This is a genomic window from Bradyrhizobium sp. WYCCWR15520 (assembly GCF_056174665.1).
The window spans coordinates 170,739-228,409 of record NZ_JBWBWM010000009.1 but is presented as its reverse complement, the minus strand read 5'-3'; the positions used below and the strand labels follow the sequence as shown (position 1 = coordinate 228,409).

Annotated in this window: 47 protein-coding genes and 1 pseudogene (2 of these 48 cut by a window edge); 20 read left to right on the top strand and 28 right to left on the bottom strand. The window is 62.4% G+C overall.

The genetic code is table 11. From position 1 onward, the window contains the following. The 9 genes from AC0QUY_RS12870 to AC0QUY_RS12830 all read right to left on the bottom strand — a co-directional run. A protein-coding gene (locus AC0QUY_RS12870; protein WP_475387093.1) for a type I secretion system permease/ATPase crosses the window boundary here: on the bottom strand, nucleotides 1-755 show its 5' portion. 1,000 nt of this gene lie to the left of the window's left edge; only the first 755 of its 1,755 coding nucleotides appear in the window; it begins with the start codon at nucleotides 753-755; its stop codon lies off the left edge, out of view. A gap of 111 nt (nucleotides 756-866) precedes the next feature. After that, nucleotides 867-10,286, bottom strand: coding sequence for a choice-of-anchor I family protein (locus AC0QUY_RS12865; protein WP_475387092.1), 9,420 nt, complete (start codon nucleotides 10,284-10,286; stop codon nucleotides 867-869). A gap of 422 nt (nucleotides 10,287-10,708) precedes the next feature. Next, nucleotides 10,709-11,998, bottom strand: a complete 1,290-nt coding sequence (locus AC0QUY_RS12860) for an ABC transporter substrate-binding protein (protein ID WP_475387091.1) — start codon at nucleotides 11,996-11,998, stop codon at nucleotides 10,709-10,711. 19 nt (nucleotides 11,999-12,017) lie between these two features. Further along, on the bottom strand, nucleotides 12,018-12,860 hold the full coding sequence (locus AC0QUY_RS12855; protein ID WP_475387090.1) for a carbohydrate ABC transporter permease: 843 nt from the start codon (nucleotides 12,858-12,860) through the stop codon (nucleotides 12,018-12,020). After that, a complete protein-coding gene (locus tag AC0QUY_RS12850; RefSeq protein WP_475387089.1) occupies nucleotides 12,857-13,684 on the bottom strand; it encodes a carbohydrate ABC transporter permease in 828 nt (275 codons plus the stop codon). The genes AC0QUY_RS12855 and AC0QUY_RS12850 overlap by 4 nt, the downstream gene beginning before the upstream one ends. Before the next feature lie 101 nt (nucleotides 13,685-13,785). After that, the gene (locus AC0QUY_RS12845; RefSeq protein WP_475387088.1) at nucleotides 13,786-14,907 is read right to left on the bottom strand and encodes an ABC transporter ATP-binding protein; all 1,122 of its coding nucleotides are present in this window, start codon (nucleotides 14,905-14,907) and stop codon (nucleotides 13,786-13,788) included. Beyond that, nucleotides 14,900-16,186, bottom strand: a complete 1,287-nt coding sequence (locus AC0QUY_RS12840; RefSeq protein WP_161853984.1) for an alkaline phosphatase family protein — start codon at nucleotides 16,184-16,186, stop codon at nucleotides 14,900-14,902. The genes AC0QUY_RS12845 and AC0QUY_RS12840 overlap by 8 nt, the downstream gene beginning before the upstream one ends. A 2-nt stretch (nucleotides 16,187-16,188) precedes the next feature. After that, nucleotides 16,189-17,475: a phosphonoacetate hydrolase gene (gene phnA / locus AC0QUY_RS12835; RefSeq protein ID WP_475387087.1), complete on the bottom strand. Its 1,287-nt coding sequence runs from the start codon at nucleotides 17,473-17,475 to the stop codon at nucleotides 16,189-16,191. A 162-nt stretch (nucleotides 17,476-17,637) separates the two neighbouring features. Further along, nucleotides 17,638-17,892: a hypothetical protein gene (locus tag AC0QUY_RS12830; protein ID WP_475387086.1), complete on the bottom strand. Its 255-nt coding sequence runs from the start codon at nucleotides 17,890-17,892 to the stop codon at nucleotides 17,638-17,640. Nucleotides 17,893-18,128: 236 nt separating this feature from the next. Between AC0QUY_RS12830 and AC0QUY_RS12825 the strand changes: the two genes are divergently transcribed. Then, nucleotides 18,129-19,037 (top strand): sugar-binding transcriptional regulator, encoded by a 909-nt coding sequence (locus tag AC0QUY_RS12825; protein WP_475387085.1) that lies wholly within the window; start codon nucleotides 18,129-18,131, stop codon nucleotides 19,035-19,037. Between the two features lie 7 nt (nucleotides 19,038-19,044). Here AC0QUY_RS12825 and phnY read toward each other — a convergent pair whose 3' ends face one another. Genes phnY through aepX form a run of 5 tightly spaced genes read right to left on the bottom strand, consistent with a single transcriptional unit; the run spans nucleotide 19,045 to nucleotide 24,817 of the window. Further along, nucleotides 19,045-20,406 (bottom strand): phosphonoacetaldehyde dehydrogenase, encoded by a 1,362-nt coding sequence (gene phnY / locus AC0QUY_RS12820; protein ID WP_475387108.1) that lies wholly within the window; start codon nucleotides 20,404-20,406, stop codon nucleotides 19,045-19,047. After that, on the bottom strand, nucleotides 20,291-21,445 hold the full coding sequence (locus tag AC0QUY_RS12815) for a DMT family transporter (RefSeq protein ID WP_475387084.1): 1,155 nt from the start codon (nucleotides 21,443-21,445) through the stop codon (nucleotides 20,291-20,293). Before AC0QUY_RS12815 ends, phnY begins: the two co-directional genes overlap by 116 nt. Further along, nucleotides 21,442-22,680 carry a phosphonopyruvate decarboxylase gene (gene aepY, locus AC0QUY_RS12810; RefSeq protein WP_475387083.1) on the bottom strand — a complete coding sequence of 413 codons (1,239 nt, stop codon included), beginning with the start codon at nucleotides 22,678-22,680 and terminating at the stop codon, nucleotides 21,442-21,444. Before aepY ends, AC0QUY_RS12815 begins: the two co-directional genes overlap by 4 nt. 56 nt (nucleotides 22,681-22,736) lie before the next feature. After that, the gene (locus AC0QUY_RS12805) at nucleotides 22,737-23,810 is read right to left on the bottom strand and encodes a methyltransferase (protein ID WP_475387082.1); all 1,074 of its coding nucleotides are present in this window, start codon (nucleotides 23,808-23,810) and stop codon (nucleotides 22,737-22,739) included. 56 nt (nucleotides 23,811-23,866) lie between these two features. Continuing rightward, entirely contained in the window at nucleotides 23,867-24,817 is a 951-nt protein-coding gene (gene aepX, locus AC0QUY_RS12800; protein WP_475387081.1) for a phosphoenolpyruvate mutase, read from the bottom strand. 117 nt (nucleotides 24,818-24,934) lie between these two features. Between aepX and AC0QUY_RS12795 the strand changes: the two genes are divergently transcribed. Then, entirely contained in the window at nucleotides 24,935-25,078 is a 144-nt protein-coding gene (locus AC0QUY_RS12795; protein ID WP_475387080.1) for a hypothetical protein, read from the top strand. 120 nt (nucleotides 25,079-25,198) lie between these two features. Continuing rightward, the gene (locus AC0QUY_RS12790) at nucleotides 25,199-26,080 is read left to right on the top strand and encodes a hypothetical protein (RefSeq protein ID WP_475387079.1); all 882 of its coding nucleotides are present in this window, start codon (nucleotides 25,199-25,201) and stop codon (nucleotides 26,078-26,080) included. Here the strand turns inward: AC0QUY_RS12790 and AC0QUY_RS12785 are convergent. Both AC0QUY_RS12785 and AC0QUY_RS12780 read right to left on the bottom strand, forming a co-directional pair. Continuing rightward, nucleotides 26,045-26,440 carry a nuclear transport factor 2 family protein gene (locus AC0QUY_RS12785; RefSeq protein ID WP_161853977.1) on the bottom strand — a complete coding sequence of 132 codons (396 nt, stop codon included), beginning with the start codon at nucleotides 26,438-26,440 and terminating at the stop codon, nucleotides 26,045-26,047. The genes AC0QUY_RS12790 and AC0QUY_RS12785 overlap by 36 nt on opposite strands. Then, nucleotides 26,440-27,222, bottom strand: coding sequence for a hypothetical protein (locus AC0QUY_RS12780; RefSeq protein WP_475387078.1), 783 nt, complete (start codon nucleotides 27,220-27,222; stop codon nucleotides 26,440-26,442). The genes AC0QUY_RS12785 and AC0QUY_RS12780 overlap by 1 nt, the downstream gene beginning before the upstream one ends. Before the next feature lie 203 nt (nucleotides 27,223-27,425). On the opposite strand from AC0QUY_RS12780, the gene AC0QUY_RS12775 reads away from it, so the two are divergent. After that, entirely contained in the window at nucleotides 27,426-27,863 is a 438-nt protein-coding gene (locus tag AC0QUY_RS12775; protein WP_475387077.1) for a helix-turn-helix domain-containing protein, read from the top strand. 3 nt (nucleotides 27,864-27,866) lie between these two features. Here the strand turns inward: AC0QUY_RS12775 and AC0QUY_RS12770 are convergent, their stop codons facing one another. Continuing rightward, complete coding sequence (locus AC0QUY_RS12770) at nucleotides 27,867-28,796, bottom strand: LysR substrate-binding domain-containing protein (protein WP_475387107.1); 930 nt, start codon at nucleotides 28,794-28,796, stop codon at nucleotides 27,867-27,869. A gap of 155 nt (nucleotides 28,797-28,951) precedes the next feature. On the opposite strand from AC0QUY_RS12770, the gene AC0QUY_RS12765 reads away from it, so the two are divergent. The 5 genes from AC0QUY_RS12765 to AC0QUY_RS12745 are packed head-to-tail and all read left to right on the top strand — an operon-like array spanning nucleotide 28,952 to nucleotide 34,018. Further along, nucleotides 28,952-30,103 carry an ABC transporter ATP-binding protein gene (locus tag AC0QUY_RS12765; RefSeq protein WP_475387076.1) on the top strand — a complete coding sequence of 384 codons (1,152 nt, stop codon included), beginning with the start codon at nucleotides 28,952-28,954 and terminating at the stop codon, nucleotides 30,101-30,103. Next, nucleotides 30,096-31,037, top strand: a complete 942-nt coding sequence (locus AC0QUY_RS12760) for a carbohydrate ABC transporter permease (protein WP_475387075.1) — start codon at nucleotides 30,096-30,098, stop codon at nucleotides 31,035-31,037. Before AC0QUY_RS12765 ends, AC0QUY_RS12760 begins: the two co-directional genes overlap by 8 nt. Continuing rightward, nucleotides 31,034-31,870 carry a carbohydrate ABC transporter permease gene (locus AC0QUY_RS12755; RefSeq protein ID WP_475387074.1) on the top strand — a complete coding sequence of 279 codons (837 nt, stop codon included), beginning with the start codon at nucleotides 31,034-31,036 and terminating at the stop codon, nucleotides 31,868-31,870. The genes AC0QUY_RS12760 and AC0QUY_RS12755 overlap by 4 nt, the downstream gene beginning before the upstream one ends. 30 nt (nucleotides 31,871-31,900) lie before the next feature. Then, nucleotides 31,901-33,181: an ABC transporter substrate-binding protein gene (locus AC0QUY_RS12750; protein ID WP_475387073.1), complete on the top strand. Its 1,281-nt coding sequence runs from the start codon at nucleotides 31,901-31,903 to the stop codon at nucleotides 33,179-33,181. A gap of 9 nt (nucleotides 33,182-33,190) precedes the next feature. Further along, complete coding sequence (locus AC0QUY_RS12745) at nucleotides 33,191-34,018, top strand: phosphodiesterase (protein ID WP_475387072.1); 828 nt, start codon at nucleotides 33,191-33,193, stop codon at nucleotides 34,016-34,018. A 128-nt stretch (nucleotides 34,019-34,146) separates the two neighbouring features. Here AC0QUY_RS12745 and AC0QUY_RS12740 read toward each other — a convergent pair whose 3' ends face one another. From AC0QUY_RS12740 to AC0QUY_RS12705, 8 genes are all read right to left on the bottom strand, one after another. Next, complete coding sequence (locus AC0QUY_RS12740; RefSeq protein ID WP_161853970.1) at nucleotides 34,147-35,355, bottom strand: cytochrome P450; 1,209 nt, start codon at nucleotides 35,353-35,355, stop codon at nucleotides 34,147-34,149. Between the two features lie 82 nt (nucleotides 35,356-35,437). Next, nucleotides 35,438-36,388, bottom strand: a complete 951-nt coding sequence (locus AC0QUY_RS12735; protein ID WP_475387071.1) for a catechol 2,3-dioxygenase — start codon at nucleotides 36,386-36,388, stop codon at nucleotides 35,438-35,440. Between the two features lie 13 nt (nucleotides 36,389-36,401). Further along, nucleotides 36,402-37,247, bottom strand: a complete 846-nt coding sequence (locus AC0QUY_RS12730) for an ABC transporter substrate-binding protein (protein WP_475387106.1) — start codon at nucleotides 37,245-37,247, stop codon at nucleotides 36,402-36,404. Nucleotides 37,248-37,254: 7 nt separating this feature from the next. Beyond that, nucleotides 37,255-37,947: a 4-carboxy-4-hydroxy-2-oxoadipate aldolase/oxaloacetate decarboxylase gene (locus tag AC0QUY_RS12725; RefSeq protein ID WP_161853968.1), complete on the bottom strand. Its 693-nt coding sequence runs from the start codon at nucleotides 37,945-37,947 to the stop codon at nucleotides 37,255-37,257. Continuing rightward, entirely contained in the window at nucleotides 37,944-38,669 is a 726-nt protein-coding gene (locus tag AC0QUY_RS12720; RefSeq protein ID WP_475387070.1) for a PIG-L deacetylase family protein, read from the bottom strand. Before AC0QUY_RS12720 ends, AC0QUY_RS12725 begins: the two co-directional genes overlap by 4 nt. 55 nt (nucleotides 38,670-38,724) lie before the next feature. Then, the gene (locus AC0QUY_RS12715) at nucleotides 38,725-39,729 is read right to left on the bottom strand and encodes a Bug family tripartite tricarboxylate transporter substrate binding protein (RefSeq protein ID WP_475387069.1); all 1,005 of its coding nucleotides are present in this window, start codon (nucleotides 39,727-39,729) and stop codon (nucleotides 38,725-38,727) included. A 13-nt stretch (nucleotides 39,730-39,742) separates the two neighbouring features. Then, on the bottom strand, nucleotides 39,743-40,612 hold the full coding sequence (locus AC0QUY_RS12710) for an amidohydrolase family protein (RefSeq protein ID WP_161853965.1): 870 nt from the start codon (nucleotides 40,610-40,612) through the stop codon (nucleotides 39,743-39,745). Nucleotides 40,613-40,648: 36 nt separating this feature from the next. Beyond that, on the bottom strand, nucleotides 40,649-41,380 hold the full coding sequence (locus AC0QUY_RS12705) for a TetR/AcrR family transcriptional regulator (RefSeq protein WP_475387068.1): 732 nt from the start codon (nucleotides 41,378-41,380) through the stop codon (nucleotides 40,649-40,651). Between the two features lie 92 nt (nucleotides 41,381-41,472). Here AC0QUY_RS12705 and AC0QUY_RS12700 point away from each other — a divergent pair, with 92 nt between their 5' ends. Both AC0QUY_RS12700 and AC0QUY_RS12695 read left to right on the top strand, forming a co-directional pair. Then, nucleotides 41,473-42,273: a transporter substrate-binding domain-containing protein gene (locus AC0QUY_RS12700; RefSeq protein ID WP_475387067.1), complete on the top strand. Its 801-nt coding sequence runs from the start codon at nucleotides 41,473-41,475 to the stop codon at nucleotides 42,271-42,273. Nucleotides 42,274-42,329: 56 nt separating this feature from the next. Next, on the top strand, nucleotides 42,330-43,307 hold the full coding sequence (locus AC0QUY_RS12695; protein ID WP_475387066.1) for a tripartite tricarboxylate transporter substrate binding protein: 978 nt from the start codon (nucleotides 42,330-42,332) through the stop codon (nucleotides 43,305-43,307). Between the two features lie 27 nt (nucleotides 43,308-43,334). Here the strand turns inward: AC0QUY_RS12695 and AC0QUY_RS12690 are convergent, their stop codons facing one another. After that, nucleotides 43,335-44,597 carry an MFS transporter gene (locus AC0QUY_RS12690; protein ID WP_475387065.1) on the bottom strand — a complete coding sequence of 421 codons (1,263 nt, stop codon included), beginning with the start codon at nucleotides 44,595-44,597 and terminating at the stop codon, nucleotides 43,335-43,337. An 82-nt stretch (nucleotides 44,598-44,679) separates the two neighbouring features. Then, a pseudogene (locus AC0QUY_RS12685) lies at nucleotides 44,680-46,428 on the bottom strand (putative bifunctional diguanylate cyclase/phosphodiesterase); the annotation flags it as partial. A 606-nt stretch (nucleotides 46,429-47,034) separates the two neighbouring features. On the opposite strand from AC0QUY_RS12685, the gene AC0QUY_RS12680 reads away from it, so the two are divergent. From AC0QUY_RS12680 to AC0QUY_RS12665, 4 genes are all read left to right on the top strand, one after another. Next, entirely contained in the window at nucleotides 47,035-48,777 is a 1,743-nt protein-coding gene (locus tag AC0QUY_RS12680) for an ATP-binding protein (RefSeq protein ID WP_161853960.1), read from the top strand. A gap of 111 nt (nucleotides 48,778-48,888) precedes the next feature. Next, on the top strand, nucleotides 48,889-49,473 hold the full coding sequence (locus AC0QUY_RS12675; RefSeq protein WP_161853959.1) for a peroxidase-related enzyme: 585 nt from the start codon (nucleotides 48,889-48,891) through the stop codon (nucleotides 49,471-49,473). A gap of 129 nt (nucleotides 49,474-49,602) precedes the next feature. Beyond that, entirely contained in the window at nucleotides 49,603-49,941 is a 339-nt protein-coding gene (locus AC0QUY_RS12670; protein WP_475387064.1) for a hypothetical protein, read from the top strand. Between the two features lie 952 nt (nucleotides 49,942-50,893). Further along, nucleotides 50,894-51,937: an alpha/beta hydrolase gene (locus AC0QUY_RS12665; protein ID WP_475387063.1), complete on the top strand. Its 1,044-nt coding sequence runs from the start codon at nucleotides 50,894-50,896 to the stop codon at nucleotides 51,935-51,937. A 175-nt stretch (nucleotides 51,938-52,112) separates the two neighbouring features. Here the strand turns inward: AC0QUY_RS12665 and AC0QUY_RS12660 are convergent, their stop codons facing one another. Continuing rightward, nucleotides 52,113-52,598 (bottom strand): MarR family winged helix-turn-helix transcriptional regulator, encoded by a 486-nt coding sequence (locus AC0QUY_RS12660; protein WP_475387062.1) that lies wholly within the window; start codon nucleotides 52,596-52,598, stop codon nucleotides 52,113-52,115. A gap of 108 nt (nucleotides 52,599-52,706) precedes the next feature. Between AC0QUY_RS12660 and AC0QUY_RS12655 the strand changes: the two genes are divergently transcribed. The 5 genes from AC0QUY_RS12655 to AC0QUY_RS12635 form a co-directional block, all read left to right on the top strand. Then, a complete protein-coding gene (locus tag AC0QUY_RS12655; RefSeq protein ID WP_475387061.1) occupies nucleotides 52,707-54,632 on the top strand; it encodes an FAD-binding monooxygenase in 1,926 nt (641 codons plus the stop codon). Nucleotides 54,633-54,864: 232 nt separating this feature from the next. Then, a complete protein-coding gene (locus AC0QUY_RS12650; protein ID WP_475387060.1) occupies nucleotides 54,865-55,158 on the top strand; it encodes an acyl carrier protein in 294 nt (97 codons plus the stop codon). A gap of 9 nt (nucleotides 55,159-55,167) precedes the next feature. Continuing rightward, nucleotides 55,168-55,641, top strand: a complete 474-nt coding sequence (locus AC0QUY_RS12645) for a 3-hydroxyacyl-ACP dehydratase FabZ family protein (protein ID WP_161853954.1) — start codon at nucleotides 55,168-55,170, stop codon at nucleotides 55,639-55,641. Beyond that, entirely contained in the window at nucleotides 55,634-56,833 is a 1,200-nt protein-coding gene (locus tag AC0QUY_RS12640) for a beta-ketoacyl-ACP synthase (RefSeq protein ID WP_475387059.1), read from the top strand. Before AC0QUY_RS12645 ends, AC0QUY_RS12640 begins: the two co-directional genes overlap by 8 nt. A gap of 97 nt (nucleotides 56,834-56,930) precedes the next feature. Further along, nucleotides 56,931-57,671, top strand: the 5' portion of a protein-coding gene (locus AC0QUY_RS12635; RefSeq protein ID WP_475387058.1) for a beta-ketoacyl-ACP synthase. 537 nt of this gene lie beyond the right edge of the window; 741 of the gene's 1,278 nt are visible here — the first part of the coding sequence; it begins with the start codon at nucleotides 56,931-56,933; the stop codon falls past the right edge of the window.

The window sequence follows — 57,671 nt, the reverse complement described above, 5'->3', positions numbered from 1 at the left end:
GAGCGGCCGACCGCGCTGAGCCCCGCGGCAAGGTCGCTCGACTGGTTGAGCCCCGACAGGAACTGGCGATTTAGGGTCTGCCAGCGACGCGAGACCCAACCTGTCATGCCGAGTGCCGTCAAGGCTTCGGCATTGCGCCGGCTGGTCTCGGAAAGCCGCGCCCGCTCATTGCCGACCCGGTTCGAATCGAGCGACGAATTCCGCGCCAGCAGTTCGGACAGCAACGTCAGCGATACCAGAACGAGCGCACCTGCAAGCACGGTGACGCCGATCCAGACATGAAAGGCAAAGCAGATCGCGAGATAGAACGGTACCCACGGCAAATCGAAGAAGGCGGTTGGCCCCGGCCCCGACAAGTAGCTCCTGATGGTGTCGAGATCACGCAGCGGCTGGATCGACGCGCCGCGTTTCGGCGCCTGGATGGGCAGGCGCATCACCGTCGAATAGACACGATCCGACATGATTTGATCGAGCCGCATGCCGATACGGACCAGCAGCCGGCCGCGAAGCGCATCCATCAGGCCCTGAAAAACATAGAGCGTCATCGCCAGGATCAGGAGGCCGATCAGCGTCGGAACGCTCCGGCTGGGCAACACGCGATCGTAGACCTCCATCATGAATATGGAGCCGGTGAGCGCCAGAATATTGAGGATCGCACTGAACCCGGCGATGGCGATAAAGGCGGATCGGCATTGCGACAGCGCGCCGTCAAGCTCCGAGCCGGCGTGACCGGGTTGATTTGCGCTGGTGCCCAAGATTGACGCTCACTTCTTCAGTAGCGCCTTAGCCGCTGATTGTTACAGTTATCTGACATGACGAAAGGGGGCGCAGGCGCCCCCGTTCTATTCACAAGTCAATTCAGTCCGTTAGGCGAACTTGAAATCATCCACCGTCAGGCTTGCCTTGTTGACGCCGAGCAGCGTGATGCTCGACCCGTCATTGTATTCGATCTGGACGCCGATCTGCGTGTCCTGCAACGCACTGGAAGCCATCAGGGCGTTGAAGTCGGCAAACTTCGACTGGTCGAGCTGAACGACGTCGTGGTCCGGACCAGAGCCTGCACGGAAATCGAACACGATGTCGCGCCCGGCCCCGTCGTTGCTGAACTGGAAGACGAAGGTGTCGCGGCCGGAGCCGCCATAGAGCAGATCGTTGCCCGCTCCACCGTTCAGCGTGTCATTGCCGTCTTCGCCGAACAGGTTGTCGCGCCCGCCATTGCCGTTCAGGGTGTCGTCGCCGGCACCGCCAAACACGAAGTCGTTGCCCTCGCCCGCATGCACCGTGTCATTGCCGCCCTGGGCAAAGACAAAGTCCATGCCGCCGCCGGCATTGACCAGATCGACGCCGTCGGTTCCGGGCAGAAGGTTGGTGCCGTTGGTTCCGTTGACCACATTGGCGTCGGTTTCACCGGTGACCGTCAGCGTGAACGTCCCGGTCGACTGGGCGTTCAGGCTATCGGCGGCCGTATAGCGGATCGAGACGATGGCGTTCTGTCCGTCGTTCAGACCGTCGAACAGATTGCCGGGGGTGAACCGCAGTTGGCCGTTCGAAGCAATCGAAAATGCCGACTGCGCCTGCGCATTGGTCAGGCTGATGCCGTCGACACCGGTGACCTCGAAGGCCACCAAGCCGAGCGGCAGGTTGCCTTCAACGTCGGTGTCGTTGGCCAGAACATCGAACGGTTTGGCTTCGTTCTCACCGGCCGTGCCGACGTCCGCCACCGTGACCGGCGCATCGTTCACCGGGGTTACTGTGAAGTTGACCTTGCCGATATCCGAACCGCCATGGCCGTCGCTCAGGGTGTACTCGAACGAGGCGGGTCCGTTGAAGTTGGCGGCCGGCGTGAACCGGATGCCACCGGCCACGATCTCTGCCGTGCCGCCCACGACGTTGGCGAGCGCCGAGATCGAGAGTGCGTCAAGATCGGCATCGGTATCGTTGCCGAGAATGTCGGCGAACGGGATGACGAACGCCGCGGCGTCTTCCGCTACCGCAACTGCCGTGTCGTCAACAGCTACCGGCCCGCGATTGACGATCGCGCCGTTGATGCCGCTGCGATCGAGTTCCTGGCCGTTGGCGAACGTCACCTTTTCGACGCCGCCGCCCACCCGCTGATCCTTCAACGTGACCACGCTGCCATTGGACAGCTCAATCAGGGTGTCGTTGCCAAACCGGCGGAACGTGACGTTCGCAGCATTGAGATCAACGAACGCCAACGTATCGGTATCAGCCGGCGCATTCGCAGCTTCGGTAATGATGTCAGAACCGTCGCCTAGCTTGTAGGCATAAGTGTCAGAACCCGCGCCACCGTTGGCATGGTCATTGCCAATGCCGCCGATCAGCATGTCGTGGCCGTCATTGCCGCGAAGACGATCGTCGCCGGCACCGCCGAGCACGGTATCGTTACCCGCGTCGCCGAAGACGAAGTCGTTGCCCTCGCCGCCGTCCACCCGATCGTTGCCGTCGCCGCCCTCGATGACGTCATCACCGCCGCCGCCGAGCACGAGATCGTCGCCGCCGAGGCTGCGGACGCGATCGTCGCCATCCTTGGCAAAGATCGAGTCTTTTGCGGCCGTACCGGAGAGGTCATCCTCACCTTCGGTTCCCATGATCGGCAGAACGGTGTCGTTACCGCCGTTTGCAACCAGATTCTGGATGCGCTGATCCTGGGCCGGAGCCGTATCCGCCTGCGCGTACGGAGTATCAGAAAACTTCGCCGCGAGATATTCGGCCAGCGCATCCTGCTCGAAGCCGTTGTCGGTGAATTTGGCAGCGCCGGTACGGGCCGCCACGTCGTCTGCCGGCAAATTGTCCGGAGACAGGTCGACACGATTGGCAAACGCCGGGTCGGCCGCGATGTACTCGGCGAACCGGAAGCCGTCAGGCCGGTTGAACCCTCCCGGAGCGTTGGGGTTTACCCCACCGATCAGGAAACTCAGGGTCACCATGCGGATCGCCGCCGGAGCGTCCGCAACCACCTCGCCGTCGGCGACAACAACCGCGATCACGTGCTCATTTTCATCGACCAGGGTGACCGAGCGAATCCGATCCCCTGCAGCGCGGGTCAGATCGTAGCTGAACCGGAGGCCGCCAACCTGGGCGAAGATGCCGCCCGGGTTGGAAACACCGTTTTCAAGAGATTCAAGCAGTTGCTGCGGCGTCAACGTGACAAGGCTGAGCGCGTTGTTGAAGCGCAGGGAGTTCTCGATGTCGAGCTGGCTGACATCGCCGGCTTCCTTGCCAACCTCCGGATTTGCAGCCGGCGGCAGTTCCGCGCCATCGCCCTCGGAGCTGATCGAGCCGATCGAGTCTCGGATGCCGCCGCCGTTCTTGATCGATACCTGGACGGTGCTGTCGTAGCCAGACTTGGCGTACCACAGGTTGGCATCAGCGGAGAGGTTACCAAGATTGGTTTCCTGCGAGCGCACCTCACCACGCCGGCCCTCAAGGTAAACGTCGGTACGGCCGAAAGTGACGGCATCCTTCTGGGTGATAATGCCGTCGATCACCGTGGTGATATCGCGCACGGCATCACCGCGCGACCCCTCGGCGAACGGATCGATGCCGGTGCCTTCGTAGACCCGCGCCAGACCCGCATCGTCAGTGGCATAGGCGCCATTAATGCTCGGATCGAGGCTGGCCGGGATGATGTCGCCGTTGGCATCGAACTCGAGCACCAGCCGGCCGACATATTTGTAGTTGCCGTCCGTGTTGACCAGAACAGTGTTCTTGCCTTCGGCGTTGGTGATGATCTGCGCGTACTCACCTTCGCTGACATCGCCGGGACGGAGAACGTCGTTGCCGTCGGAGAGCAGCGTGTTCGAGCCGCCGCCGATCACTACGTCGACGCCCTTCAGGAAGGTGATGAGTTTCTGCTCGTTCTCCAGTTCCTGCAGCTGCGAAACGATAATGACCTTGTTTACACCCTGGGCGATGACGGCATCGATCGCCGGCTGTATAACCGCTGCAAGCGCGATGAAGTCGGCATCGGTTTCCAGTGTACGCGGGCCGATGATCCGGACGCCACCCGGCGTCGTGATGTCCTCGAACACCGGAGTGGTGACGCCGACAACGCCGATCTTCTCGCCGTTTTCCTCGAGAATGGTCGATGGCGCGATGCGGCGACCTCCGCTTGCACCGACACTGAACGTCGCTTCCGTCAGCGGCGTGGTCTGGGCGTTGGGTGCCAGATCCGGCTCGCCGGCGAAATTCAGGTTGGCGGCGAGATATGCAAATTGTGTTCCTTCGTAGCCTCCAAGCGGGCCGGCGCCATCGGGATCAGCGACGGGACGGATAAGATTCTGCACATCGCGCGGGCCTGGATCGAACTCGTGGTTGCCGATCACGGACGCCTCGATCCCGATCGAGTTCAGGATGCGGATATCGGCGCGACCGATGCTCGGCGGGAAGAACGAGGCCAAGGCCGGATCGCTGGCGGCATTGAAGAACGGGCTGGGAATGTAGTTGTCGCCCGACGCCAGCGTGATCGAGTTGGTAAACGTGTCCTCAAGTCGATCCACGATGGCTGCGAAGCGCGGCGCGTCGTCGATCGCCTTCAGACCTGCCTCGAAGTCGGACGCATGCAAAATCTGGAGTTTGTAGGTCTGCGGCGCCGCGACGGTGAAGTCGAGAGCGTTCTGCGCGATGCCGCCGAAGGCATTGCCGGCAATGTCGGTGATCACGCCCGCGGCCAGCGTGACGTCGTAGGCGCCCCCGGCCGCCAGATCGGCCGCTGGATTGATGGTGACGGTGTTGCCGGAGATCGTGACCTGCGAGGCATCATTGATCGCGATCGTGCGTGTGTCTCCTGCGCCGTTGCTGATGACGATATTTCCGGTACCTGCAGCAACGGCTTCGTCGAAGGTCAGAACGATGTTGCTGCCGGTAGCAACCCCGATCGCGTTGTCAGCGGGTGTCGCCGCGGTGAGTACAGGCCCAGAAGCATCGAGCAATTGCGCCGCCGTAAGCGTGCGGTCTGCAAACTCGAACCGTTCCACATTCGTGACGGTGTCAACACCATCCCACGGACCAACGCGTTTGTCGGTGATGACGAAGGAGCCACCCTGCACCGTGACCGTATAGTTGCTGCGCGCGCCCGAGTAGACCGCCACGTCGCCGGCCGCTCCATTGGTGCCGCCGTCGATCACGTCATTGCCGCGACCGGCGACAATGCGATCGTCGCCGCCAAGGCCGTCGATCGTGTCGTTGCCGGCGAGACTGCCGCGCGCGCCAAACTTGGCGGTATACGCAGCCTCGTCGAACACGTCATTGCCAGCGGTTGCGATCGCAGCCGAACGCGACATTACGAGCGACGACACCGAGGGATCGTGATCGGAAAGCTGGTCGATGAACTCCGAGTTGATGTGCACGATATCGAACTGAGCGCTGTCAAACATGTTATTCGACACCAGGATGTGATCCAGCGCCTGCGCGTTGCCATCGAAATTGTAGGAATAACGTTCGTTTACGGGGAGCTTGCTGATCAGTTCCGAAAGCACGGCGGTGCCGGGCGCGAAGATACTGGGGGTTCCGTCCGGGCTGGCGGTAGTCCGGGTCAACTCACCCGTGATGAGATCAACGACCGGGAAGAACTGGAAGTCGTTCAGATCACCCAGCACGACGATACGATCATCGGTCGCCGATCCATTGGCCAGCAGGCCATCGACGAACGCGTTGATCGTTTCAGCCTGCCCTTCACGCTCGTTCGACGTACCGGTCTGTTGCGCAGAGCCATTGATCGGATCGGCATAAAGCGGCAGGTCCAGCAACGTGGTGTAAAGCGGCGCCGAACCGCCCTTCGAGGAGAGATGGTTGTTGACGGTCCAGAATGTGCCGCCCTGCTCGTCGGTGTAGCCCACGGGCGACCATTCCATCGGCAGTGACTTGCGCGTGGCGGTGAAGTCGGTATTGCCCTGCCCGATCTGGTTGGCGCTCGCGAACTGCTGCACCTTTACGCCATCCGCATCGGTGACGATATCGGTCAGGCCATTGCGCGCGGTCGGCGAAACCGCTTCCGGATTATACAGATAGGCGACACGCTGATTGCCGCCCGGAATACCGCCAATGTTGTCGATTGGCGGCGAGTCGATCGCCACATAGCGTGGTCCGCCCGCAGCGACAATGGCATCAATGAGTTGCGACAAGGTCTGCGAAGCGCTTGTCGTGCTCGAGCTGGTAGCACCGTCATTGTCCAGCACCTCCTGGAGCGCAATGATCTCTGGCGCCTTGAGGTTGTCGACGATAGCGCCCGCAAGACCGGCGAACTTGCTCGCCGGCGTCGGCACACCATCGACCGGTTGGCCAACCGGCGCCAGGTTTTCGACGTTAAAGGTCGCAACGCGAATCCGGTCGAAATTCTCCACGATGGTCGTGGTTTCCTTTTGCAGGTTCGCGGCCGTTACCGGACCATAAGCCTCGGTTGTGTTTACCTCGTACTGACCGTTGGCGTAGTTGACGACGCCGGTCACATCGCCCAGGCGATCGCCGGTCTGGAGGCTGGTGGGCAGCGCTATACCCGCCTCATCGTCCAGCTGAATGCGCTCTGGATTGAAGTCGAACACCTTGTCGGCCGGCCGCGTCGTTCCGGGCGTGGTGTCGCTGATGGTCAGGCCGCCACGCGAATTGGTCGAGGGATTGGTGCCGACGTTCGGGGTGACGAACTGCTCGTCAAACGCCGAATGGAAGGGACTGGTGACGCGCACGTCTTCGAGCGTGACGCGCATGCCTTCTAGGGACTCCCAAAAATCCGACCCCTGATTCACCGGATCATAGGTGCCGGCCGGAAGAGCGGTATCGACATCATCGTCACCGAGCGACACCAGTGCTGGTTTGCGCTCGAGGCCCGTTGCGAGGTTGTCGACATCGCCGACCCTCACAGCCGTCGGCAGCGCGTTGCCGGTAGACAGCACGCTGGTCGTGCCTGCCACCGGGTTGAGCTGCGTCGTCGACAACTGGTTCGTGCTGGCGAACTCGCTGACGGTTGCGGTTAGTTGCACCTCCGCGCCGACGACGATGCCGCTCGGGATCGAGACACCGGCACCGGTACCCAGGAAGACAAAGACGCCGTCTGAGGTGCGATAGTCGCCATCGCCGACCGCGTCCTGGATGTAATAACCGACAGGGTTGTTGCCGCCATTCTCCGTGCCGGACGCGTCAATAGCGGTGACGATGCCGCGCACGGTCACTTGCTGGCCGACGAACGCCGAGCGGTGTCCCGCACCCTGCACGTCGTAGATATGCATCATATCGTCGTTCTGGATCGTGCCGGTCGCGACCGCCTGGGTGGCGCTGACCGCGGCGGTGACGCCTTCCTGCGTCGTCGACGCGCCGGTCACGGTCAATGTGAAGGTTTCGTTGGCTTCGAATACCGCGTCTCCCGCAACATTTACGGTAACCGTTACCGACGACTGACCGGCGGGGATCGTCGCGTTGATGATCTGCGGCAGGGCGGCACCGCCGGCGAAATCCGTCGCATTCGCGGCATTCGAGGCGAGCTGGAGCGACACATCGACGGAGCCGATGGTGCCGTTGGTGCGCTCGATGACGAACGAATAGGCGGTCGCGCCGCTGTTACCCTCATTGTGCGAGACGGTGAGCGAGGACGAGGCCACGCGCACTTCCTGGGCGTAACCCTGTGGCAGCGCCGCGTAGACTGTGAGACCGGAGCCGGCAAAGCCCGCGGTCGAATTACCCTCGTTCGCCGTCAGCACGAGCGCTGTGCCGGTCGGCGAATCCTCGGCGCTGATGAACTTGGTGACTTCCGGGGCGTTGCCCTCGCCCGTAAGCGGCGGACGGTAACCGACATAGCTGGCATTTGCCGGATCGGTGACGTCATAGATCATGACGCCCCCGACGCGCTCCAGGCCGACAAAGGCATAGGTTCGGCCGTTGATAACGCCGATATCGATGCCTTCCGGCTCCGGCCCCTTGTTGTCGGAACGGTTGTCTGTGGCGCCGCCTCCGCCGCCCTCGGCGGTGTCGATGTTGAAGCGGGCCGCGAAGTCACGGGCAATGATTGCCTCAAACTCGCCGCCGCTCTCGCGTACCTTGGTGATGGTGCCGTCGGCATTCTGCTTGAAGATCGAGATGCCGCGGCCGCCATAGGCGTAGATCTGATCGATATCGCCGTCGCCATCGGTATCGCCGAGATCCTGGCGGACACGAAGCCGGCCGAGGCCTGTGGTGTTGTTCTGAAGCGCAGCCGCATTTGCATAGGCTGTCGGGTCGAGCGTCAGATCGGCAAGATTGGCTTCATCGTCGAGATTGACGCGCGCATCGCCTTCGTTGGCGGTAATGAAATAGGTGGAGCCGCCGACCGAATAGCTTGCGATCGCATCCGGCTGCAGCAGGCCGATCACATCAGCCGTACGCAGGTTCGCAGTACCATCGCGGTCGCTGCCGTCGAACGCGTTGCCGGCGAGATTGTGATCGACGCCACCGAGCGGCAGAATGGCGATCGGTTTGGTTGCGGTTGGATTGGTGAGATCGATCACCGCAACGGCATTGACTTCCTGAAGCGTGACATAGGCGCGCGACCCATCCGGAGAGACGGTGATGTACTCCGGCTCGATGTCGGCGGCAGCGGCCTGACCGGTGAGCACGCTCACGCCGGCCTGCTTGAGAACGTTCTCAAAACCATTGAGCCCGTCGAATTCGATCGTGGTCGCAACGGCTGCATTGGCCGCCCCCCCGGCGAGGCTGATGACCGACACGCTGCCTTCCGGATTGACCACGTTCGGTCCGACCGTGAACGGCTCGGCCTCGTTCGCGACCAGTAGTTTCGATCCGTCCACAGTGAAGACGATCTGGTCCGGACCGGCGCCGACTTCGACCGTCTTGATCAGAACACCATTGGTATCGAACAGCGCGACGAAACCATTGCCGCCGGGCTGATCGCTGGTGAAGGCGACCGCGAGCACGCCGTTCTTGACGGCGACCGAGTTGGCGCCGCCGAAACCGTCAAGCGCGGTGAGGTCGATCGACCCGACGGAACTGGTAGCGCCGCTGGCGCTGATGCCGACGATGTCGATCTTGTTGCCGATAGTATTGAGCACGAACGCGCGATCGGTGGTGGCGTCGAAGGTCACGACCTCGGCGTTGGTGCCGGCCGCCGGCGTGAAATTGTCAAGACGAACGAGTTGAACCGCATTGCTTGCGACCGGCGCCGGCGTAGCGCCAGCAAGCGATGGCGCTTCGTCGAGGATGGTGATGCCGTTGATCACGTTGCCCGGAGCGGCTGCATCGTCGTTCTGGATCGTGCCGGTCGCGGTGGCCTGCGCACCGAGCGACGCGGTTACCGCTGCATTGCTGTTGGCGACCGTCTGCAGCGTCAGGGTGAACGCCTCGCTGGCTTCGACGACGGCATCGCCGGCGACCTGGATGGTCACGACCGCCGAAGTCTGGCCTGCCGGGATCGTGCCGCTGAAGGCGAAAGGTACCGAAACCGGGCCGCTGAAATCGGCAGCGTCCGCCGCGGCCGAGGAAACCTGGCCGCTGAAGCTGATATCGCCGACGGTTCCGCCCGTCCGCTCCACCGTGAAGGTGAAAGCCGTCGTGCCGGTGTTACCCTCGGCCTGTGAGACCGACACCGAGCCGGCCGCGAACGCGACCGCCTGGGGTTGCTGCGGCGCGCCGATGGTGAACGTCATACCGGCGATCGGCGATTGCGGATCGGTCCGGAACGGCCCGTCCGGCGTCACATTGTCGGCGTCCTGGTCGCCGCTGGCGTCCTGCGTCACGAAATTGGAGCCGGTATTGAATGCCGCCAAAGCATCTGCGCGCGAGGCGAACGTGGTTCCTGCAGTGGCCGGATTGTAGACCGCCACGTCGGCCCCGGTGGTTCCGGGCAGCACCAAGGCCGTGGAGCCAGCGGTCAGGCCGGTGTTGGTCAGCATCCCGCTGGTGGTCGCACCGCTGAAGCCGCCGTTGTTGTTGGTGACAGCGGCGAGGAACGTGGTCGGCGCGGTCAGCGAAGAGCCCGTGAAGGCATAGATCGACTCGCCAGAATTGCCGAGCGCAATCGATCCCGCGGAAACCGTGCCAATATTGACGGATTTTGTCGCCGATGTGCTTAGGAATTCGACGACCGTTCCGGCTGTAAGCGCAGAGGCACCATTGGTCCAGGAGAAACCGCCCTCGCCCGTGTTGAACGCGCTGCCGTCCCACTCATTGTCGCTGAAGTAAATGACCTGACCCGGATCGATCGTATCGATAACGATGAAGGCGAAACCATCGCTGCCATCAGCGTTGTAACCGATGAAAGCGATCGAACCGGGAACCAGAGCCATTGATATCTCCATGCGAAAAGACAAAAGGAAACCGTCGCGCCGCAGGGGGACCGCGCGCGCAGCATTGAAGAATTGTTGTTGGCGACGACAGGGAGCGTCAGCGCGCGGAATGTAGGATGGCGTTAATTACAGCGCGGTGACGGTTTCTTAACCATTGCAAGTCTTCCACCGAGATGGCGAGCTCCTCCGCTGGCTATCTCGGCGCAGAACTTTGGGCGAACCAGCGGTTGGGTTTTCCGCGTTCAACCTACGGCTTGCACGCACACGACCGTGCGATCCGGCGAATTTCCGCTCAGTTGCAGCGACGGCGGCGGCGGCGAATCGGCCAGGGCGCCTCATGCCGACATCCGCAAAGGAAGTCGCAGCATCACTGCTGCGACAATTTGCTCCTTCTCACCGATGTCAGTTCGTTCAACCGCTGACTAGCCGCCGCACTTCGGCAGAAGATCGGACACGGTTTTAACCAGCTCAGGCATGACCTGCACCGCCGTACGTTTGCCTGTGACCAGGCTCTCCATATGGTGCTTGATCACCTCAATAATTTTCAGCGAATTATCGCCTGGAAAGGACGCCCATTCCGTCAGCAACGGCAACTGCTGGATACTGGTGAGGTGGTTGGGGCTCCTCGCGTAGAAAGCGCCGAGCAGGTCCGGCGTCTTCACGGCGATCTCGTTGCCGGGCATATAGCCGGTGGAATTGACCATCGCGGTCTGGCCGACCGGACCAGTGGCGAACTTTACATATTTCCAGGCGGCCTTCTGGCGTTCGGCGTCCTTTGCGAAAACCATGGCGACGTTTCCGCCTGCGGGAAGGCGTCCGTCGGCGACAGCGAGCGGGAACGCGACGGTCTTGAACTGGAATCGACCACCGATCTGCCGCTCGGCCGCGGCCACATAGGATGTGGAATCAGCGAGCATCGCGATGTTGCCGGCGACGAATGATTGCCGGGCCTGACCGAGCCCGAGATTCGGCATGCCCGATTTGCCGAAATCTTCGAGCGTCTTCAGCGCCCACATGCCGTTTGCGTCATCGAAGGCGATGCTGCACCCGTCAGCTTTGAGAATGTGGCCGCCTTTGCTCGTCACCAGCGACTGGAACAGCCAGTTTCCGGTTTGCTCCCACTGATAATAGAAACCGGTAGCCGCAGTGCCCGCTTTCGCCTCGATGGTCTTGCCCAGAGCCATAAGCTCTGGCCAGGTCTTTGGCAGCGCCGACGCATCGGTGCCGGCCTTTGCGAGCAGATCAGCATTGACGTAGAGCACCGGCGTCGAGACGGCGAACGGCAGGCCGTAGAGCTTGCCCTTGTATTTTCCGAGCTCCGCGAGCGTCGGGTAATAGCCAAGCTCTGCAAGCCCTCCATCTGCCGCGGCGAAGCCATCAAGCGGCGCGCCCAGTCCCCGATCCACGAACAGGCCGATCTGGTTGATCCCGTTGAAAGCCACATCGGGCAGTCGACCAGTGATCTGGTCGCGCAGGATCTGCTGCGCGGCCTCCTCGTAGCTCGCTGCGGGATTGCGGAACTTCACCTTGATGTCGGGGTGCGCCTCGGTGAAACGCTTGGCCAGGTCCTGATGCAGCGCATTGAAGGTGCCGGGTGTGGTGTAGAGCACGTCGAGCGTGACCTCCGCCCGCGTCGAGGTGGCGCCAATTGCCGTGAGGGCAGCGGCCCCGGCGAGCACTGCACTTAGCCGGGTTACGAGTTGATCAAGCATGGGCGGTCTCCATTTTGGATTACTTCATGGTTGTTACAGCGAGGCCGTCGATGAAGCGGCGCTGCGCGATCAGGAATGCAATGAGAAGTGGGGCTACGATAATCACGGCGCCCGCCATCAGCGGACCCAGGAATTGCCCGGCTTCATCGTCACGGAAGAGCAGGATGCCGAGCGCAGGCGTGGAAATTTCCTCGCGACGCACCGCGATGAGCGGCCAGAATAAGTCGTTCCAATGGGCCACGACCGAGAAGATGCCAAAGGCGACCAACGCCGGCGCTGTCATGGGGATCATGATGCGCCAGATGATCTCGAACTCGCCGAGTCCATCGAGGCGGGCGGCGTGAATGATCTCGTCGGGTATGGACCGAAAGAACTGCCGGAGCAGGAAAATGCCGAAAGTAGAGATCGCCCACGGCAGGATCAGCGCGGCATAAGTGTCGAGCAACCCAAACACGTTCAACAGGACGAAATGCGGAATGGCGAGAGCTTGAGGCGGCAGCAGCAGGCCGACCAGCACTGCGGAGAACAAGGTGTCCCTGCCGCGAAAACGCAGCTTCGCAAGTGCATAGGCGCAGGGAATGGAGGCAAGGAGTTGCAGCGCGAAGATCGCCGTGCACACCAGCAATCCGTTTAACAGGAAGCGGAACATCGGCGCCGCGGTTAGCGCGACGCGGTAGTTCTCGACCCCATGAAAGGCCGTCGGCCAAAGGCGGAAGTCGGACTGAAAAATCTCTTCCGGCGGTTTGAGCGACAGGCTCACCATCCAGACGAACGGTAGCAGCGCGAAAGCCGCGGTGAGAATCAGAATCGCATGCCGGGCAACCCGGCCAGCGAACCGCCGGTCTGGAAAGCGGGCGATCATGAATAATGGACCCGCCGTTCGAGAAGGCGCGCCTGCGTCAGCGTAAGCAGCACGATGATTGCGAGATAGACCACCGTGAGCGCTGCGCCATATCCCATGCGGAGGAAATCGAAGCTCTCGGTGTAGAATCGATGCAACAGCACTTCGGATGCATAGTTCGGCCCGCCCTGGGTCAGAACGCGAACACTGTCGAAGACCTCGAAGGACCGCGTCGCCGTCAAGATGACGACGAACATGGTGACCGGTCCCAGCATGGGCAACGTCACGAAACGCAGCCGGTCCAGAACGCCGTCGGCGCCGTCAATGGCGGCGGCGTCGTAGAGTTGCTGCGGGACGGCCTTCAGGCCGGATACGAACAGCACCATGGCGAAACCGAAGCCTTGCCATATGCCGATCAAGGCGAGAGCGAGCAGCGCGGTGCGCTCGTCGCGAAGCCAGTTAATTCCGGAAATACCCATCACGCCCAGGGCGCGATTCACCAGCCCGATCGTCGGATGCAGCATGGTGCCCCAAACGATCGCCATGGCCGACATCGTGGACATCACAGGAAGAAAGTGCGCGGCCCTGTAGAAACCACGCAGGCCGGGATTGGCCTCGATGAGCAGAGCCACGACGAGACCGAGCAGCACCGTGCCCGGCACGACGATGGCCACATAAACCAGCGAGTTGGTCAATGCCTTCCAGAAGGTCGGGTCCGCGAACAGCGCCCTGAAGTTCGCGATACCGATGAAGTTAAAAGTGAATGATCCCAGCTGCCAGTCCGTCAGCGAGAAAAGCACGACCGCCGCGACCGGGCCGAACAGAAGTCCGATCAACAGCAGCAATGCCGGCGTTACGGCGAGCCAGGCAAGCCCGTGCTCCCCCGATCTCTTCGCGACGCTTGCTTTGGCATCGACCCTGCGTTGGCGATCGTGGTCAAGCGCTGTCAAGCCGCAGCCTCCACCTGCTCGGCCTGGCGCTGGCGCCTGCCCGCATTATCAAACTGCAGCAAGCAGGCCGGCTCGATCTGTAGGCCGATCGAACGGCCCGCTTCGGAACGCGATGCGTCAGGATGCGTACGCACGACGACCGTGCCCTGCCCGTCTGCCAGCGTCACGTTCAGGAAGATATCGGAACCGAGATTCTCCACGCTGGCGACGACGCCATTGAGTCTTCCATCTCCGGACGCGACTATTCCGACGGCCTCTGGACGAAACGCGAGGTACGCTGTGTTGCGATGAACGCCTGCAGGAAGCGACGCACCCAAAGATGTCCAATGGGCGCGAGAAACCACGTTGATCTTCGGGCTGCCGATCATCTCGGCAACCCGCAGGTCCTCTGGGTCGCGATAGAGCCGTTCCGGTCGATCGACCTGAAGCAGTTCGCCGTCCATCATCACGGCGACGCGGTCGGACATCGTCATCGCTTCTGCCTGATCGTGGGTGACGTACACGAAGGTGACGCCGAGACGGCGATGTAGCGCGATGATTTCCGCACGCATCTGCACCCGCAATTTGGCGTCGAGATTGGACAGCGGCTCGTCCATCAGGAACACGGCGGGATCCCGCACCATCGCGCGGCCCAGCGCGACACGCTGGCGCTGACCACCGGAGAGCTGGCCCGGCTTGCGGTTCAACAGATGGGCGATGTCGAGCATGGAAGCTGTTTGCTCGATCTCGACCCGGATGGCTCTTTCAACATCGCCTCGTCCCGGCAACGCACGGCCCACCAATGGCAGCCGCTGGCCGAAGCTCAAGCGCCGCGTTCGCAGCGGCATGGCGAGGTTGTCGAAAACGCTAAGATGGGGATAGAGCGCGTAAGACTGAAATACCATGGCGACGTCGCGCTCCTTGGGGCGCTTGTCGTCCACACAGCGGCCGCCGACCACGACCTCACCGCTATCCTGCGACTCTAGCCCGGCGATAATCCGCAGCAAGGTGGATTTCCCGCATCCGGACGGGCCCACCAGGGTGAGAAATTCCCCATCCCGAATGCTCAGCGACACGCCTTTCACCACGGCGGTTTCGCCATAGTTCTTCTCGATGTGGCGGAGTTCGATCTCAGCCATTGCGACCTCCCCGAACCGCCTGGAGTGCACGCCCATCCATTCCGGAGGCGGGAAGCCCGAGATGCGTAAGAATGGTTGGCGCAATGTCGGTGATGCAGGAGGGCTCCTGCCTCGCCATGCCAGGGCTGAAGCCCGAGCCGTCGATCATGAGAAAAGGCGCTTGCTCGCCGGCACCGAGGCCACCGTGCTGGCCGCTGCCGAGGATATCTGCCTTGTTGCCGGCACGTTCCGCGACGAGACTGGTGCCGGCGACGCCGTAGGCATTGGGCTCATCGCTCGCGCGCATTGAGACCGCAAAAGCGAGGCCGTGATCCCGGCCCTGCCCCACCGACGCCAGCGCGCCGCCATCGAAAACGGTTTCCACCCATTCCTGACTGGCGAGGAAATCGCCGACCAACGGCGTGCGCGCGACGAAATCGGGATGGACGTAGAGCAGCGCGGAGGTGCCGTTCGAGGCGACGACCACGTCGGTCGATTCAAGGCTTTCCTTCAATCCGGCAGTGACCAGTTCTTCGTCGATGTCGATGACGCCGGTCACCGTCTGATGGCCGTGATCCGATCCTATCAGCAAGAGAACATCGTCTCTGTCGGCGAGCGTGGCGACTGCGTCCATGACGCGCCCGGCATTGCGGTCTGCTTCTGCCAGCACCGCAAGATGACCGGGTGATCCCATGGGCAAAGCGTGCTGCGTGGCGTCCGGCTCGCCAAGCCACAGCACCGCAAGCGCCGGAGGATCCGACGGGAGCAACACCGCTTCGCGGATGAAGCGCTCGGTCATTGCCCGGTCGCCTTCTACGTCCAGCGTGACGCGAAGCTGCTCGTCTTCCGGCAGCGGGACGCGGTCGCGACCGAACGATCCGGCGCGATGATAGACCCGCCCAAATCCATCCGGATCGTGCGCATAGGCCGCTCCTGGTGAAACGTTGCTGAAGATAATGGCACCGCCGCTGCCCGTTAAGCGCTCGGCCAGGGTTGGCACGGCCAGCGAGCGACCCGTGACACGCCGCTTGTGCTGGAGGAAATCCGGACGACCCGCGTCGTGCCGAACGAGGCGGCCGTCTTCCATGAGCGCCATCGTGTTGCCCTGCAAGCCGTGGCGCGCCGGATAGCAACCCGTCGCAAGGCTCGCTGAAACCACCCGCGTGCAGGACGGAAACACCGTGCGATGGGCGGCGAACTGCTCGGAACGCTCGGCGAAGGCGGCAAGACGAGGCGTGGTCTGCGGCGTCACGAGATCGCGGCGAAGACCATCGAGGATGACGAGGATAGCACGAGGCATAGTCAGACTTTCACTTCGTTGAGTAGAACCGAAAAGACATCGTAGTTGCGGAGCGGCTTCCCTGCCCTGCTCTCAACCAGTTCGGCCTTCAGCGGGTGAGAGAGAATGAACGGCACCACCTGTTCGGCGAGCCCGCCATGAGAACGCAGCCGCTCGCCCGATAGCTGCGAAATGTCGTGATCGCTTGCGTGGGCGCCGAGGGCGACGCCCGACCTTGCCACCACGGCGATGTCGCCTTCGCGATCTTCAGGCAGCTCGAAGCGCAGGCATGCTTCCTCACGCGAAGCGGCCATGCAGACACCGGGGATCTGCCGAATGAAGTTCAACACCGCGGTGGCGGAAGGGTCCGTCCGTTGCAGATGGACACGGACAAAGCCGCCCAGCGCGCCATGGTGACGCACGAAGGGATCGGTGATCGGGCAGATGACGCGGGTTGCGCGCACGCCGAAGGCGGCATCCAGGAGGTCGCCAAGATAGACGACGTTCGGCTCGCCGCTCGGGTCGGCCATGTCGTTCATGCCATGGTCGGCGACAATCCCGAGGCAGGCGCCAAGCGCAATCATACTGGCGAGCCGCTGGTCCACCGCGCGCATGAAGGCGATCGCTTCGGGCGCATCCGGTGCATGCTTGTGCTGCACATAATCGGAAAGCGACAGATAGATCAGGTCCAGCCGGCGGGTTTCAAGCAGCCGAATTCCGGCATCGAGCACGAACAAGGAAAGATCGGCGGAGTACTGGTCTGGCGCTCCCCGCCCCACCAGCGCACCGATGGCGGAGATGCCGTTCTCCGCATCGGTCGCCTCGTCGGCCTTCTCGGCCGAGAAAGCGATGCCGTCGAGCCCATGACCGAGCGCCTTGCGCAGCTTGTCCTTGGCGGTAACGGCGGCGACCCTGGCTCCCGCCTGCGAGAACGCTGCCAGAATGGTTGGCGCGCGCACAGGGGTAGCGTCCACCATCATGATTTCTGCGCCGGTGGCGCGGTCGAGATAGAAATTGCCGGAGACACCGTGAACCGCGGGCGGCACACCGCAGACGATCGACACGTTATTGGGGTTGGTGAATGTCGGCATTGCCGCGAGCGCGGAGGCGGCAAAACCTTGGCGCCGCATCCGGTCGATGGCAGGGATGGCGCCAGCGGCGCTGGCAGCCTCGATATAGGCAAGATCGCAGCCATCGAAGCAGATGACCACAGCCGGATGTTTCGGCCACGCATAGATGCGGCCGTTCACGCTCACCGGAGGTCTCTCCGCGCGATAGGTGGCGGTCAGGATTCGATCAGGTTTGTTCATGGGAAGACTTGTCGTTGAGGGTTACAGCGTCTGCGAGCCACGCGGCCATGGGCAGAGGATTCCGGTCGCCGCCCTGGCAACCAATGAGCGCCGCGCCGGAGCGACTTGGTTTGGCGTTCATTGTCGCGAATGGCGATCACATCATCCCGAACGTAGAGTTGATCAGACGGCTGAGATCGGAGAGCACGCCGCGCAGGGCGACAGCGCAGAACCTGTAAACATCGAAGTCGTTGCGAAGGCCCCGATGTCGGGCTTGTTCTGATGGGCAGCCAAGATCGATCCGGGTCCGCCGACATCAGCGACAACGCCGCTTTGATCACCCATCACCCCGATCACGATCTTGCTGTCGGAAAATTGCGCGAGGGCAGATGTTGCCCAGCCGCACAAAAGTAATGACCCGATGATCAGCCGACGCATGGACGATCTCCTGTTTCCAAGCTCGGCGGACAGATAGAGGGACCACGTAACACATTTGTGACGGCCAAGGCACATTTGGGCACTTGTGGACAAGTATGAAGATTTGCCATTCCGACCCGGAAACAGGCAAACAGCGGATCCTGAAGCTGATCGGAGGATCGGGCGTGTTGATTCGAGGCCCGCAAGCGGCATCAAACGAAGGCGAAGCCGGGGATGGTCGAGCCGAGGCCGCGTTGGTGGCCAAAATCTGCTGGTACTATTTCAGGGAAGGTCAAACCCAGGACGCGATCGCGCAGCGGCTGAAGATGACCCGCAAGCGCGTCAACCGGATCCTTGGTGACGCCCGGGAAAGCGGCTTCGTTCAAATCACGATCGCCGACCCGGCGGGCCTACGCACCGAGCTTGAAGAAGAGCTCATCCGCAAATTCAATCTGCGTCACGCCATCGTGGTCCCGGTCCCCATGGGCGGCACCGACGTGCGTTCTTTCGTCGGCGCCGCCGCTGCGCGATACGTCGCCGAGTGCCTTCCGCCGTCGGGTTCGCTGGGAATCACCTGGGGAGGCACCATCAATGCGGCAGCCCAAAACCTGCCGCAGCGATCCGGAGACGGCACCCGCGTGGTGCTGATGTCCGGCGGTTTGGCCGAAAGCGCGCCGATCAATCCATATGACAATGCGACGATGATTGCCCGGGCGCTCGGCGCGCGATGCTATTATCTGACCGCGCCAATGTTCGCCGAGACTGCCGAGTTGAAGGACATCCTCGTCGCCAGTGAGCCCGTACGCTCCGTGCTCGCCATGGTGCCCTCCCTCGACGTGGCGCTGTTGAGCGCGATTGACCTTTCCGAGCAATCGAAGGCGCTCGAATACGAGGTCATTTCTCGGGAAACCTGGGCTTCGTTGCTTGAAGCGGGCGCCGTCGGCGATATCTGCGGTCACTACCTCGATTCGTCAGGCAAGCCGCTTCGTCACCCCCTGGTGCAGCGGACGATCAATCCGCCGATCGAGCATGTGCTCCAGATCAGGCATCGGATTCTCGCGGCCGGCGGCGAGCACAAGGTCCCCATTATTCGCGCCGGCCTGTTGGCTGGGTTCTGCCAGGTCCTGGTCACCGACGAAGCGGCCGCGTCCAAACTCCTGGATTGAGCTCGCCTCACCACGGCAGCGAGTAGGTTTTGATATTCGTAAAGCTCTTCATGGCTTCCAGCACGCCCTCCTTATGGCCGAGGCCGGAATCCTTGATGCCGCCGAACGGTGTCAGCTCCGTCCGGTATCCCGGAACTTCCCATACGTTGACGCAGCCGACGTCGAGGGCATCGACAAAGCGGGTGATGGTGTCGAGCCGGTTTGTGCACAACCCCGCCGACAGACCGAAGGCCGTCGAGTTGGCGATGGCGATGATGTGTTCGATATCGTCAAGGCAGCGAATGATCGGCAGGACGGGACCAAAGGTCTCTTCGCGCACCAACTCGCAATCGGGCGGAACATGGTCCAGCAGTGTCGGCGGGTAAAGCCCGCCTTGCGGAGTATTGCCGAGCAGCAAACGCGCGCCGCACTGAACTGCGGCTTCGACGCGTCCGGCGATGATCGACGCCGCCTTCGCGTTGATGACCGTCCCCACATCCGTCTCGGGGTCCATCGGATCCCCTGCCCTGAGGCGCTTCATCAGAGAGAGGGTCGTTTCGGCAAAGCGATCGGCAACGCTTTCGACCACCAGGGCCCGTTTGACGGCGGTACAGCGCTGCCCGGAATTCTTGGTCGCGCCCTGCACCGCCAATCGGGCGGCGCGGTCGAGATCGGCATCACCCAATACGATCAGAGGATCGTTCCCGCCGAGCTCGAGCACCAGCCTCCTGTATCCCACCCGTTCGGCGATTCTCTTTCCGGCCGCTACCGACCCGGTGAACGTCACCAGGTCGATGTCCGGATCATTGATCATCGCGTCTCCCAGCGAACGTGGTTCGCCGGTAATCACCGACAACATTTCCGGCGGCAGGCCCGCCTCATAAAGCAGATCGGCAAGAGCAAGCGCGGTCAAAGGCGTCGCTTCCGCCGGCTTCAGCACGGTCCTGTTGTTGGTCGCGATCGCCGGAGCGAGCTTGTGACTCACGAGATTCAGGGGATGGTTGAAGGGGGTAATTGCTGAGATGACGCCAAGGAGCGGCGTCCTTGTCGCGAATATGCGTCTAGCCTGCGCCCCTCCTCCGATGTCGCCCGCGTAAATCTCTCCATCGTCCCGGAGCACGGCTTGCGCTGCGAAGGACCAGACATCCCTGGCCCGCGCGGTTTCATGCAGCGAGTCTTTCAAGCACAGGCCGCTTTCCGATGTAATGAGATGCGCTAGCCGGTCCCGGTTTGCTTCGATCGCCTCTGCCGTGGCCAGGAGGATCCGCGCCCGCTCACGCCTTGTGAGCTTGGGACGAAATGCCCGGGCGATCGCGAAGGCCCGCCGAGCGTGCTCGGGACGCGCCTGTGGCACCGCAGCTATTACCTGATCGGTAAACGGGTTCCGCACGTCGATGAACGAATCCGAAAGAACATCCTCTCCCGCGATCTTCATCGGGTGACAGACACGTGTCGGATCTAACATCGCGTGGCTCCATGTGGTGTTCGCTGACGATCGCGGGTTTCCAGGTGCGTGAAATCGTACTCACAGCGAGTGGCACCCTTGACCGCCGCCAAATTGCAATGGCGACGCCAACGATCATAAGAACCCAGGCAACCACGACGCACGTGATGGGAGTATCCCGTTGCAAGACGGCAGCCGCAACCAGCGCGACGACAGGGATGAGAACGAGGCTCTGAGATGCGATCAGCGAGGAAATACGGCTGAGCGCGCGGTACCAAGCGACGAATGCCAAGCCGGTCGCCACGATCAAGTTCAATGCGATAGACCAGGCAAGTATCGGCAACAGAGTCCAGTCAAGCCGACGTTCCAGCAGCAACGATGCAACGATGACAATGCCCCCTGCGGTCGCCAGTTGAAAAACGGCGCGGTTCCACACATTGATGTCGCTGGGAGCGCGTTTATGAATCCATGTTCGCAGCGCCCAGCTGAAAGCCGCCATTGAAAGCAACGCGAGGCCCAGGATGTCATAAGGTGTCTCCACCGGCACCGTACCCGACGCCAGCATCCCGAGACCAAGCATGCCGCAGGTCAATGCCACGAGATCAAGGAGCGATTGCATTTGGCGATCGATCGTCCATTCAATGGCGACGAGCGACAAGGGCATCGTATAGAAGATCAGGGCGCTGGTGCCGACATCGAAATACTGCAAGCCGACAAAAGCCAGCCCGAGGCCTCCGGCCATTTGAAGGAGAGCCAGCGCGACAAGCCTGCCCTTCCCTTCACAACCGCTCTGGAGTGGGTATCCAACACACAGGCGGACAACGCCGACCGCGATGGCCCCGCCGAGCAAACAGATGCCGGTGAAAAACAGCGGCGGCGAAGACTGCAAGACATTCTTGATCGCAACCCAGTTCGTGCCGCAAAGAATGACCGCGAATGAGAGGCCGCGGAAGCTGGTCAGCCTATCGACCGCCTGATGTTTCACCCGGCCACTCCCGCTGGTACGGCTTGCAGATCGAAGGCCTCCGGCTGGTTCAGCGCGATCTGGAACGCTTCTTTGTTTTCCTCCGGGCTATGACGAGACGTCACCCGGGGTAACGAGCGCGAATGCGATTGATTGACCTTGCAGAGCAGGAAGTGCGGCCCTTCGGTCGACAGGCTTCGCGCAACCGCCTCGCCCAATTCGGCGCCGGTCACGCACCGGCAGACCGCGTGGTACCCGCAAGCCGCGGCAACGGCTTCCAGCGAGGAAGTGACCGAGGTGGATTCCTGCTTCCCTGTTGAGACGTAGCCTTCGTTATCGAGCACGACGTGCAGGAAATTTCGGGGAGATGCGTACCCGATCGTGGATAACACTCCCATATGCATCAGCACGGCACCATCGCCATCCAGCGCGACCACGCGGCGCGATGGATGCGCGAGCGCGACGCCGGCAGCCACCGCGCTGCAATGGCCCAACGATCCCTGCATGTAAAAATTCTCTGGACGGTCGCTCACGCGAAACAGCTCCCGGGAGATGAACCCGGTCGTCGAGACGACGAGATCGGTGGGTCGCAGGGCTTCGCTGATGATCTCAAGGGCGCATCCGACGCTAAGTGGATAGCCCTCCACTTGTTGCTCGCCGTTGGCGACGACGCCAAGCCCCGCCGACAGCTGACCTTTGCGGACCAGAATCGCAAACGAGACCGATCGCTCGAATGCCTCTTCGGCCTTCTGGAGCGTCGCCATGAACCCCTGCGGCGTCCCGTCGAACTCGCTCCACGGGATTGCCAATTGATCGAGCAATGCATGGGTTTTGGCGCCCATGATGCGGTGCTGCGGCTCGTCCTCGGGCTCGTCGGTATGTCCCCGCACGGAGATCAGAAGCAGCGTTGGAATGCAGTTGATCTGGACCAGCGACGTCAGCGGATTGATGATGTTTCCCAGTCCGGAATTCTGCAGGGCGACGACGCTTCGTTGCCCCGCCAGCGTCGCGCCGACGGCGAACGACAGCGCGCTGCCTTCGTTCGACGCCGGGACTGACGTGATATCCTTGTCCAAGGCGACCTGCTGGAACAGATCAGCGAAATTCGAGCAAGGTACCCCGGAAAAAAACTCATACTTCTGCTGCTTCAGCAGACCCAGGAGCGTCGTTGTCGACATGGTCATTTTGGATTCCCTTCCCACAGGCGATATTTTTCCTCGCGCCGGACAGCGCGCAGCGGTGGCTGCCGTCAGCATCGACGGCAGCAGGATCAGGCGAAGCCCTTCGGATTTTGTCCGGATAGGGCTCTTGTTCAGTTGGAGCTGCCGGCGATCTTTCGCGCCGTGATCAGGCTTCGGTTGCAAATCGACTTGCGATAGTCGACGTGCTGAAAGCCTGCACCTTCCATGAGGGAACGCATGTCCTCGAAACTGTAACAGCAGCCCTCGTAGCTGGTGGTCAGCAGGACCGAATATTCGGCCTCCTCCACCGGCGCAGGCCCGCCCCGGTCGTCCGGGTGACAACTGAAGACGGCTACCCGGCCGCCAGGCAGCAAGCTTCGGTACGACTTGTCCAGCAACAGCCGCACTTTCTCCGGTCCCCAATTGTGGAGGACATGCGAATAGAGATGGAGCGAAGCGGTCTGCGGAAACGGATCGACAAACATGTCTCCGGCGATCACGCGCGCTCTCGGCGCGGTCAGCTTGCGGTCGGCAAGACATCGCGTGGCGAGCTGGTCGACCGGAGGACGTTCAAATATCATCGCCGACAGATTGGGATACCGGTTGAGCAGGTGCGCGGAATAGACTCCGGATCCACCTGCCACATCCAGGACAGCCGTGTCGTGCGTACAATCGAGCAGGCGCACGAGGTCGGGAGCAAAAATCCGCCCGCGCTCCTCCATTCCGCGCGTATTCAGATCGGCGAAATCGTCGGTTTGCATCAGCTCGTCGAAGTTGGTCGCGTCACCACGCTCGACATGCCACGTATCAGGTGTGTCCAGGCGTAATACGTCGTAAATCTCCCGGACAGACGATTTGTACTTCATGACGGCGATGTAGGAGGAAATGTTCTCGCTCGAGTTGCGGCTCAAGTAGCGCCGCGCAGATGCTGAAGCGAGAAGCTTGCCGTCGACGTTGTCGAGCAGTCCCCAGGACTCAAACAGCCTGATCATGGTTCGCGTCGGCCGTTCCTTGATCTTAAAATGGCCGCGCAGCTCCGCTTCGGTCGCCGGTGTCTCATCGAGATAGGTGAAGAGATCGAGCCACGAGACCGCCGCGATATAAAGGTCGGCCGCGTAGGAACTATCGCGCCATTGGATCACCTGGGCGATGTCAGGTGCAGGAAGCTGGCTTGGTATTGAGGCCGCCAGTGTTGATTGAAGCATGGTACGAATCTCCGCGTTCGAAGGGCTCTACGCTGTGGGATAGAGGGACCGGAGACTCACGCTTTCGCGTGACCATTTCCGTTGTACGTCGGCAAGTAGCGCTCCTCGGCAGTAGCGAGTTCGCCGTAGCGCAACAGACCAAAGACCTCGTCGAGCGTGGCGACTTCGCCTTCGATGCCGGCGATGCTTTCCTCGGCGATAATGCGGCCGCAAATGTCTCTCATCCCGGCGATCGCCGCCCGCATCGAGTGGTTGGCCCAGATCACCGTGGAGATGCCGGCTTCGCGATAAGCGGAGACAGGCGTTCGATAGTATTTGGTGGGGACGATCACGACGGGAAGCCGGTTCTGCCAGGCGCCGGTGAAGGCGAGGATCTCGTCCGCCACGCTCTTGCGCGAATGAATGAGGATGGCGTCAGCTCCGGCCTCCGCATAGGCATGGGCGCGCGTAAGCGCCTCGTCCATCCCGTGGCCAGCAATCAGCGCCTCGATCCTGGCGACGAGGACCAGGTCGTCGCCTACCGTATCTTTCACAGCGCGGAGCCGGCCCGAGAATTCGCCGGTATCGGCAAGCGGATGCCGATCGCCGACGAACGAATTCATTTTGGGAAAGCCCTTGTCCTCCAGCGCAACCCCGGCGGCGCCGCGCTGCTGTAGCTTGCGCGCCAGAAGGCGTGCGTTGTTGAAATTGCCAAAGCCGCTATCGCCGTCGACAAGCACCGGAAGGTCGGTCGAGTCCACCATGCGCTCGACGACATCAACGAGCTGGGTCCAGGAAGCTTCGTTGGCGTCGCGGTAGCCGAGCGAGCACGAAATTGAAAGGCCGGATGCCCAGAGTCCCTTGAAGCCTGCGCGCTCGGCGATGGCGCCCGACAGACCGTCGTGGGCCTCCATCAGGAATGAGAGCTCGTGATTGCAGCAGATCTGGTTGCGAAGCTTGTGCGCCGCTTGCGACGTGGAGTGGTGATGATGGCCGTTCGCGACGATGGACTGTTTTTGCGGTTGCATGCCGAACTCCTTGAGCGTCTCATTGACCACCAATAGTTGTCACTCATTTCATCTCGTCGTCAATATCTAATTCTAGTTGTCATGGAAAAATCTAATTGTAGTTGATATGCGTAACTGGTGCCCGAGCAGACGCCGCCGATTGCGCGCGCCACTTCAAATCACTGCAACCGGGAAGGGATTCGCTCCCTGACCTCGCGCATCCAGATTTGGGACAACGACTGCGGCAAGCGGATGCAGAAGAACGCCGTCACCAAAGCGTGAAGCCAATCATCCATCGAATTTTGATGTCTAGCGTAGCGAGTGCGGTTAAGATGACGCAACTTCGCCAAATAATAAGCGCTCAATGGACGACTTTGCTCCGGGTTGACGGGTGAGGGTCGCATGCAAACTATCGTTCTGGATGACCACGGCCGCACATGGGACGCACGATCCTCGGCCTTGCGAAGTTCCCTGCACTGCTCACTTCCTGATTTCGATTTTCTGACCTACCTCGTCGAAAATCTGGGATATGTGGCGGTCACGAAAATCGCTCCCAATGCGGCGCGCATCCGATTTCAGCCCGAAACGGTGTCCCAAACGAGCATCGCCGCAGCTCTATACTGCCTCGCTGATATGGGGGTCGAGCGCACCATCATTTCCCACCCGGGTCAGTTCGTCGAGAAGCTGGTCCCGAGTTTCGCGCAGACGATCGCCTACTTTGCCGAGCAAACTGCTGCGAGCCATCCGAAAACTTCTCGCGCGTTCGCGGGCAGAGAGCTGCCGCTCGAAATGCTTGCCAGCGCGGACAAAGCACTTGCATCACTTTTCGCGCATTGGATTGATTCCAAGCAGGTTTACGATTCAGCGAAGTTGGCCGACGTGTTGCCCGATTCGCTTCGTGGGCGCTTCATACTCGTCGAGCCCGTGGATGGCCGCCTGACCATTACCGAGGTCGGACCTGGCTTTGAGATTTTTGGCGAGACCTGGCGGAAGAATGCGCGAGGCCTGCCTATGGAAGAACAACCGGATTACAATTACGGCCAGTGGGTGCAAGGCATTTACCGCCGTGTCCAGGAGACGCTGGTGCCGCGCCTGGACGAGGTGAACGCCACGATCAGACGGCCAGACAGGAACGACAGCATTCACTGCCATTATCAGCGTCTCATCTTGCCGTTCACGTGCAAGGGAAGCGGGGGAACATGCCTTCTCGGCGCATCGGCCGTTGACTTCTGGAAGCAACAATCCGCCCTAGATCGCCGGGCTGTCGAAGAATGTCCGGCGTAGATCAATCCGCCCTTCCCTTATGCGGTAGACATCCGCAAATCGCATGCTGAGATTGCGCCCATTCTTGGCAACGCCGGAAAAGCTGCCCCAGCACGCAATGTTTGCGCCGTCGCTCAGCACCCTCTCGACGCGATGCTGGCCGAGCGAAATAATCCGTTTCGTCAGGTAAAAGTCCAGGATAGCCGGCTTTCCGACGAACGGTTCATAACCCGGTCGTTCGTAGATCGCCTCGTCGTGGAGAAATTCGGAAAGCCCTGCCCAGTCCCTGCCGTCGATGCAACCGAACAGCGCTTTGACAAGCCCTTCTGAATCCTCGGGACGAAAGGTTTGATTATTTAATACCGCCACGCCTTGCGACATCAGTGATTTGCGTCCTCGGCAATGCGGGGCCCAATAACAGGGACATTCACCCGGTCCATGATTGCTGCAAGATCGGCAAGGAGTTCGTCAGACTGCATCCAGCCCAGTCCGCAACGCATCTCGCCAAGCGGCGACGCCACAAGTTCAATGCAGCTATGCTCGATCTTCGTGTATCCGGCACGCTCTGCCAGGCCGCCGGCGATGACGGCATCGGCCATCATGCCGATCGTGAAATCGCTATTCCAGCGTGTGAAGGCATATGCCCGCGCAATGCGCGATTGGATGGTTGCGAGGTCCTTGCCTCTGAAATCACGCCGATACCAGACGGCACCGGAAAAGACGACGCGCCCGCTGATTTTCTCGGCAATCGGCGTGGTGATCTTACAGCGATCTCCACGCGCGAATGCGGCATCGGGATCGGCAAAGAACATTCGCAGCGAAGCGGCCTCGTCCTTGAGAGACGTTCCCGGCCAATCATAGATGCGCGCCGCTTGGGTTGTGACGACCTCCCCATGCTTGTTCCGCCCGATCAGAACAAAGGCTGTCTCCGGCGTAACGCCGCCCAAAGCCTCGTCAAACACCGGCACAAGCGGGCGCCAGCTATCGGAGTTGGCTTTATTGGCTTCGATGAGATCCTGCAGGCTGGCAAAGGACAGCGTCACTCCCAAATCCCTTGCAGCGGTGTCGGCCCAGAGGAAGAACCTCCCGAGCAGGCCCACCGGTCCGTGTTTGATCTTGAGTTGAGTGGGTAGGCGTCCCGATTTCGGAAGAGGCTCTTGCATGGATTTCGTCCCGCCATTCTCACATCGTGTGGTTGAGGCCTAATAATCCGTGCATTTGTAACCCGCATGACATAATTCTAGTTGATAATGCCGCCCAGGAGTTGATATGCCATTTCCACCATTCCAGTTGATTGTACCGAGCAAGAATTCAACCGCGGTGCTTGATGCCTTCTGAATCTTCCGAGAAGAAATCGAAATCCCGCATGCCGAACAGACGCGGCGCCAAAATGAGGGTCTCGTCGAAGAAGCCGACCCATGTCGACGAGCACGTGGGGAAGCGGCTACGTCTTCGGCGCAACCTCCACGGCTTGAGTCAGGACGAACTGGCTAGGCGTCTTGGTCTGACATCGCAGCTCATCCAAAAGTATGAAGCCGGGGAAACCCGTATCAGCGCGTCAAGACTCTACGGCATTGCCGTGCAACTTGCCGTCCCGATCACATGGTTCTTCGACGAGTTGGAAAGCAAGAAACGACCGTCCGCCGAATCGAAGCAAACCGCCGAGGCGCAGGATTGGAGCGAACTCGTTACGAAGCGAGAGTCGCGTCAGCTCCTCGAACTCTACTTCGGCATTGCCGATGAGCGCCTACGTCGAAAATTGATGGAAGTCGCGCAGCTTCTGAAGACAACTGGCGCGGAATAGGAGCTAGCTGAGACGTAACCCGTCCACAGCCGGCGCGGGAAAACCTATGGCGTCCCCATAGGGCGACATGCGGTGCGCGTGGAAGAACAGCTCCACCAGCCGCCCTCGTTTACCCGCGAGGGAAAAGATGTATTCCGGCGACTCCGCTTCCATCTCCGCAATCAAGACCTTCGCGATACGGTCAACGCGGCTCGAGCCATGCTCCCAGCCGAAGCCTATGCCGAGCTTGTTCGCTACCGCCTCCAGCATGCCTTCCCGCGTATTGACGACGATCGCAGGCGTCGGGCGCAGCCCCGCCAGCCGGAAGGCTTTATCCACCGTGCGCTGTGCCGAGGAGTCGCGGGAGCGAAACACCAGCGGATGTTCCATCAGGTTTATGATCGCAACCGGGGCCTGGCTGACCAGCGCGTAGCCCGGATGGCACATCGCCACCACGCGCTGCTGGATGCAGGCTTCGCGGCGAAAACGGCTGTCGTCGGGGACTTCGGGCAGCACGGCAACATCGACCCGCTGGTCCACCACCGCGGCGACAATGGTCGACCAACTGCCGATCTCGATGCTGATCTGGACCTTCGGGAACAGCTTTCGAAAGGTCGCGATCAGCAACATGCCGGGCATGGCGTTGCCGAGCCCGATGCGCAACTCGCCGCCCGACAATTCGTCACGCTGCTGCAGGATCGCGAGCGCTTCGGCTTCGATCGATTGTACCTTGTTGGTCGCAGCATAGAGCCTGCGACAAAGCGTCGTCGCGATCAGCGTGTGTCCGTGTCGGTCGAACAGCGCCACACCGTATTCGGCCTCCAGCTCGCGCACGAGCTGGGCCACCGCCGGCTGCGAAACCCCTAGCCGGCGTGCTGCAGCAGCAAATGTGCCGGTCTCGAATACCGCATTGACCGCGCGCACGCGGGACCAAGTCAACGCCACAGCGCACATTCCCAGGTTGCGGCCGACGTCCCGACGTTTCAAACACGGCCAAAAGGACTTCTTGGGTCCAGCATAAGATTGGCCTTTGAACGTTATGTGACTGTCAGACCGTCCGCCTAACCCTGTGCGCAACGCAATGGGACGCACGGGGACAGATACGCGAAATGGCGCGGATTGAACTCAACGGTATCCGGAAGTCCTTCGATGCCACCGAAGTGCTGGGGGGTATCGATCTCACCATCGAAAACGGCGAATTCCTCTCGCTGGTCGGTCCCTCAGGCTGCGGCAAGTCCACCCTGCTGCGCATCATCGCCGGCCTTGAGCCGCAGAGCGCGGGCCAGGTGACCATCGACGGCAGCATCGTCGACGGCATCCGTCCGAGCGCGCGCAATCTCGCGATGGTGTTCCAGTCCTATGCGCTCTATCCGCATTTGAGCGCCTTCGACAACATGGCGGTGCCGCTGCGCATGCGCCGCCTATCGACCGTCGAGCGCCTGCCGCTGCTCGGTTCGTTGCTGCCCAGCCGCCGCCGCGAAGAGCGGAGCATTCGCGCCGATATCGCAAAGGTCGCGGCCCAACTCGAAATCTCCCACCTCTTGCAGCGCAAGCCCGCACAATTGTCGGGCGGTCAACGCCAGCGCGTGGCTGTCGGGCGTGCCATGGTGCGCCAACCCGAGGCGTTCCTGTTCGACGAGCCGCTTTCCAACCTCGACGCCAAATTGCGCGTCCACATGCGCGCCGAGCTGGCGGAGCTGCATCGCAGCCTGAGAAGCACCTTCATTTACGTGACGCACGACCAGGCCGAGGCGATGACCATGTCGAGCCGCCTTGCCGTGATGATCGGCGGCGAGCTGGTGCAAGTCGGCAGGCCCGCCGAGATCTACGACAACCCTCGCGACGTCAGGGTCGCTGAATTCGTCGGCAGCCCGAAGATCAACATGATGCCGGGCCGGATCCGCGACGACGGCCGGATCGAGGTTTTTGGCCACGTCCTTCGGCTAGCCAGCTCTCAGCCGCCGGAGAACTGCCGCATCGGCGTCCGCTCGGAGCGGATCGAGCTCGGCAATGGTCCGTTCTCGGGCGCCGTCATCCATGTCGAGAACATGGGCGCGGAAGCGTTCGTGCATATCGGCCTGCATGGCACCGAGGCGCGGCTGGTCGCACGTGTCAACGACGTCAGGCGGCTGCCCGATATCGGAAGCCACCTCTCCTTCAACTTCGCTGCCGATGCTGTGCGCGCCTTCAACAGCGCGGGCAAACGCATCGACGTGACGGCAGAGCAGCCCGAGCGGATCAGGGAGCGCGCCGTTGTCTGACAACGCGGCCACCATCGACGACGTAGCCATCCGCCTATCCGTCCCGGCGGCGGCGCCGCGCCGCGGCCGCTTGCCATTGACGCCCTATGGGCTGGTGGCGCCGGCGCTGACGCTGATGCTGATGATGCTGCTCGGCCCGCTGGCCGGCGTGATCGCACTGTCTTTCACCGACTATCAGCTCGGCGCACCGAGCCTGTCCTGGATCGGGCTTGCCAACTACCACGAGATGTTCGCCGACAGGGTATTCTGGATCTCGCTGCGCAACACGCTGGTTTATGTCGGCATCGTGGTGCCCGGTGCGGTGACCGCGGGCCTCGCGATCGCGCTGCTGATCCAGAGCGGCACCAGCCTGCGCAGCCTCTATCGCACCATCTACTTCCTCCCGGTCATGGCCACGCTGATCGCGATGGCCGTGGTGTGGGAGTTCATGCTGCATCCGCAGTTCGGCCTGGTGAACGGCGTGTTGCGCGAGATCGGCGTTGCCGGCCCGAGTTGGCTGCAGGACCGCAGCACCGCGCTCTACGTGTTGTGCGCGATCGGCGTCTGGCAGGCGGCAGGCTTCAACATGGTGCTGTTCCTGGCCGGTCTCGTCTCGATCCCAAAGCCGCTCTATGAGGCCGCCGAGATCGACGGCGCTTCCAGCGCCTGGGCGCGCTTCCGGCTGGTCACCTGGCCGCTGCTGCGGCCGGTGACCACCTTCGTGGTCGTGATATCAGGCATCCGCTCCTTCCAGGTATTCGACACCGTGCATGTGCTGACCAAGGGCGGTCCGTCGAAATCCACCGAGGTGCTGATCCACAGCATGTACACGGAAGGATTCGAGTTCTTTCGCTCCGGCTACGGCGCGGCGCTCACCGTGGTGTTCCTGACCTTCATTCTGCTGCTCACACTCATCAAGTCGAGGCTCGCCGACCGCGGCGTGCAATACGCATGACGACGCCTGCGAAACTCTCGCTCTGGTCGGTCACTCGCCACATCCTGCTGATCGCGGGCGCCGTCGCGATGCTGCTGCCGTTTGTCTGGATGATCTCCACGGCATCGAAGCCGCCGTCGGAAGTGTTCTCCAGCGAGCTGCATCTCATCCCGCGGCATTTCGCACTGTGGGAAAATTTGCAGACGGCGTTTGCAAAAGCCAATCTCTGGCGCTTCCTGCTCAACGGCGTGATCGTCACCGTCTCGATCTTCGTCCTGCAGTTGCTGGTCGCCTTGCCCGCGGCCTACGCCCTGGCAAAACTGCGCTTCGTCGGCCGCAATGCGCTGTTTGCGCTGGTACTGTTCGGCATCCTGATCCCGCCACAGGCAACCGCCATTCCGGTGTTCCTGCTCCTGCACAAGCTCGGGGTACTCGACAGCTATGCCGCGCTGGTGTTGCCCTTCACCATTTCCGTGTTCGGCATCTTTCTGATGCGCCAGTTTTTCCGCAACGTGCCCGACGATCTCGTCGATGCGGCGCGGATGGACGGCATTTCCGAGTTCGGCATCGTCTGGCGGGTGATGCTGCCGGCCGCGATCCCGGCGGTGACCGCCTTTGGCATCTTCTCCGTGGTGGCGCACTGGAACGACTATTTCTGGCCGCTGATCGTGCTCAACAGCGAGCATCTGCGCACCCCACCGCTGGCGGTCGCGCACTTCCGCAATGCCGAGGCCGGCACCAATTACGGGGCGCTGATGGCGGCCGCGATGGTGATCATCGCGCCGCTGCTGGTCGCTTTCCTGCTCGCCCAGCGCCGCTTTGTCGAGGGCATCGCACTCACTGGAATCAAGTAACGCGTCATCTCAAACAAAGGGGAGTCTTCAATGCTGAAATCCTGGATCGCGGCAGCTGCGCTGTCGCTTGTGGCCAGTGCGTCGCTAGCGCAAACGCAGACCGAAATAGTCATGCAGTATCCCTATCCGGAGCTGTTCACCGAGACTCACAAGAAGATCTCGGAGGAATTTGCCAAGGTTCAGCCGAACATCAAGGTGACGATGCGCGCGCCGTACGAGTCCTACGAGGATGGAACGCAGAAGGTGCTGCGCGAGGCCGTCACCAACCAGATGCCAGACGTCAGCTTCCAGGGCCTCAACCGGATCCGCGTTCTCGTCGACAAGAACATCCCGGCCCAGCTCGACGACTACATCGCGGCCGAAAAGGATTTCGACAAGCAGGGTTTTCACCAGGCGATGTTCGACATCGGCACCGCCAGCGGCAAGGTCTATGCCCTGCCCTTCGCGATTTCGCTCCCCATCGTTTATGTCAATCTCGACCTGGTGAAGCAGGCCGGCGGCGATGCCGCCAATCTGCCGAAAACCTGGGATGAGCTGATGGCGCTGGCGAAGAAGATCAAGGCGCTCGGCAACGACATCAACGGCGTCACCTATGCATGGGATATCACCGGCAACTGGCTGTGGCAGGCGCCGGTGTTCTCGCGCGGCGGCACCATGCTCAATGCGGATGAGACCCGCGTCGCGTTCAACGGACCGGAAGGACAGTTCGCGATCCGCATGCTCGCCCGCCTCGTCACCGAGGGTGGCATGCCCAATCTCGATCAGCCGGCGATGCGCGCCGCCTTCGCCGCCGGAAAGACAGGTTTCCACATCACCTCGACGTCCGACCTCAACAAGGTCACCCAGATGGTCGCCGGCAAGTTCGCGCTGAAGACCCACACCTTCCCGGACGTGGTATCACCGAACGGCCGCCTGCCGGCAGGCGGTAATGTCGTGCTGATCCTGTCGAAGGACAAGGCCAGGCGCGATGCCGCCTGGGAAGTCGTAAAATTCTGGACCGGACCGAAGGGCGCGGCGATCATGGCCGAGACCACCGGCTACATGCCGCCGAACAAGGTCGCCAACGAGGTCTATCTCAAGGACTTCTACGTCAAGAATCCGAACAACTACACCGCCGTGAGCCAGCTCGCGCTGCTCACCAAATGGTATGCCTTCCCCGGCGACAACGGGCTGAAGATCACCGATGTGATCAAGGATCACCTCAACTCGGTGGTCACGGGCGCGCGGGCAAAGGAGCCGGATGCGGTGCTGGCCGACATGGCGGCCGACGTCCAGAAGCTGCTGCCGAAGACCACCGGAACGGCGCGCTGAGCTGGTACGATGAAATTCGTCATCCTCACCGATACTCACTTTGTCGCGCGCGGCCGCAAGATCTATGGCCTCGATCCCGCCGAACGGCTTGCGGCTGCGGTCGATTGCATCAACCGTCAGCACCGCGACACCGCCTTCGTCATCATTACCGGCGACCTCGCCCATTGGGGCGAGGATGCAGCTTACGAAAATCTCGCCGATGTGCTCTCCGGCCTCAACGCGCCAACCATGCTGTTGATGGGAAATCACGACCGGCGCGACGCCTTTGCGCGCTACTTTCCCGGCGTAAAGCGTGGCGCCGGTGGGTTCGTTCAAGCCATGCAGGTGTTCGATGAAGCGACGGTCGTCACGCTGGATACGCTGAACGAGGCCGCGCCCAATCATGAAGGCCTACTCTGCGCCGATCGCCTCGACTTCCTGGAGCAGGCGCTGCGCTCTGCGCCGACCGACCGGCCGCTGCTGCTGTTCCAGCACCATCCGCCCTTTGACACCGGCTTACGCTATATGGACACCATTCGCCTCGCCAATCCCGAGGCGGAATGGGATGTGATCGCGCGGACGCGCCGGCCGGACTATCTGTTCATGGGCCATCTGCACCGGCCGATCGCGGGTATCTGGAACGGCATACCCTTCCACATCCAGCGCGCGCTGGCGCATCAGGTCGCGTTCGATCTGGAAACCGAAGGCCACATCCCTGGCTCGCACGAGCCGCCCGATTATTCGCATGTCACTGTTGCCGGCGGACAGATCGTGATCCACCAATGCCCGTTCCTATACGCCGGCCCGCGCTTCTCGCTGCACGACAAGGCCGCGCTCGACGGTCTGCTCGAGCGATAGCATGGCGCGTTTCGTACCGGCACCCATCGAGCGTTGCGAAACCGAACGGGATCGCAGCTTATCGCGCAAAATCGCAAGACTGGTCGTGGGAGGACGTTAGGCAGGCTTCAGCCTTCCAGCCGCGCTTCTCAATCCGCCGCCGCAACCGGCAGCGCCGCGATCATGCGGATGCCGGGCCGTCTCCGCCAATGAACTTGTGACGGCTCGACGACCAGCTTCAATCCGGGCCAGCGCGTGAACAGCGCCTGCAGCGCGCAAATCCCCTCGATGCGCGCGAGCTGATGGCCGAGACAGAAATGGATGCCGGTGCCGAACGACAAATGCCGGTTCGGCCGCCGCTCGAGATCGAGCCGTTCTGGACATTCGTTCGCCTGCGGGTCCAGATTGGCGGCGACGAGCATCGCCATGACGCGATCGCCCTTATTCAATTTCACGCCTTCGAGATCGACGTCCCGGCGCACGTAGCGCGGCTTTGAGAATTGCACCGGCGAGACGAAACGCAGGAATTCTTCCACCGCAAGGCCGGCACGACTCCAGTCCGCCGCGAGCCATTCGCGCCTGGCCGGATCCTTCAGCAGTTCGAAAACCGATCCGCTGATCAGATGCGTCGTGGTCTCGGAGCCGGCGTTGAGCAGCAGGAACACCATCGCGACCATCTCGTCCGGCGTGATGCGTCCGCCCTCCTTCTCGACGCGCACCAGTTCGGCGATCAATCCTTCGCCGCCCTCCTCGCGCGCCGCCTGCAGCCGTTCCTGCAGATAGCGACGCATTTTGAAGAGTCCGCCGATCAGCCGCAGAAAGCTGAACGCGTTGGTGAGATGCGCGAGCGAGTTGGCCCAGGCGATGAATTTCGGCCGGTCCGCCGGCGGCAGGCCGAGCAACTCGCAGATCACCGCCAGCGGCAGCATCCGCGCATAACGCTGCACCAGATCGGCTGGACTGCCCGCCGCAAACAATTCGTCGGCGAGACGATCGGCGATGGCGCGGATATGAGGTTCCATGTCGAGCACGGCACGGCGGCGGAATGCTTCGTCGACGATGTCGCGCAGCCGCGTGTGATCCGGCTCGTCCATCGTCAGCATGTTGTTGGCGACGGTGCCGATGACGCGCGGCATCCACCAGGGCAATCCGACCAGCGCACCACCTTCCTTGCGCAACGTGAACGTCGCGCTGTCCTTCAGTACGTGTGCAGCCGCCTCGTAGGTCGTGGTGACCCAGACGCGGCCGATGATCGGAAACCGCGTTGCAACGACGGGGCCAAGCGCGCGCAGTTGGGCAACGCCCGCCTCGGGATTACGAAAGAAGGCCTCGCTGGTGAAATCCACGTGCCGCACCATCGACTACCTCAAAATGCCGTTCATACCGTCGCATCAAGATGGTGCGTGACATTGCAGGCGCAAGGTGGAGTTCACCGGTCGTTCACACCGGCGGCGTGCCGTGGGTGTGGAACGACTCGATCGTCTTCAGGCCCCAGGCCTGGCCCTTCTTTCGTTCCTCCTCGGTCCAGACGATCGGTTTCCAGTCGGGTGCGAGGATCAGGCGGGCACCGGCGTTGGCGACCTCGACGCGGTTGCCGCCGGGCTCGTAGACATAGAGGAAGAAGGTCTGCTGGATCGCGTGCTTGTGCGGGCCGGTCTCGATATGGATGCCGTTGTCGAGAAAGATATCGGCGGCACGCAGGATTTCCTCGCGGCTGTCGAGAGCGTAGGTGACGTGGTGGAAGCGACCGGACCTGCCGTAATGATCGCGGGTATAGGCGAAGTCGTAGCTCTTGTTCGACATCGTCATCCACATCGCGGCTTCCGTGCCGTCGTTGAGCACGATCTGCTCGGTGGTGCGCAAGCCGAGATAATTTTCGAAGAACAGCCGGTTGGCCTTGATGTCGACCGCGAGGCAATTGAGGTGATCGAGCCGGCGGACATTGACGCCGCGCGCGGGAAACCGCTGCGCCTGGTTCTTCAGCGCAGGCTTCAATTCCGGCGGCGCCTGATACCATTCGGTCTCGTAATAGAGCTCGACGATATGGCCATCGGGATCGCGGCAGCGGAACGCCGGCCCCTGCCCCATATCGCCATCGGTCCAGCCGATGTCGAAACCGGATCCCTTCAGCGCGGCGACCCTGCGCTCCAGCGCCTGCGGGCTGCGCGCGCGCAACGCCATGTGCGCCATGCCTGACGTCTTTGATGCCGTCAGCTTGAGCGAGTAGCGCTCGTAATCGTCCCAGCCGCGCAGATAGACCGACTCGCCCTTCTGACCGCTAACCGTCATGCCCATGACGTCGACGAAGAATTTCAGGCTTTCGTCCGGCTTCGGCGTCAGCAATTCCATGTGCCCGAGATGGGCCAGATCGAAGATCGGCTCGGGGGTCATTGCACTTCTCCCTCTAGCGCAATGCGCGCGTTACGTCGTCGAACAGTTCGTCGACGGCAAATGCGCGCGGAATGAGCTTTTGCTGCGCGGAGTAATCGATAATCAGCTGCAGCGACCGCTGCATTTCGTCTCGGCTGAAACGCGGCCCGGCTGGTGCAGCGGCGGCGGATTCGGTGAGCAGGCGATGGACCTCCCGCACCGCGTCCGGATGTTCTTCCGACAATCTCCGGCCCACCACGACCATATGGTTGATCGGCACCACACCGTGCTTGTCGAACCAGGCTTTCTCCTCGACCTCAACATCGGCAAACAGCGGCTTCAAATCGGGATGATCGGATTTTTCGCCGAGCACAAGATCGAGTTCACCGTCCATCAGCATCTGCATGATCTGCTGGCCGGCCGGCGCCCGCTTGGTCGTGTCTACGAACTCCGCGACATGGGCGTCCTCGAACGTCACCCAGTCGATCGAATCGAGATCGACCCCATAGTCATTTGCAAGAATGCCGCGCAGCCACGCCCCGGTGGTCGTCGTAAAGGAGCGGATGCCGACGCGCTTTCCCTTAAGGTCGCGCGGCGTGAGCTTTCCTGCCTTCGTATTGTAGATCGCATGGCCATGCTGAAACCGCGCCAGCACGACGTCCGGCAGCAGCACCATCGGCTTACCGAAGGATCTTGCCATCAGATAGGTGACGATCGCCATCTCCGAGACGTCGAACGCTCCTTCGCGGACCATCGGCTTGAAGCCCTTGTTGGTCGGCGAATACGACGCGAAATCGAATTCGACCAGATCGGACCTGATCGAGCCGTTCTTTAGCGCGGCCGTGCCTGGATAGTCGCCGAGCAAGGTGCGCAGGCGCATCGCCACCTCAGTCCTCCTCCAGCGCGTCGACATAGACGAGGCCGGCCTTCGCCAGCGGCTCACGCATGTTGTACATGTCGAGCCCGAGCACGCCGGCGGCGAGCTTTTGGCGCTTGCCGTCTTCGTCGGCGACGCGCTTTTCGCCTTTGGCGGCCACGTCGGCAGCGTCCTTGCGCCCGATCACGACCACGCCATCGTCATCGGCGACCACGGCATCGCCCGGCTTGACATTGATGCCGGCGCAGACCACGGGCACATTGACCGCGCCCAGCGTCGCCTTCACCGTGCCCTTGGCCGAGATCGCCTTCGACCACACCGGAAAGCCCATCTCGCGCAGCGATTTGGCGTCGCGGACGCCGGCATCGATGACGAGCCCCTTGACGCCGCGCGCCATCAGCGAGGTCGCGAGCAGGTCGCCGAACATGCCGTCGGTATTGTCTGTCGTGCAGCCGACCACCAGGATATCGCCGGGCTGGCACTGCTCGACCGCAACATGGATCATCCAGTTGTCGCCGGGCTGCGCCAGCACGGTCACGGCGGTGCCGGCGGCTTCGGCCCCGCTCCACACCGGGCGCAGATACGGCTTCATCAGCCCGAAGCGGCCATAGGCCTCATGCGCGGTGGCGACGCCGAGCGCACCGAGCCGTTTCACGAGTTCAGCATCGGTGCGCTTGATGTTGCGGACGACGACGGTCTTCATGCCAGTTCCTCCATCGCCATCGGGAACAGCCGCTGATAGGCCTCGCCATAGGTCATCGGCTTGCCGGTGTTGCGGCCGCCCTGCACGCCCCGCTGCAGCGCGACGCGCTCGTAATAGGCCCACAGATGTTTCTGCGCGGCGAGGATCTCGAACGTCTTCCGCTTGATCTCCCAGACCTCATCGATGTTGAGGATCACCTGCGGCTTGAAATTGCACATCTCCGGCTGGTGCGGCTCGAACAGGAACACCGGCGGCGCGGAGTAGGTGTATTTGGCGCCGGGCTTGTGGCCCATCGCCTGCGCGACCACGCGGGTTTCCTGGGCAAAGTGCGCGGCGTTCGGGTGATCGAAATTATAGGGATCCTCCAGTGCGTGGGTCAGTACGAAGGACGGGTTGAGCTCGCGGTAGATATCGACCATGCGGTCGAAATGCTTATCCGTCAGCCGCAGCGGGTAATCTCCGGCATCGAAGAATTCGATTTCCGCCCCCAGCATCTCCGCTGCGCGCTGCGCCTCGTCGCGCCTTCCGGCCTTCACCTTCTCCATCGTCGCCCCCGCCTCCTTCCAGGCGAACTGGCTCTCGCCGCGCTCTCCGAAGGATAGGCAGGCGATCTTGACCCGATAACCTTTCTTCACATGCAGCGCGATCGCGCCGCCCGCGCGCCAGACGAAATCGCCGGGATGCGCCGTGACCACAAGGCCCGTTTTGCCAGCGGTGCTCATGATCGGGATTTCCTCCTTGGCTTGTTGCACACTGCCGGCTGCACCGGCGGCGCGACTATTGTTTGGCAATTCCTGCCCGCTCGATCACCTGAGCCCATTTGTCGATGTCGCTCTTCAGGCGCGCGAGGATTTCCTCGGGCGAACTGGCCTTGGCCTCGATGCCTAGTTCAAGCGCGCGCTTCTTCAAATCCGGCGTGTCGAGCACTTCGCGCAGCGCGGCGTTGAGCACCTTGATCACCTCCGGCGGCGTGCCCTTGGGTGCAAAGATCGCGTTCCATGACCTTGCCTCGAAATCACCGCCGCCCGCTTCCTTTACCGTCGGCACGTCCGACAAAAACGTGGTCCGCACGGGCCCCGAAGACGCGACGGCAATCGCCGCCTTGTCGGCAATGTGCGACTGCACAGCACTGAAGTTCTCTATCGCCATCTGGATGTCGCCACGCAAGAGCGCGATCAGCACCTCCGGCGAACTGCGGAACGGCACGATGGTGACATCGACACCGGCGGTTGATTTGAACAATTGCGCCGCAAGGTTCTGGGTCGAGCCGACATTGATGGTGCCGACATTGAGCGCGCCGGGCTTCTGCTTTGCTGCCTTGATGAACTCCGCCAGCGTCGGATAAGACGATCCCGCCTGGGTGGTGAAGATGAAATCGAAATAACCCATGCTCGAAACCGGCACGAAATCGGTCACCGGGTTGAACGTCAGGTTCTTGAACAGCGATACGGAAATCGCGGTGCCGTTGCTGAACAGCGCCAGCGTATAGCCGTCCGCGGGGGCAGTCAGCACCGCGCGCGCCGCGTTGATGCCGCCGGCACCCGGCATATTCTCGATCACGAAGCGCTGGCCCAGCTTCTCGCCGAGCCGCTCGGTGACCAACCGCGCCGTGACGTCGGCCACCCCGCCGGCGCCGAAAGGGAGGATCAGCCGCACCGGCTTGTTCGGATAGTTTTGCGCATGGGCGATTTGCGGAAGCAACAGCGCCGCCAGCAAGGCGGCGATGCCGACGAACGACACGACATGCCGGCTCAATGTGAATCGCTCGCGTTTATCCGCCATCGCCCGCGCTCCCTTAGAACTCGAACAGCCGCGCCGGATTATCGACCAGAATCTTCTGCTGCAGGTCCGGCTCCGGCGCAAACAGCGGGATGAGATCGACCAGATCGCCGTCGTTGGGCATCACCTTGACGTTCGGGTGCGGCCAGTCGGTTCCCCAGATCACGCGGTCGGGCGCGGTCTCGACGATGCGGCGCGCGAACGGCACCGCGTCGTGGAATGGCGGTCCGCCCGACGACACCCGCTCGCAGCCGCATACCTTGACCCAGCATTTCTCGTCCCGGTTCATCAGCTCGATCAGTGTCCGGAACGGAAGCTGGGCGAGACCGTCAGACGCCTTGACGCGGCCCATGTGGTCGATGGTGTAGCGAACCGGCAATTTTGCCAGCATCTCGGCATATTCAGGCAGGTCGATCGCATCGAAATGCAGGTCGATATGCCAGTTAAGCGGCGCCACCATCGCGACGATGCGATGGAAAGCGCCCATGTCGGGCACTCCGCCGAGATGGCGCACAAAGTTGAAACGGCAGCCGCGAAAGCCGCCCTCATGCAGCTCGCGAAGGCCACGCTCGGTGATGGTATCATCGATATTGGCCACCGCGCGAAAAGTTCCGTTGCTCACCGCGATGGCGTCGAGCGCGACGCGGTTGTCAGTGCCGTGCACGCTGGCATTGACGATGACGGCGCGGCCGATTCCGAGCTTCTTGTGCAGTGCCTGGAAATCCTCCAGCGGCGCGTCGGGCGGCGTATAGGGCCGTCCCGGTGCGTAAGGATATTTGTCACCGGGGCCGAAGATGTGGGTATGCGCGTCGCACGCCAGCGCCGGCAGCTTGAATTTCGGCGTTCGCGTATCGGGATCGGGTCCGGGAATCGTGGGCTTGTTCATCGTGCCTTCTGCAGTGCTTGGGTTTTGCGCGCGTACCTATTCGGCCGGATTTTCTTTCCGCTTTCGGGCAGCCGCTACCGCGCGTGGCTGAACGGTCTTGGTCCGGCGTGACGCGCTGTCGATGTGATCGATGTCAGGCGCCTGCAACGAGGCCACTGTCGCCGAGACGAGTTGCTCGATCGCTTCCGCCATATCGGCGCCGTCCGCTTCGCCGCGGGAAAGCCGCGTCACCCGTTCCGGATTGACGAGGGTGTAATAGAGCGCGCCGAGCAGAAACTGCGACCGCCACACGATCGTCGTCCGCGGCAGATGCGGCAGGCTTTCTCCGATGGCATCGATGAAGGCATGCGTGGTGTCGTCGAAGATTTCCGCGATGATGCGCCCCACCACGGCGTTGCCTTCGGCCGACATCACGGCGCGCAACCGCGTGAACCGCGCCCCGCCGCCGGCAAGATCGGTGCTGGACGAAAACGCCGGCTGCACATAGGCCCGCACGATTGCTTCCAGACGGTCCTGCACGTCGCGTACGCGCTGTGCCGCCACCAATAGCTCGATGCGGCGCTTGTTCATCGGACCGCAATGGCGCTTGTAGATTTCCAGCAGCAGCCCGTCCTTGCTCTTGAAGTGATAGGTGATGCTGCCCGGATTGGCGCCCGCCTCCAGCGCGATGTCGCGGATCGACACGGCATTGAAGCCCTTGGTCGAAAACAGCAATTCGGCCGCGCTCAGGATGGCTTCCCGCATGTTGGGATTTCGCGTCATGGGCATTTGCTTTCCGCTCTCGACTTTTGTACGTTTGTACAAAATATCAGGTCTAGTCAACAAACATCTGGGCCGGGACGACAAGGGAGAGCGGCCGGATGCGCCGGATTATCGTTGCGTTTCTGATCGGTGCCGGGGCACTGGCCTGGCACGGCGCTGGCCTTGCCACCGACGCCGACCCGGAAACGCGGCTGATGATGGCGCCGTCAGGCGTCTTGCGGGCCGGACTCTATCCGGGCACGCCGACCTCGATCCTGCCGGACGCCGGAGCGGGCGAGCCGCGCGGCGTCGGTCACGATCTCGGCAAGGAGCTCGCGCGGCGGCTTGGCGTTCCCTATGAGCCGGTCGTGTTCGCCAAAAACGCCGACGTCCTCGCCGCCGTCAAAAATGGAGAGGTCGATGTCGCCTTCACCAACGCAACCGCGGTGCGGGCGCGGGATATGGATTTCGGCCCACACTTTCTCGAAATCGAGCTCGGCTATCTCGTCTCTCACGAGTCCACGCTGACCACGCTGGCAGAAATGGACTCGCCGGGACTGCGCATCGGCGTGACTGCAGGCAGTTCCACGGACGCCACCCTTACGCGCGATTTCAAACACGCCGAAATCGTCCGCGCCGCCACGTTCGACGTCGCGATCGAGATGCTGTCGGCCGGCGCGATCCATGCCTACGCAACCAACAAGGCCACGCTGTTCGAGATGGCGGAGAAATTGCCGGGCTCGAAAGTGCTCGAGGGACGCTGGGGAATCGAGCGGCACGCGATCGCTATCCCCAAAGGGCGCGATCAGGCAATGGCTTTTGTCCGCCAGTTCACGAACGAGGTGAAGTCGGAAGGCGTGGTCGGCGCCGCCATCGCACGCGCCGGATTGCGCGGCGCCGCGACGTCGCCTGCGGAATAGCGATGCGACGCGGCGCCTGAATTCTCAGTGATATCCAGCAACGAGAAACTTTTCTCATGATCCGACGCCGAACATTCGTCCGCACTATCGCCGCTGCAGCCCTCGTTTCACTCGCCGGCACAACTGTGCATGCGGAGACGTTCCCAACCAAAGCCGTGCGCATCCTGGTGCCCTACGCCGCCGGCGGCGCGGTCGACGTGCTGGCGCGCACGCTCGGGCAATCGCTGTCGAAGACCTGGGGCCAGCAGCCGGTCGTCGAAAACCGTCCGGGCGCCGGCGGGATCATCGCATCGCAGGCGCTCACGCAATCGCCGCCGGACGGCTACACGCTGATCCTGGTCGCAAGCGGCCATCCGCTGAACCAGTTCTTCTATCCAAAACTGCCCTACGACACCTTCAAGGACTTCACCGCCATCAGCGAGATCGCCTATTCGCCGCTCGCGATCGTGGTGTCCAAAAACAGTCCGGTGAAAAATTTGCAGGGGTTGCTGGCGACCGCGCGCGAAAAGCCGGACTCTTTATCCTACGGCATGTCCGGCAACGGCACCTCGGCCCATCTCGCCGGCGAGCTTCTGAACTACATGGACAAGGTCAAGATCCAGGCGATCCCCTACAAGGGCGGCGCCCCTGCCCTCACCGCCGTGATCGCGGGCGAGATTCCGATGAGCGTCAACCCGCTGCCGGAAGTCGTCGGCCAGCTCGAGGGCAATGCGGTGCGCGCCCTTGCCGTGACGACGGCGCAGCGCTCGAAGGCATTGCCCGATATTCCCACGGTCGCCGAAGCCGGCCTGCCCGGCTATGACGCCTCGGTCTGGTGGGGCTTTCTCGGCCCCGCCGGCATGGCGCCTGACCTTGTCGCCAAAATCCACGCCGATCTTGCCACCGCCCTGAAAGATCCGGTCGTGCTCACCGCGCTGGAAAAAATGGGCGCCACGCCGGTCGGCAATTCGCCCAGGGAGTTCGACGCCTTCATGCGCGCCGAAGCGGCGAAGTGGGAGCCGGTGCTGAAAGAGGCGAACATCAAGGTGCAGTGAGATGGTCGCGCCGGTTGCGCGGTCAGATCACCGCGCGTTCGCCGGCGCGTGCACGTGCCACAGATCGGCCCGCCAATGCAGCACGATCGCCAGCATCAAGGCGAGGCCGGCCGCCGCATAGAGCGTGCCGGTCGCCGCAAATCCGATCTCGTCGATCAGGCTGCCGGCGGCCAACAGGCCGATCGGCAGGCCGTAGATCACCATCATGCGCACGCCCATGACCCGGCCGCGAAAATTCTCGCTCGCAGTCCGCATCAGGATGACGGCGATCGAGATCATGGCGAGGCTTTGCGAGAAGCCCGCCACGACGAGGCACACGATCGCGGTCGGCACGGTCTGCATCTGCACAAACACCAGCAACGTCACATACCAGATGACGGTCGCGCCGATCATCAGTCGCGCCACGCGGATGCCGCCGAACAGGCTCAACAGGATCGAGCCGACCAGCGAGCCAATCGCAAAACTCGCCGACAGATACCCAAGCCCGGTCTGGTTGGTGCCGTAGATCGTCTTGGCGATATAGGGCAGCAGGCCGTTGGAGAGCGGATAGGCGGTCAGGTTGGCCAAAAATGCCACCCAGAGCGCGGCCTGCATCCGTGGCGTGGTCCAGCAATAGGCCACGCCCTCCTTGAGGTCGCGCAGCGGCGAGCGCTGCAATGCCTCGCTAGGGGCCTCGCCCGCCGAGTTCGTTTTCCTGGCCGGCACCACGATGCACAGCGTCAGCGCGGTTGCGGTAAGATAGAGGCAGACGATCGCCACATAGGCCGGGCCCATGCCGAGCGCGGCAAACAATCCGGCGCCGCTTAGCGCGCCGGCGATGCGCGCGGTGTCCATCGTCGTGCGCGAGATGCTGATCGCCCCGATCAACTGGCCATGCGGCATGATGGTCGCAACCAGTGCGCCGCGCACGCCGAGGTCCGATGGGCGAACGATGCCCATCACGGCCGCGACGATGAAGACATAGAGCGGAGCGAGGTGGCCGGACAGCGCCAGCGTCATCAGTACGGCCGCCAGCACCGCGTAGACCGCGCGCATCATCGCCAGCAGGTCGCGATGGCCGATGCGGTCGCCGACGACGCCGAACATCGGCGCTACCAGCGTACCGATATAGCCAAGCGAGGCGAATAGCGTGAGCAGCAGCACCGAGCCGGTCTCGACCAGCACATACCAGCCGAGAATGATCAGCTCCATCTCGAACGCCCACGAGGTGAGCAGATCGGCGGGCCACTGAAAACGGTAATTCCTGACACGAAATGGTGCGAGCGCCGAAGGCCGCGCCGGCTCGCTCAAGATGCGTTGTCGCGATTCATCGCGGTTCACCCTGCCCTGTTTCTTATTATGCAGAACTGGATAGCAAGCCGGGGGCGGCGTTTCAAGCAGCCGACATCGCTCGTCCGCTATGCGTCAGCAATAGCCGCCTCACCTCCGCGGCCGCTATCGCAGGGCTGAACAGATAGCCCTGCATCTCGTTGCAGCCGAGGATGTACAGCAAGTTCCTCTGCTGCTCGGTTTCGACGCCCTCCGCCGTCGTCATCATGTCGCTGGCGGCGGCGATGTTCACCACGGCCTGGACGATCGACGAGGATGCGCCGGGGCCGGCGATATCCCGGATGAAGGAGCGGTCGATCTTGATCTTGTCGAACGGGAATCGCTGCAGATAGCTGAGCGAGGAATAGCCGGTACCGAAATCGTCCAGCGCGATCCGCACGCCCAGCTTGCGCAACTGATGCAGCGCGTCCAGCGCCGCGTCGTCGCGAATGAGTACGGCCTCCGTGATTTCGAGTTCGAGCCTGCTGGCAGTCAGGCCGGAGGCAGCCAGCGCTGCCGCCACGTTCAATGCCAGCGACTGGCTTCTGAACTGCACCGGCGAAACGTTGACCGCGACGCGGACATGATCCGGCCAGGTGACAGCTTCGGCGCAGGCCGCGTTGAGCACCCATTGGCCGAGTTCATTGATGAGGCCGCTCTCTTCCGCAATCGGAATGAATTCCGCCGGCGAGATCATGCCACGTTCGGGATGCCGCCAGCGCAGCAGCGCCTCGCAGGATGAGATCTTGCCGTCCTCGATATTCACCACCGGCTGATAATGGGTCTCGAGCCTGCCGTCGCTGATCGCCTGGCGCAGCTCCAGCTCCAGGCCGCGCCGCGCCTTGGCGCGCTGGTCCATGCCGGCCTCGAAGAAGCGATAGGTTCGCCGTCCGTCGCCCTTGGCACCGTAGAGCGCGAGATCTGCATTCCTCAACAACTGGTCGAGCTCCACCCCATCGCCGGGGGCAAGCGCGATGCCGATGCTGGCATCGGTGCTGATCAGATGCCCCGTGCAATCAAGCGGCTGCCTGATCGCCGAATAGATTTCGTCAACAAGCCCTGTAGTTTCCGAGCGGTCCTTGATAGCGGTTTGAATCACGGCGAACTCGTCGCCGCCGAGCCGAGCCGCCACATCGCTTTCCTTGAGGCAAGCGCGCAGGCGCTCGGCGACGCCCTTGAGCAACTCATCGCCAACCGCGTGGCCGAGCGCGTCGTTGACGCTCTTGAACTCATCGATGTCGATATAGAGCACCGCGAGTTGCTCGCCGGGCCGGATCGCCTTGAGCAACTGTTCCAGCCGCTCGCGGAACAGCAGCCGGTTCGGCAGTTCGGTCAGCCCGTCATAATGCGCCAGATGCGCGATCTTCTCCTCGGCGCGTGTGCGCTCGGTGATGTCTTCGATTGTAGCGACCCAACCGCCGCCCTTCAGCGGCCGGTTGATGATCTCGATCGCGCGGCCACCCGGCGCTTCCGTGAGCTGGCGCGTGGCCTTGCCGAGCCTCACCGTTTGGATGATCGCGTTGCAGAATTCATCGACATCGCCGTCGAATGATCCGGTTTCCTTGCGATGGGCGATCAGCTGCTGCATGGTGCAGCCGGGCTTGGCCACGTCGCGAGACAATCCGAACATCTCGAGATAGGGCTCGTTGCAAATGATGATCCGCGCGGATGCATCATAGAGAACAAGGCCTTGCGGGATGTTGTTCACGGCAATCGAGAGCTGGCGCCGCTCGGTCGCCAGCCGCTGATCGGTCAGGCGATCGCGCCTCACCAGGAGACCGGCGATCACGGACAGAACGGCGACGAGCGCAAGCAACACGCGTTCGCGAAGACTCCATGCCGTGGGATCGGCCGCAATCACCGCCGCAAGCAGAATCCCGCACACCACAAGAAGTTTGACCGTTCCGCTTCCGAGCGCAAAACCGGCCGGACCGCCCGATATTTGATAACCGCCGTCGTTGCTCACCCGACATGCCTTTGGAATGCGACAGAGGTCCGTGCAATGGAACTCAGACCGCAAATCGCGCGCCCCGCGGCATTGTTGCGTAGTACTGATGGAGGCCGCGTTACAACTTGCAGTTAGCAATCGGTTACCACGCACACGCGTCGGCTCCGATCCGCAATCCCAAATCAAGAGGTTACCGGGAGGCGGATCACGGGCCGCGCCTCTCGTCCAGAGTGGTAAATGAACGATTAATTCGCGAACGGCGTTGCATGCAGCGAGAAATGCAAGAAAGCCCTTATTTTCCAGCGCAACTCGCAGCCGGCAGCGCTGACGGAGCTTTGCTGCGAAAACGAATCCTGACCGAGATGCCGCAGATTTAGCTGATACGGAATCGCGCCGGTTTAACCGTTTCGCTAGTCGGCGCCGCCCATAATGGAGGTCAGACCCCAATTCTAGAGATCCAGGTTCAACACCGTGACATCCTTCGGACGTGTCATTTCCGTGCGCGGCTCGCAGGCCCGGGTCGGACTTCTGGCGACAGGCCAGATGCCCGTCTCCGAAGTGCGCGCCACCGTCGGCCGCTTCATCAGCATTCGCTGCGCCCAGTCCACGATCGTTGCGATGCTCACCGAGGTATCCTGCGAGGATCTGCCGAGCTCCGACAACTATATTGCGAGCGCCTCGGTCGACCTGCTCGGCGAAATTTCCGGCGGCGAGCGTCCCAAATTCCAGCGAGGCGTCACCAATTATCCGACGATCGGCGATGACGTCGACCTCATCACGGCCCAGGACCTGCGCACCGTCTATGCGCCGAGCGGATCGGACCAGATCAATGTCGGCACCCTGCAGCAAGACCGCTCGGTGATCGCCTATGTCGACGTCGAGGAAATGCTCTCCAAGCACTTCGCCGTCCTCGGTTCCACCGGCGTCGGTAAATCGACCAGCGTGTCGTTGCTGCTCAACGAGATCCTGAAAGCACGGCCGAACCTGCGGGTTTTCCTGCTCGACGTGCACAACGAATATGGCCGCTGCTTCGGCGACCGCGCGCTGGTGCTCAACCCGCGCAATTTGAAGCTGCCGTTCTGGCTGTTCAACTTCGAAGAGATCGTCGACGTGTTGTTCGGCGGCCGGCCCGGCGTGCCCGAAGAGCTCGACGTTCTCGCCGAAGTCATCCCGATGGCGAAGGGACTCTACACCCAGTATCAGAACTCCGACCGGCTCGGGCTGAAGCGCGTCGACCCGAAGTCGGGCGGCTACACGGTGGATACGCCGGTGCCGTACCGGCTGGTCGATCTGATCTCGCTGATCGACGAGCGGATGGGCAAGCTGGAGAACCGCTCCTCGCGCATCATCTATCACAAGCTGATTTCGCGCATCGAAACGGTGCGCAACGATCCGCGCTACGCCTTCATGTTCGACAACGCCAATGTCGGCGGCGATACCATGGCGGAAGTCATCAGCCATCTTTTCCGCCTGCCGGCCAATGGCCGGCCGATGACCATCATGCAGCTCGCCGGCTTCCCCGCCGAAGTCGTCGATTCCGTGGTGTCGGTGCTGTGCCGCATGGCGTTCGATTTCGGCCTGTGGAGCGACGGCGTGTCGCCGCTTCTGTTCGTCTGCGAAGAGGCGCACCGCTACGCCTCGGCCGACCGCAACATCGGTTTCGGCCCGACCCGGAAAGCCGTCTCGCGCATCGCCAAGGAGGGCCGCAAATACGGCGTCTTTCTCGGCCTCGTCACCCAGCGTCCGGCCGAACTTGACGCCACCATCATCTCCCAGTGCAACACGCTGTTTGCGATGCGCCTTGCCAACGACCGCGACCAGGCGCTGCTGCGCTCGGCCGTCTCTGACGCCGCCGCAAACCTCTTGTCCTTCGTGCCTTCGCTCGGCACCCGCGAGGTGCTGGCCTTCGGCGAAGGGGTGGCGCTGCCGACGCGCCTGCGCTTCAAGGAGGTGCCGGTCCACCAGTTGCCGCGCAGCGAAGCCACCATCGCGTCCGTGCCGTCGGTCGCCGCCGGCCATGACATGCACTTCGTCTCCGCCGTGCTGGACCGTTGGCGTGGCGCCACCTCCAACCGCGACGTGCCGAACGATCCCGGCATCGGCGGCGAGCGGCCCGCCGCCCGTATCATGACGCCGGTGGAAGCGCCGATGCTGCAGCCCTCGATGGGGCTCGATCCCGACCGCTTCTCGCTCTTGAAAAAGCCGCTGCGCTGAGGCGCCACAGCCTTGCGCGATTCTCGCGCGCGCGGCGGTATGCACCTGGCCGCGAAACGCGATATGGTTCCGGCAACGCCGCATCCCGCGGCCTTGAGCCGGAACCCCTTCATGACCAAGCCTGCCGCCCCGCGATTTCAGCCGCCCGCCATCGACAAGCTGCCGGAGGATATCCGCACCCGGATTCTTGCGGTGCAGGAGAAATCCGGCTTCGTGCCGAATGTCTTCCTGACGCTGGCCTATCGTCCGGACGAATTTCGCGCCTTCTTTGCCTATCATGACGCGCTGATGGAGAAGGACGGCGGGCTGACCAAGGCCGAGCGCGAGATGATCGTGGTGGCGACGAGTAGCGCCAACCAGTGTCACTACTGCGTGATCGCGCATGGCGCGATCCTGCGCATCCGGGCCAAGAACCCGCAGATCGCCGACCAGATCGCGGTCAACTACCGCAAGGCCGACATCACGCCGCGCCAGCGCGCCATGCTCGAGTTCGCCATGAAGGTGAGCCGAGCGGCGAACGAGGTGTCGGAGGCCGATCTTGCCGAAGTCGCCGGCCACGGCTTTTCCGACGACGACATCTGGGACATCGCGGCGATTTCGGCCTTCTTCGCGCTGTCGAACCGGCTGGCCAACGTCACCGCGATGCGCCCGAACGATGAGTTCTACATGATGGGGCGGCTGTCGAAGCAGGGCTGAGCCGGCCGGCGAGCGCCCAGTTCCAGGCATTGCGGGTCGGGATGGCTGTCCCGCGTCGATCAAGATTTCATGTTGGAAGTTCAGCCGCCGTGCTAAAAAGACGAACTGATTTCTCGCGGATCGACGGCAGTGAAAACCCAGCGGCCCTTTAGCTCGGACGAAGAGCATGTCGTGCTCAAGTTCCGGCCGCGCACCTCCGCCCATCCGCCTGCCCGGCGGGACCAACCCGAGCCAGCGAAGGCGCAGCCGGCGGCGAACGACCTTTCCCGCTATGAGCGGCCGCGCGATGAGGGCGACGATTTCCGTCACCGCATGCTCGCCAATGTCGCCGCCTTCGCCTTCACCGTGGCGCTCACCGCGATCGGCATCTGGCTCGCGGTCAGCATCGCCGATCTCCGCAAGACTCAGGACTGCGTGCTGATGGGCCGGCGCGATTGCGCGCGGATTTCGGTGACGCCGCACGGGTAGTCGTGTGGACAACGACCTATTCGGTTTTCAAACAGCCGGCATGTAGCCCGGATGGAGCGTAGCGCAATCCGGGAATCGTCACCCGCATTGACACTGCCCCGGATTTCGCTGCGCCCCATCCGGGCTACGCGGTTCAACGCTTCGCTCGCGATGACATGGCTACAGTTTCGCATTCTCGCGACACCATGCGCCCGAGTTTTGCAAATCGTTCACCCCCAAAAGTGAGAGGGCGCAGGGAATGCCGGGTGCTTTGCTGCACCCGCGGTCTCGTGTGCAAATGCACTTAAGGAAATGCGCACACGAGCATACAGGTACAGCCGGAGCAGCCCGGCATTCCCTGCGCAGTGGGTTTACGGCTTATGCCGCGCTCTCCCTGGAGACGAATTCCTCTTGCCTCCATCACCGGCGAATTGGCGGTTCACCGAAACTCGGTCGAGCTTCGAAAACCTCCGCCGGCTTGACACCAGCCACGGGCGCCAGGACCACACGGTTTTGCCGTACGCAGCTTCCTCTGCCAAAGACGTCAGCCAGCCAAGTGCTGCCGGCCGAAGTTCCTGGCGGAAGCGTTTAAGCGCCGTACGTCCTGCGCGCCGCGCTCGCTCACGGAGAACCGCCCTGCGAACACTTCTCGCGCCCGACGCTGCCGCGTCCACCGCAACCCGCTCCAACGTTCGTGACGATGGCCAACGCCCCTCTTCTCGGAACGGGATGGCCGATTTGTAAGCGTGATTTGGGCTGACGGCGAAGCTGTATATTTTTCCGCGCACGACTGGACGGGGCAAATCAGCTTGAAGTTGTTGAAGAAAATCGTGCGAACGCGCAGCGCATCTTTAGCTCCGATTAGTCACCGTCAGACCCATCCGCTTTCGTCACCGGGCGAGAATTAGATGCACGGCGAGCGCAATTGCCGTTACGTTACGTAGGCCGAAACAAAGAAAATACGAGGGAGGCTATGGTGAGACTTTCGATCGCGACCGCAGGCTTTTTTCTCGCAACGCTGCTTTCCATTCCGGCGCTGGCACAGACGAGGCCCCTGGTGACCGAAGAGATGATGGTCAAGACTTCCGATCCCGGCATCGAAATCTACGTCCGCAACAAGCGGCCGGCTGACATGACGTCGTTCCGCCCCGAGCAAACCGTGCTCTACGTGCACGGCGCGACCTATCCGTCCGAGACGGCGTTCGACCTCAAGCTCGATGGCCTGTCCTGGATGGAATACATCGCCGCGCGCGGCTACGACGTCTGGCTTCTCGACCTGCGCGGCTACGGCAAATCCACGCGGCCGAAGGAAATGGCCGACAAGCCCGAAGCCATTCCGCCCATCGTGAACGGCGAGACCGCGGTCAAGGACATCGGCACTGCCGTCGATTTCATCCTGCGGCACCGGAACATTCCGCGCCTCAACCTGCTCGGCTGGTCGTGGGGCACCACGCTGATGGCCACCTACACCACGCAGAACGCCGCGAAGGTCGAACGCCTCGTGCTCTATGCACCAAGCTGGATCCGGCAAACGCCTTCGCTGGTTCAGGCCGGCGCCGGCAAGCTCGGCGCCTACCGCATGGTCAATCGCGATCAGGCACAGGAACGTTGGTACACCGGCGTGCCCGAGGACAAGAAGGCCAGCCTCATCCCCGCCGGCTGGTTCGACGCCTGGGCGGCTGCGACCTTCGCAACCGATCCGGACGGTGCAACGATGAATCCGCCGGTGGTCCGCGCCCCCAACGGCGTCGTACAGGACGGCGCCGAATTCTTCGGCGCCGGCAAACCCTATTACGATCCCGCCAAGATCACGGTGCCAACTTTGTTGGTCGGCGCCGAATGGGACCGCGATACGCCGCCCTACATGGCGCAGACGCTGTTTCCGCTGCTGGTGAATTCGCCGGGCAAACGCTACGTCGCGCTGGCCGAGGGAACGCACAGCATCATCATGGAGCGCAATCGGCTGAAGTTGTTCGAAGCGGTGCAGGCGTTTTTGGATGAGGCGAAGAAGTCGTGAAGGCCGGTCCGGAAACGTAAGGGGGATCAGCGATAGCGTATTCGTGGTTCGTAGGATGGATGCAGCTCAGCGATACTCATCAATCGCGAGCCGAGACGCGATGGGTTTCGCTACGCTCTACCCATCCTACGGACTTTCGATTTGGTGCGGCGGATTACGCTGTCGCTAATCCGCCCTACGTCATTCGCGTCGCACTCACCGCATCCGCGCTCCGCAACGGCGCGCGGCTCAGTTCGTTGCCGGCGGCGATGGCTTTTCGCAACAGCCGCATCAAGTCCGCGCCCTCCTTTTCGGTGAGGCCGCGCAGCATGGTCCGCTGCGCCGCCTCGACGGCCGGCGTGATGGCGCGCAGCGTTCGCTTTCCGGCCTCAGTGATCTGCAGCTCGCGGGCGCGGCGGTCGCGGGGGCTGGGGTGGCGCACCAGCAAGCCTTTCTGCACGAGACGATCGACCACGCCGGTGATGGTGGTTCGGTCGTAGGCGATCAGGCCGGCAAGCGTCACCTGGTCGATGCCCGGGTTGAGCTTGATTGCCGCCAGCGCTGCGTACTGAACCGGAGTGAGGTCGAAGCCTGCCCCTTCGACCTCGGCGAGGAACACGGCCACCGCAATCTGCTGGAACCGGCGCGCCAGATGGCCCGGCATCTCGTTGTTATCTCTCACCGAACGCTCCAAGGCAGGTTTGAAGGCGGGTCTGGAATTGACAAGCGTACTGATAATCAGCATGCTGAGCAATATCCTAGGATGGCCGGAGACGGGAGGAGCCATCTCATGCAGTTTCACCTGAACGGATTCGAGCCGGGCGACCCTGAAGTCGCTGATCCCGTCGAGCGCGTCCTGCCTTCCGGCACCTCAGGACCAGTTCCGGCGGAAGTCGATGTGTTGATTGTCGGCTGCGGACCGGCAGGCTTGACGCTGGCCGCGCAGCTTGCGGCGTTTTCTGACATCAAGACCTGCATCGTCGAGCAAAAGCCGAGCCGGCTGCTGCGCGGCCAGGCCGACGGCATCGCGTGTCGCACCATGGAGATGTTTCATGCCTTTGGTTTCAGCGAGCGCGTGCTGAAGGAGGCCTGCTGGATCACGGAAACCACGTTCTGGAAGCCGGACGACGGCATGCCTGAAAACATCGTGCGCAGCGGCCGGGTTCAGGACGTCGAGGACGGGCTGTCGGAAATGCCGCACGTCATCCTTAACCAGGCGCGCGTGCATGATTGCTATCTCGATGTCATGCGCAAATCGCCGTCGAAGCTCGAGCCGTATTATTCACGGCGCCTGCTCGATCTTGAGATCTCGCCGACGGCGCGGTTCGAGGACCACGCGGTGACCGTGCGCCTTGAGCGGCTCGATGCCGGGCACCAGGGCGAGATCGAGACCGTCAAAGCTCGCTATGTCGTCGGCTGCGACGGCGCGCGCAGCACCGTGCGAAAGTCGATCGGGCGCGAGTTGCGCGGCGATTCCGCCAATCATGCCTGGGGTGTGATGGACGTCCTTGCCGTCACCGACTTTCCCGACATCCGCTTCAAGGTGCTGATCCAATCGGCCCGTGACGGCAGCATCATCGTGATCCCGCGCGAAGGCGGCTATCTCGTCCGGCTCTATGTCGAGCTCGCCAATCTCGACGCCGGCGAACGGGTCACGAGCCGCAACATCACCTCGGATGATCTGATCGCGAAGGCGCGGCGGATTCTTCATCCCTATACGCTCGACGTGAAGGAGATCGCCTGGTGGTCGGTCTATGAGATCGGCCAGCGGCTGACCGACAAGTTCGACGACGTGCCGGCGGAACAGGCCGCAACGCGCCTGCCCCGCGTGTTCATCGCCGGCGACGCCTGCCACACCCATAGCCCCAAGGCGGGCCAGGGCATGAACGTCTCGATGCAGGACGGCTTCAATCTCGGATGGAAGCTGGCTTCCGTGCTGCGCCGGCACAGCGCGCCGCATCTATTGCACAGCTACTCAGCCGAGCGGCAGGCCGTGGCGAAGGAGCTGATCGACTTCGACCGCGAATGGGCCGAAATCCTCGCTTCCGCCAAGGGCGACAACAAGGGCGCCGATGCGGCGAAAACCCAGGACTATTTCGTTCGGCACGGCCGCTATACCGCTGGTACTGCGACCCACTACCATCGGTCCATCCTCACCGCCGAACCCGATCACCAGCATCTCGCCAAGGGTTTTGTGATCGGCACGCGCTTTCATTCCGCGCCGGTCGTCCGGCTCTCGGACGCCAAGCCGATTCATCTCGGCCATGTCGCCAAGGCGGACGGTCGCTTCCGGCTTTTCATCTTTGCCGGCGCTGGCGATGCCGCGGCCGATAGCTCCCCTCTCCGCTCTCTGTGCGACTTCCTGAGCCAGAATCCAAAATCTCCCGTCAGAAGGCACACGCCTGCGGGCGCCGACATCGATTCAGTGATCGATGTCCGCGCCGTGTTCCAGCAGGCGCACACCGAACTGGCCATCGAAAGGATGCCGTCGCTGCTCCTCCCGCGCAAAGGACACTACGGGCTCATCGACTACGAAAAAATGTTCTGTCCCGATTTGAGGGGCGGCCATGACATCTTTTCGATGCGCGGGATCGATCGGGGCACGGGCTGCATGGTCGTTGTGCGACCGGACCAGTACGTCGCGCACGTGCTCCCGCTCGATGGCCATGGGGAATTTGGCGCCTATTTCGATGGCTTCATGTTGCGGGCGGATTGAACGCTGGGGTGATCGCGACGGGCTTTCGTTGATGCCACAGGCTGGCTCCCCGAAACCGCCATTTTCACCCCCAATTCCAATGCGGTGGGATCGGGCCCTTTCCATTGAACTCGGCGTCCCGCTCCGATATACGGGCACTCGACTCCGGCCGGGGGAACAGGGCCTTCCGGGGCCGCGCGCCCGCCTCCTCCAAGCCGTTCCGGATTTTCTCCAGTATATCAAAGGCTTAATGATGTCTTCCACATTCGATCAGATCGCCAACATTATCGCGGAGACCTGCGACATTCCGCGCGACACGATCAAGCCGGATAGCCACGCCATCGACGATCTGGGAATCGACAGCCTGGACTTCCTCGACATCGCCTTTGCCATCGACAAGGCGTTCGGGATCAAGATGCCGCTCGAAAAATGGACCCAGGAGGTCAACGACGGCAAGGCCACGACCGAGCAGTACTTCGTGCTGCAGAATCTCGCCGATCGCATCGACGAACTGGTCGCCGCCAAGAATGCAGCCACGGGCGCCTAGTCGCCCGCCATGGACCTTGATTACTTCAAGCTGATCGACCGCATCGTCGACCTCAATCTCGACGAGAAGAAAATTACGGTCGAGGCGCAGGTTCCGGCGTCGCATACGATCTTCGAAGGGCATTTTCCGGGTTTTCCGATCATGCCCGGCGTGCTGCTGACCGAAGCGATGGCGCAGAGCTCCGGCTGGCTGATACTCGGCGTCCTGAAGTTCGAGCGCATGCCGTTCCTGGCCATCGTGAAGGAAGCCAAGATGCGCGGGTTCGTCAGTCCCGGCCAGTTGCTGACGATCGAGGCGAAGCTCGAGCACGAAGGTTCCGGTTATGCCGTCACCAAGGTCAAGGGGCGCGTCGGCAAGGAGTTGAAGTGCAGCGCTGAACTCACCTTCGGCCTTGCCCCCTTCCCCGACCCGGCCTTGCGTGTGCACATGGACGCGATGGCCAACAAGATCGGCTTCCCACTGCAGGCGATTACGCATGACTGAGCCAAATTCCGCGCCCGCCAAGGAAGTCTGGATCACCGGCATCGGCATCGTCTCCTCGCTCGGCGAAGGGCTCGACGCGCATTGGGATGCGCTGAACGAGAAGAAGATCAACGTCGACGACAAGCGGTTCGCGCCCCACATCGTGCACCCGCTGGCGCCGGTTTCCTTCGACGCCCAAATCCCGAAAAAGGGCGACCAGCGCCAGATGGAAGCCTGGCAGCGCATCGGCACCTATGCCGCGGGGCTGGCGCTGGATTCGGCCGGCGTCAAAGGCAACAAGGAAATCCTTGCTAGAATGGACATGATCGTCGCCGCCGGCGGCGGCGAGCGCGATATCGCGGTCGATGCGGCTATCCTCAACGCCGATGCCAAGGGCAATTCGGGTCCGGGCTTTCTCAACGAACGGCTGATGAACGATTTGCGGCCGACGCTGTTCCTGGCCCAGCTCTCCAACCTGCTCGCCGGCAACATCGCTATCGTGCACGGCGTCTGCGGCACGTCGCGCACCTTCATGGGCGAGGAAGCCGCCTCGATCGATGCAGCGCGGATTGCGCTGGCACGGATCGAAAGCGGCCAAAGCGACATCGCGCTGGTCGGCGCGGCCCATAATGGCGAGCGTTCGGACTTGCTGATCCTCTACGAATTCGGCGACTTCAATCTGACCGATAAGTTCGCTCCCGTCTGGCAACGCGAAGGCAAGAGCGGCTTCGCGCTCGGCTCCGCCGGCTGCTTCCTGGTCCTGGAGTCGCGCGAGCACGCCGAAGCCCGCGGCGCCAAGCCCTATGCCAGACTGACCAAGGTGGTCGCCGACCTTGCGCAGCGCAAGCAGCCGGGCGCAGTGACCAAATCGCTCGAAGCGATGTGGCCGAAGCTCGGCGTCGGCGACAGCGGCACCTTGATCACGGGAGCGACCGGGGCCGAGCCGGTGACCTCGGACGAGAAGGCGTTTCTGCGCCAGCACCCCGGATTTGCGGTCCGCGCTACCGGAACCATGTTCGGCCACACGCTGGAAACCCAGTTTCCGCTCGGCCTGGCGCTGGCCGCGCTCTCGATCTCCCGCGGTGCGCTGTTTCCGCCCAACGACCCGACCGGGCTCGAGGTTGAAAAGGCTGACAGCCCCGACCAGATTGTCGTGGTGGGGGCCGGTCACTGGCAGGGCGAAGGCATGGCCCTGGTCGAGGCCATCAAGTAGCGCCTGATTCCCGCAAGCAAGCTTGCGGCATCACGGCCAGAGCAAGAGATGAGCGCGAGAGCGCTTCCAATTACGGCGCAGCATCGACGGGGGAACCATGTCAGCACCACGCGATAAACTCGGCAGGCCGATCGTCGTCGTCACCGGCATGGGCGTGGTGACCTCGCTCGGCGCCGGCAAGACGGACAATTGGACCCGGCTGACCGCGGGCGAATCCGGCATCCGGACCGTGACGCGCTTTCCGATCGACGGCCTGAAGACGAACATGGCCGGTACCGTCGATTTCGTCACCGTGGAGCCGTTCTCGTCGACCGGCCTCACCGAGCGTCTCGCCGAGATGGCGACCGAGGAAGCCCTCGAACAGGCTAATATCGGCGGCAAGGCCGATTTTCCAGGGCCGCTGTTTCTCGCAGTCGCGCCGGTCGAGGTCGAGTGGCCGCAGCGGCTCGAACTCGGACGCGCCGTCGGCAGAACCGATTTCGACTACGGGGATATGCTGCGCGTCAGCGGCGGCGGACGGTTCACCGCATATCATCGCCGCTTCATGTTCGGTTCAGTGGCGAGCTTTCTCGCCGAAAAGTTCGGCACCAAGGGATCGCCGATCTCGCTTTCCACCGCCTGCGCGTCGGGTGCAACTGCAATCCAGCTCGGCGTCGAGGCGATCCGCCGCGGCGAGGCTGACGCTGCGCTGTGCGTTGGCGCCGACGGCTCGGTGAACCCCGAAGCGATGGTGCGCTTCTCGCTATTGTCGGCGCTGTCGACGCAGAACGATCCGCCGCAGGCCGCATCAAAACCGTTCTCCAAGAACCGCGACGGTTTCGTGATGGCGGAAGGCGCC

Excerpts from the sequence above, each read along its gene's own strand:
- AC0QUY_RS12805 (WP_475387082.1), bottom strand. The coding sequence starts at position 23,810 with ATGCTTCAATCAACACTGGCGGCCTCAATACCAAGCCAGCTTCCTGCA.
- AC0QUY_RS12645 (WP_161853954.1), top strand. The coding sequence starts at position 55,168 with ATGGACCTTGATTACTTCAAGCTGATCGACCGCATCGTCGACCTCAAT.
- AC0QUY_RS12730 (WP_475387106.1), bottom strand. The coding sequence starts at position 37,247 with ATGCGCCTGCGCACCTTGCTCGGCGACTATCCAGGCACGGCCGCGCTA.
- aepX (WP_475387081.1), bottom strand. The coding sequence starts at position 24,817 with ATGCAACCGCAAAAACAGTCCATCGTCGCGAACGGCCATCATCACCAC.
- AC0QUY_RS12780 (WP_475387078.1), bottom strand. The coding sequence starts at position 27,222 with ATGCAAGAGCCTCTTCCGAAATCGGGACGCCTACCCACTCAACTCAAG.
- AC0QUY_RS12700 (WP_475387067.1), top strand. The coding sequence starts at position 41,473 with ATGCGCCGGATTATCGTTGCGTTTCTGATCGGTGCCGGGGCACTGGCC.
- AC0QUY_RS12695 (WP_475387066.1), top strand. The coding sequence starts at position 42,330 with ATGATCCGACGCCGAACATTCGTCCGCACTATCGCCGCTGCAGCCCTC.
- AC0QUY_RS12665 (WP_475387063.1), top strand. The coding sequence starts at position 50,894 with ATGGTGAGACTTTCGATCGCGACCGCAGGCTTTTTTCTCGCAACGCTG.
- aepY (WP_475387083.1), bottom strand. The coding sequence starts at position 22,680 with ATGCTGACGGCAGCCACCGCTGCGCGCTGTCCGGCGCGAGGAAAAATA.
- phnA (WP_475387087.1), bottom strand. The coding sequence starts at position 17,475 with ATGAACAAACCTGATCGAATCCTGACCGCCACCTATCGCGCGGAGAGA.
- AC0QUY_RS12790 (WP_475387079.1), top strand. The coding sequence starts at position 25,199 with ATGCAAACTATCGTTCTGGATGACCACGGCCGCACATGGGACGCACGA.
- AC0QUY_RS12865 (WP_475387092.1), bottom strand. The coding sequence starts at position 10,286 with ATGGCTCTGGTTCCCGGTTCGATCGCTTTCATCGGTTACAACGCTGAT.
- AC0QUY_RS12725 (WP_161853968.1), bottom strand. The coding sequence starts at position 37,947 with ATGAAGACCGTCGTCGTCCGCAACATCAAGCGCACCGATGCTGAACTC.
- AC0QUY_RS12775 (WP_475387077.1), top strand. The coding sequence starts at position 27,426 with ATGCCGAACAGACGCGGCGCCAAAATGAGGGTCTCGTCGAAGAAGCCG.
- AC0QUY_RS12715 (WP_475387069.1), bottom strand. The coding sequence starts at position 39,729 with ATGGCGGATAAACGCGAGCGATTCACATTGAGCCGGCATGTCGTGTCG.
- AC0QUY_RS12710 (WP_161853965.1), bottom strand. The coding sequence starts at position 40,612 with ATGAACAAGCCCACGATTCCCGGACCCGATCCCGATACGCGAACGCCG.
- AC0QUY_RS12640 (WP_475387059.1), top strand. The coding sequence starts at position 55,634 with ATGACTGAGCCAAATTCCGCGCCCGCCAAGGAAGTCTGGATCACCGGC.
- AC0QUY_RS12770 (WP_475387107.1), bottom strand. The coding sequence starts at position 28,796 with ATGTGCGCTGTGGCGTTGACTTGGTCCCGCGTGCGCGCGGTCAATGCG.
- AC0QUY_RS12830 (WP_475387086.1), bottom strand. The coding sequence starts at position 17,892 with ATGCGTCGGCTGATCATCGGGTCATTACTTTTGTGCGGCTGGGCAACA.
- AC0QUY_RS12785 (WP_161853977.1), bottom strand. The coding sequence starts at position 26,440 with ATGTCGCAAGGCGTGGCGGTATTAAATAATCAAACCTTTCGTCCCGAG.
- AC0QUY_RS12675 (WP_161853959.1), top strand. The coding sequence starts at position 48,889 with ATGACCAAGCCTGCCGCCCCGCGATTTCAGCCGCCCGCCATCGACAAG.
- AC0QUY_RS12765 (WP_475387076.1), top strand. The coding sequence starts at position 28,952 with ATGGCGCGGATTGAACTCAACGGTATCCGGAAGTCCTTCGATGCCACC.
- AC0QUY_RS12705 (WP_475387068.1), bottom strand. The coding sequence starts at position 41,380 with ATGCCCATGACGCGAAATCCCAACATGCGGGAAGCCATCCTGAGCGCG.
- AC0QUY_RS12855 (WP_475387090.1), bottom strand. The coding sequence starts at position 12,860 with ATGATCGCCCGCTTTCCAGACCGGCGGTTCGCTGGCCGGGTTGCCCGG.
- AC0QUY_RS12745 (WP_475387072.1), top strand. The coding sequence starts at position 33,191 with ATGAAATTCGTCATCCTCACCGATACTCACTTTGTCGCGCGCGGCCGC.
- AC0QUY_RS12655 (WP_475387061.1), top strand. The coding sequence starts at position 52,707 with ATGCAGTTTCACCTGAACGGATTCGAGCCGGGCGACCCTGAAGTCGCT.
- AC0QUY_RS12740 (WP_161853970.1), bottom strand. The coding sequence starts at position 35,355 with ATGGTGCGGCACGTGGATTTCACCAGCGAGGCCTTCTTTCGTAATCCC.
- AC0QUY_RS12735 (WP_475387071.1), bottom strand. The coding sequence starts at position 36,388 with ATGACCCCCGAGCCGATCTTCGATCTGGCCCATCTCGGGCACATGGAA.
- AC0QUY_RS12755 (WP_475387074.1), top strand. The coding sequence starts at position 31,034 with ATGACGACGCCTGCGAAACTCTCGCTCTGGTCGGTCACTCGCCACATC.
- AC0QUY_RS12720 (WP_475387070.1), bottom strand. The coding sequence starts at position 38,669 with ATGAGCACCGCTGGCAAAACGGGCCTTGTGGTCACGGCGCATCCCGGC.
- AC0QUY_RS12860 (WP_475387091.1), bottom strand. The coding sequence starts at position 11,998 with ATGCTTGATCAACTCGTAACCCGGCTAAGTGCAGTGCTCGCCGGGGCC.
- AC0QUY_RS12750 (WP_475387073.1), top strand. The coding sequence starts at position 31,901 with ATGCTGAAATCCTGGATCGCGGCAGCTGCGCTGTCGCTTGTGGCCAGT.
- AC0QUY_RS12650 (WP_475387060.1), top strand. The coding sequence starts at position 54,865 with ATGTCTTCCACATTCGATCAGATCGCCAACATTATCGCGGAGACCTGC.
- AC0QUY_RS12845 (WP_475387088.1), bottom strand. The coding sequence starts at position 14,907 with ATGGCTGAGATCGAACTCCGCCACATCGAGAAGAACTATGGCGAAACC.
- AC0QUY_RS12840 (WP_161853984.1), bottom strand. The coding sequence starts at position 16,186 with ATGCCTCGTGCTATCCTCGTCATCCTCGATGGTCTTCGCCGCGATCTC.